This window comes from Trichlorobacter sp., assembly GCF_034008105.1.
Classification (GTDB): domain Bacteria; phylum Desulfobacterota; class Desulfuromonadia; order Geobacterales; family Pseudopelobacteraceae; genus Trichlorobacter.
Window position 1 is genome coordinate 115,344 of record NZ_JAVEPN010000001.1, and the last position, 56,067, is coordinate 171,410.

Consider the following 56,067-nt stretch of genomic DNA (forward strand, 5'->3'; position numbering starts at 1 on the left):
AGCATGCTGAACCCCGACACCAACCAGTTTATGAAGTACAAGGTGGCCGGCGCCTACGACTCCAACATCGCCCTGCTGCTGACCAAGGGCGAGGACCGTCTGGCCAGCTACGAACTACTGTCCGAGGTGTTGCGCAGCACCACCCTGCGGGGCAGCTCCCTGGCCACCAATCTGGAGTTCCACTACGGCCTGGTCAACTGGTTTCTGGGCCGCAACGTGATGGCCAAGCCCACCACCCGTTTTGTGGTCCCCTACCTGACCTTGGTGGGTACCCTCAAAGAGGAGGCCAACAAGCTGGATGTGGTCTACGCCTTCTTCCAGATGAAGAAACACTACGCCAAACTGGTCAGCGAGCAGTTCGGCGATCAGCCGGAGCTGCTCGCCAAGCAGCTCAAGGTCATGTCCGGCCTGCTGGATCGCAAGGGGACTCTGGTCACCCGGCCCATGCAGCGTCTGCTGGATGATCCTCATCTGCTGGCCGGCTGGCTCTCGATCAACACCAAGAACTTCAAGATCGAAAAAGGTCGGGTCGTCTGGCTGCGCAACCCGCTGGGCGTGCTGAAAGAGACCTACGACTACCTGCATATGGACCATCGTCCCCACAAGCCGGCGGCCGAGATCATCTGGGATCACGACAACGAGCTGCTGCTTCAGGGATTGCACTTCTACAAGACCCTGCGTGAGCAGTTCGGTCTGGAGCGGGAGGAGTACTTCAAGCTCAACGACATCCTGCAAAAGGAGAAGCCCCAGGGCGGCTATGACGCCGAGACCTGGGAGCAGATCCGTTCCTCCCATTACGGCTACGAGGCCGGTATGGAGCTGCTGGGGATGCTGTTCCTGATTGGTGGCAACACCAAGTTCTGGGATATGAAGGTCGAAGAGGACCTGGAAGTGACCATTCCCGACTACCTGACCGACCCGGAGCTGCAGGCCCGTATGAAGAAGGTGCTGGTGCCGCCTCCGGCCACCAAGGCCGACGAGATCGTGGCGGTCTGCGGTGGCATGTACTACGGCCAGGAGGCCCCTGGCATGCCGGCCTTTGTCACCGAGGGGATGCACTTCGAGAAGGACCAGCCGCTGTACATCATCGAGGTCATGAAGATGTTCAACACCATCCGGGCCCCCTTCTCCGGCACCATCGACAAGATCATCATGGAAGGCGGCGACGGCACCATCGTCCAGAAGGGCCAGCCGTTGTTCAAGATCACCCCGGACGAGAAGTTTGTCGAGGTGGATCCCAAGGCGCTGGAAAAGGCCAAGCGGGACTGCACCGCTGAGTACCTGAAGGCCGTGCTGTAGGGAGAAGCCCACATGCGTTTAACGCAAAGATGAAGAGCAAAGCCGCAAAGGCGCAAAGAAAAGCAGAAATAATGGTTTTGCTTCGTTGATTTTATTGAATTTCTTTGCGTCTTAGCGCCTTGCCTTTCACCCTTTGCGTTAAGGCTCTTAATTGGCAGTATTCTGGGTTTTAACGGATTGTTTATAGGGCTCCAGATGCGCTGTCTGGAGCCTTTACTGCTTACAAGCGAGGTAATGAACCATGGCAACCTTTGACAAAAAGACCGTGCAAGATTGGGAAAAGCTGGCCGCCAAGGAGATTAAAAAAGAGACCACGGCGCCGCTAACCTGGGATACCCCTGAAGGGATTGCGGTCAAGCCGCTTTACACCCTGGCCGATCTGGAGCAGTTGGAAAACATCGACACCATGCCCGGCTTTGCGCCCTACCTGCGTGGCCCCAAGGCCACCATGTACGCCGGACGCCCCTGGACCGTGCGCCAGTACGCCGGCTTTTCCACCGCCGAGGAGTCCAACGCCTTCTACCGCCGTAACCTGGCTGCAGGACAGCAGGGCCTCTCGGTGGCCTTTGACCTGGCCACCCACCGTGGCTATGACTCTGACCACCCCCGCGTCGTCGGTGATGTGGGCAAGGCAGGTGTGGCCATCGATTCGATCCTGGATATGGAGGTGCTGTTTAAGGATATCCCGCTGGGGGATGTCTCGGTCTCCATGACCATGAACGGCGCCGTGTTGCCGATCCTGGCGCTCTACATCGTGGCTGCCGAGGAGCAGGGCGTCTCCCAGGACCGGCTGGCCGGCACCATCCAGAACGACATCCTCAAAGAGTTCATGGTGCGCAACACCTACATCTACCCGCCGGCCCCCTCGATGCGGATCATCGCCGACATCATCGAGTACACCAGCCAGCACATGCCCAAGTTCAACTCGATCTCGATCAGCGGCTACCATATCCAGGAGGCCGGGGCCAACAACGTGCAGGAACTGGCCTTCACCCTGGCCGACGGCATCGAGTATGTCAAGGCAGCCCTGGCCAAAGGCTTGGAGGTGGATCAGTTCGCACCGCGGCTGTCGTTCTTCTTCGCCATCGGCATGAACTTCTTCATGGAGATCGCCAAGCTGCGGGCAGCCCGTTTCCTGTGGGCCGAGCTGATGGCGCAGTTCAACCCCAAGAACCCGCTGTCGTTGGCCCTGCGTACCCACTGTCAGACCTCAGGCTGGAGCCTGACCGAGCAGGACCCGTACAACAACGTGATCCGCACCACCATCGAGGCCATGGCCGCTGTGCTGGGCGGCACCCAGTCGCTGCACACCAACGCCCTGGACGAGGCCATCGCCCTGCCCACCGACCACTCGGCCCGCATCGCCCGCAACACCCAACTGGTGATTCAGGAAGAATCCGGCATCACCAAGGTGGTGGACCCGCTGGCCGGTTCCTACTATGTGGAGTCGCTGACCGCCTCGCTGATCGAAGAAGGCCGCAAGCTGATCGCTGAGATCGACAGCCTGGGCGGTATGACCAAGGCGATTGAATCCGGCATGCCCAAGCTGAAGATCGAGGAATCGGCGGCCCGCAAGCAGGCCCGTATCGATCGCGGCCTGGACGTGATCGTGGGGGTCAATAAGTACAAGCTGAAGGAAGAGACCCAGATCGAGGTCTTGGATATCGACAACACCGCCGTGCGTGAGGCCCAGGTCGCCCGCCTGAAGAAACTGCGTGCCGAGCGGGACGAGGCTGCCTGCCAGGCAGCGTTGACGGCCCTCACCGCAGTAGCCCAGTCTGGCCAAGGTAACCTGCTGCAGGCCTGTGTCGAAGCGGCCCGTAGGCGGGCGTCGGTGGGCGAGATGTCCGACGCTATGGAGAAGATATTCGGTCGCCACAAGGCTGAGATCAAACTGGTTTCGGGGGTATATGGAAAAGTGTTCGAGGACAATGACGAGTTTGCAGCCCTGAAGCAGGAGGTCGATGCCTTTGCCGAGCATGAAGGTCGTCGCCCCCGCATCCTGATCGCCAAGATGGGCCAGGATGGCCACGACCGCGGCGCCAAGGTGATCGCCACCGCCTTTGCCGATGTCGGTTTCGACGTCGATATGGGACCGCTGTTCCAGACCCCGGAAGAGACCGCCAAGATGGCGGTGGAGAACGACGTGCATGTGATCGGCGTCTCCAGTCTGGCGGCCGGCCACAAGACCCTGGTGCCGCAACTGGTGGCCGAGTTGAAAAAGCTGGGGGCCGACGACATCATCGTGGTCTGCGGCGGCGTCATCCCGCGCCAGGATTACGACGAGCTGCACCAGGCCGGCGCGGCGTGCATCTTCGGACCGGGTACCCCGATCACCCAATCGGCCCGCGAGACCCTGGCAGCGATCAGAAAGAAGTAGCTGCAATGCCCATAAAAGGCGTTTTAACGCAAAGATAAGGAGCAAAGACGCAAAGGCGCAGAGAAAAACAGGAAAAATGGTTTTATCCGCTTTTATGCATTGATTTTCTTTGCGCCTCTGCGTCTTGCCTTACAACCTTTGCGTTAATGTTTTTTGCTTTGTTTCACATTGAGGATTATGGAACTCCACACGCTGGCTGAAAATATCCGCTCCGGCAACATCCGCGCCATCGGCAAGGGGATCACCCTGATCGAGAGCAAAAAGCCCGAGCATGCCCAACAGGCAGCACAGCTGTTGGAACTGCTGCTGCCCTATAGCGGCAATTCGCTGCGGATCGGTATCACCGGTGTGCCGGGGGTCGGCAAGAGCACCTTCATCGAGGCCTTCGGTAGCTACCTGACCAGCCAGGGACACAAGGTGGCGGTGTTGGCGGTGGACCCCTCCTCCCAGATCACCGGCGGCAGCATCCTGGGTGACAAGACCCGCATGGAGGAGCTGTCCCGTAACCCCAAGGCCTTTATCCGTCCCTCGCCGGCCGGCGAGACCCTGGGCGGGGTGGCCCGTCGCACCCGCGAGACCATGTTGCTCTGCGAGGCAGCCGGCTATGACGTGGTGATCGTTGAGACCGTCGGGGTCGGGCAGTCCGAGACCACCGTGGCCTCGATGGTTGATTTTTTTATGCTGCTGCAACTGGCCACTGCAGGCGACGAACTGCAGGGGATCAAAAAGGGCGTCATGGAGCTGGCCGACGCAATCATCATCAACAAGGCCGACCTCGACCACCAGAAGACCGAGCTGGCCCGGCGTCAGTACCAAAATGCGCTGCATATCCTGCGGCCCAAGAGCAAACAGTGGACCGTACCGGTGCTGAGCGTCAGCGCCCTGCAGCACCAAGGGGTGGCCGAGGTATGGGAGATGCTGAGCCGTTTTCGTGCAGCCATGCAGGACTCCGGCGAGTTTGACGACACCCGCAGGCGGCAGGCAGTGGATTGGATGTGGGCGCTGTTGATGGATGACCTGAAAACCCTCTTTCTTGAGCACCCGGAGGTCAAGGGCATCTTTCCGCAACTGCAGCAGGCGGTCTCGCAGGGGATCACCACCCCGGCGGCGGCCTCACGGCGGCTGCTGGATGTTTTTAGACGTTAAAATCGCCAGGGGAACACTGCTGGAAAGCAAACCCAAAGTTTTAACGCAAAGGTGAAAAGCAAAGACGCAAAGACGCAGAGGTAAAGCAAAAAATGAAAAAAAAGCACGGGAAAATAGGGGAAAGCAAAAACGAGAAACCATGAAAAGGTTTAACCCTTGTTATGGGTTTGTTTCCTTTGCGCCTCTGCGCCTTGCCTTATACCCTTTGCGTTAAAAGCCTTTTCGTGCCTCCGTGTTTCAACATGAAAGGAATTATAAATGTTGCAAAAAATTAACCATATCGGCATCGCCGTGCAATCTTTGGAGGCCAGTATCCCCTTTTATCGCGATGCGCTCAGCATGCCGCTTCAGGGGTTCGAAGAGGTGGCCGAACAGAAGGTGCGGGTGGCTATGTTGCAGGTGGGTGAGTCTATGATTGAGCTCTTGGAACCCACCAGCCCGGACAGCCCCATCGCCAAGTTTCTGGAGAAGAACGGTCCTGGCATCCATCACATCGCCTACGAAGTGGCTGATATCGAGGCAGCCATTGCGCACCTGAAGACGTGCGGCGCCCGCATGATCGACGAGCAGCCCAGAAACGGCGCCCATGGCAGCCGGATCGCCTTTGTGCATCCCAAGAGCTCAGGCGGCGTGTTGACCGAGTTGTGCCAGTGCGGGCATTAATGTGAAATTTCTGGCCGATGTGAATATCGAGAGACGGATCATCTTGTTTCTGCGTTCAGCTGGCTATGATGTGATCTGGGCTCCCGAATATGACTGCCGGATGAAGGACGAAGAGCTGCTGGCCTTGGCTGTTCAGCAGCAGCGGATACTCATAACGAACGACAAGGATTTTGGAAACCTGGTTTACTTCCAGAAAAAGGCTGCGTGTGGTATCGTGCTTTTCAGGATTGAAGATCAGAACGTGCGAGTCAAAATAACCATACTGAAAAATATGTTGTTAAGGTATCAGGAAAAGTTTGGGGGCCACTTTGTAACCATTGCCCGGAAACGGATCCGGTTTATACCGTTGGAGGATGTATGATGAACACAGCCAGGCTGCTTAAACGGATCGTGTGCGATCCAGAGGTTATGATCGGTAAGCCGGTGATCAAAGGGACGCGTATGCCAGTTGAACTGATCGTGGAAAAATTGGCGGCTGGCGAAACAGTGCCTGAACTACTGGAAGATTATCCGTTTTTGAAAGAGGATGATATTCGTGCAGCCCTGTTTTACTCGGCACGCAGCGTCTCTCGTGAAGAGGTATATGCGGTTTGATTTTGCATAATAGTCAAACGGTCTTTGTGCATCCCAAGAGCTCCGGCAGTGTACTGACCGAGCTGTGCCAGTGTGCAGGTGTGGGCCATGCCCACTGAAAGGCTTGACGGACAGGCGTAAAGTCACTATTGTACAAAAATAAGTACAATAGGAGGCGTTATATGCGAGCACTCAGCTATAGCGAGGCGCGGGAAAATCTGAAGGCGGTGATGGATCAGGTCTGCAACGACCATGAGCCGTTGGTGGTGACCCGACGCCGTGGTGAAAATATCGTGATCATCAGTCAGGAAGATTACGAATCATTTCTTGAAACCGACTACCTGCTTGCCTCGCGTGCCAACGCAGCCCATTTGACGGAATCGCTGGCCCAGGCGCGACAGGGGCAGCTGGTGTCCCTTGAGGATGCCCTGAAGTGAAGGTATCGTTCACGCCCCACGCGCTTGATGACCTGCGCTGGTGGCTGGCCAACGACCGCAAACGCGCCGAGCGTATCTTGGCCCTGCTGGATGAGATAACCCGCAGCCCCTTTGCCGGCACGGGTAAACCTGAGCCGCTCAAACACCAGCTTGCCGGCTGCTGGTCGCGGCGGATCGACCGTGAACATCGGCTTGTCTACCAGATTGTTGATCAGGAAGTGCTGGTGATCGCTTGCCGCTATCACTATTAAAAAGACGGGTCATGGTTCTTAAGCGCCCGCTTAATGCGGGGTGGCGGTGGTTTTAATGCTTGACACTTGTTTGATTTATGGTATTTTTGCGGCAATTAATAGAACATATAACTAGTTGAATATATTGATGCGTGTTTGTAAGTGGTTGTAGTTGCAGGTAAAATCTCGGCGAAAGGTGGTGATGAGAGCTTCAGGTTCTGGATCCACGTTGTACCGCATGAGAAAGCACTTTCATTTGATTGGCAGTACATACACCACAGAATGGAGGAACACCGCATGACCAAGTTTCAGAAGCAGATGCTGACCATCGCCGCAGCCGGCGCCCTGACCGCCGTGACGGCCCTGCCCGCCATGGCCTTCGAGCACAACTTCAACGGCACCTTTGTTGCCAAGACCTACCTGTCCAACATCGACGGCAACGCCAACGGCAACGTGGCGCTTACTCAAGAAAACACCAAGTCCAACAACTTCACCGATCAGCGGACCCGCATTAACTACACCGCCAAGGCCAGCGACGACCTAAAGTTGGTTACCCAGGTCGAGTTCCAAACCTGGTGGGGTGTTGAGAACAACGCTGCTGGCGGTGGTGGCGACATCGATACCGACGGCGACAACCTGGTGGTGCGCTATGCCTACCTGGACTTCAACCTGGGCAAGAACCTGAATGCCAAGATCGGACAACAGCTGTTCAAGGACACCTTTGGTGGCCTGTATGCCGATGCTGACCTGCCGATGGCCCGCGTGACCTACAAGCGTGGTGGCTACACCCTGGGTCTGGGCTACAGCCGTTTTAATGATGAAGATACCTTGGCCGTTGCAGATAGCTATAAAGGCAATGTTTCTGCCGATCTGTATGCTCTCGAAAACACCTACGCCTTCAACAAGGACACCAAGGTCGGTATGTCCTACTACCTGAACCGTGACGATGCAACGGCAACCAGTAGCAAGCGAGTAAATACCCTGGGTCTGTTTGGTGCAACCAAGATGGGGGCCCTGGATCTCTCTACCTTTGTGGCGATGCAGAAAGGTTATTTCCATAATGGCGCCACTAAGGCCAACTATCATGGCTGGGCTGCCAACGTGCTGGCCAAGATGAAGCTGGGCAACGGTCTGGCCCGCACCGGCTTCCTGTTCACCTCTGGCGATAACTCTGACAAGGCTAGCAGCAACCATGGCTGGCAGACCCTGAGCAGCAACGTAGCTACCTCAAATGGTGCAACTGCTGCTCAGAACTCATACAACGAGTCCGGCATGATGCTGCTGGTGCGCAACACCTCCATGGGTGGCACCTCCAACGACAACTACCTGCGCAAGCCGATCACCAACATCGCCCTGCTGCATGCGGGCTACAATGCCAACCTGACCGAGAAGCTGTACGCCAACGGCAACATCGGTATGGCTTGGTTGCCTGCCTCTGACTATAATTATGGTCATACCTCTTCTGGTAATGTCAATGGCAGTGATATTCTGGGTGCCGAGGCTAACGTTGAGGTGGGTTACAAGCTGTACCCCAACCTGACGCTCAAGGCCCAGGCAGCCTACGTGAAACTGGGTAGTGCCTATAAGCTTGCAAATGGTAATGACCCCGCTGATCCGTACACCATCCGCGCTGGCGCCTACTACAGCTTCTAATCCAGGCTGAAGAAGTAGTACTTGAAGGGCGGCACGGTTTACCGTGCCGCCTTTTTTGCGCCTTTGACAGCCGTTGGGCGTTATGGCATACTCTGGCGACTTTTTATTCGCTTTACTCGCGTGATGGAGGGACTGTGAAACGACTGCTACTGATGCTGCTGATGCTGCTGGTGAGTGCGCTGCCGGCCCTGGCTGCCGGGCCGCTGCGGGTCTATGTGGGTGAGTTTAACGCCGTGGGTGTGGCGGCCAAGGATGACACCAAGTCGGCACTGCAGGCGCTACTGGCCTCGCGGCTGAACAGCGACCGGTTGCTGACCGTGAGTAGCCCGGCTGAGGCAGAGGTGGTGGTGGGCGGCACCTACCTGACCATCGGCAAACAGTATAACCTGGATGCCTTTGCCCGCACCGCAGGCGGTCAGACCGTTAGCCGCAGCTTTGTGCAGGGCGAAGGGGGCCAGGAGGCGCTGTTTGGCGCGGTGGGCTCCCTGGCTGAAAAACTGTCGGCAGACCTGCTGAAAAAGGTGGAGACAGGCAGCGTCCACCGCCTGCCCGTGGCTGCGCCGGTCGCAGCGCCGATTGCGTTGCCGGTGGTGCAGCCCCGTCCCCAATCGGACGATATCGTCCGTCCGGCCCAGCCGGTGCAATCCGGTGACCTGCAGCGGGCGCCGCAGGGGGATGTGATCCGGCCCCAGGCATTTTACCGCGGCGCGCCCAAGAGCGGCGAGATCAAGCGGCTGGATGGCATGTATAACCTGCTGACCCCCGGTCCGCTGGGCAGTGACGGTCGTCGCATGCTGTTCATGGCCCAGAACCAGTCGGTGGCCGCCCTCTGGCAGGGCGATAACCGGCCCTTTACCGGTTTTGGCCTGAAGGGTGATCAGAAGGTGATCGGCCTGGATTACATCGACAGCGATGCCAACGGAACGGCTGAACTGTATGTAACTATCATCAGCCAGGGCGAGCTGGAGTCGCAGGTGTGGGAGCTGAAGAACAAGCGCCTGGTGAAGCTGGCCGAAAAACTGCCCTACTTCTTTAGGGTGATCGCTCTGGCCGGTGGCGCCCCCAAGCTGTATCTGCAGGAGCAGGGCCGCGGCGAGCAGCAGTACTACGGCGATGTGCATGAGGCCAAGCTGCAGGGCAAGAAGGTCGTCAAGCAGGCCAAGATTGCAATGCCCCGCTTCGGCACTATCCACAGCTTTAACCAGTTTAAGAATCAGAACGGTGAGCTGATGACGGTGGTGTTCCATGAAGATAACTATCTGGTGGTGTACGATAAGGAGCTGAAGGAGATCTGGCGCAGCAACGACGCCTTTGGCGGATCCGAGCTGTACTATCAGGTGGAGGACCTGGACCGGATGCGGACCCATGGCGATAGCCACCGTTGGTACTTCATCAACCAGCGTATCCAGGTGACCGCCAATCAGGAAATACTGGTGGGCAAGAACGAGGGCTTCTTTGTGATCGGCAATGCCCGCATGTACAAAAAAGGGGCGGTCTACAGCCTGTACTGGAACGGCGCGGCCCTGGAAGAGGTCTGGCGCACCAAGGATACCCAGAGCTACATGCCGGATTTCTGGTTTGATGAAAAGAAGAGTGAACTGCTGTTGCTGCAGTTGACCCAGCGCGAGGACGTGCTGACCCGCGTTAAGGGGGCCTCGGCCCTGCAGATCAAAAAGGTGGAGTAGGCCTTGTGCTGTAGTCCGTAAATTGAAAGGCGGCACCGTTTGGTGCCGCCTTTTTTGTCGTTGAGCCAGGGTGGTGCCTGTGGCATAGTGATACAAATGCTGTCGAGGACGAGGTGTGCAGATGGGATATCGCGAAAGAATCGAGGCAGATCCAGATATTATGCTGGGTAAGCCGATTGTAAAGGGGACCCGTATAACGGTAGAGCTGTTGCTGACCAAGCTGGGAGATGGCGCCTCCACCGAAGATTTGCTGCTGGCCTATCCGCATCTTAAGCGCGAGGACATCATGGCTGCGTTGGCCTACTCTGCTGATGTGGTTGGCCGGGAGGAGCTGCTTGTCTCGTAGTATCGTCGCAGATGAGAGCGTGGACTTCAGGATTGTTACAGCCTTGATCGAGGATGGATTTGATCTGTATGCTGTTGTCCGTGAGTGTCCCGGTATAAGCGATAAAAGCGTGCTTGAGCGCGCATCGGAACGTAAGGCGTTGCTCTTGACCGAGGATAGTGATTTTGGTGAATGGGTGTTTGCGCACGGTCAAAAGGGCGTAAGCATTTTGTATCTTCGTTATGCGCACCATGAGTTGCGAGAAATTGTCCGGGCGCTCAGGATGGTGCTGCATAACTACGAAACAGGTGCTGTGGAACGGTTTACCGTTATTACGCCAAAAAAGATACGAACGCGCGATATTTTATAGCTAGGTTTCAGGTAAACCAAGAGGCCTTTGTTTTGACACCGGCCGGGGGATATGGCATACTCCTCCGGCTTTTGTGTGTGGGATAGCTGGCTGGACAAACAGTAATCACGTAAGGTTACAGGATTGAATACATTACCGGATTATACCGGCCTGCCTCGTGGCGTGGCCGATTACCTGCCGGCCCGGGCAGCCACCATTGCCGCCATTGAGGGGCAGTTGCTGCAAGTGGCCGGACAGTGGGGCTTTCAGCGCATTATGCCGCCGGCGCTGGAATTTGAAGAGGTGCTTGCCAGTGGTATGGGCGAGGGCTTGCGCAGTCGTACCTTCCGCTTTGATGACTGGCAGTCGGGCCGTATGCTGGCCATTCCGCCCGATATTACGCCCCAGATTGCCCGGATAGTGGCCACCCGTCTGCGGGGCAGGCCACTGCCGCACCGCATCTGTTACAGTGGTCGGGTGTTGCGCCATGCCGAGTTGCAGTCGGGCCGCAGCCGTGAGATCTTTCAGGCCGGGGTTGAACTGATCGGGCTGGATTCGCCGGAGGCCGATGCCGAGATGGTGGCCATGGCGGTGGAGCTGATGCAGGGTCTGGGGATTGCCGAGTTTACGGTTGATCTGGGCCAGGTGGCCTTTTGCCGAGGCGTGTTCGAGGCCAGCGGCCTGACCGGTGAGCCGCTGCAGCAGATGCAGGCGGCGGTTGCCCGCAAGGATGCCTCGGCGGTGGCCGCACTGCTGGCTGTCCATCCGGTGCCGGAGCAGAGTCGTCAGGAGCTGCTGGCCCTGCCACGCCTGTTCGGCGGCCGCGAGGTGCTGGAGGATGCGCTGCGGGTGGTGAAGAATGAGGTCTCCTGCCGGGCGCTGCACAACCTGCACGAGGTGGTGGCGATTCTGGAACTGCACGGCGTGACCCGCTACCTGACCATCGACCTGGGGGAGACCCGTGGTCTGGATTACCACACCGGTCTTACCTTTGAGGGGTTTGCTCCGGGTGTAGGCGAGGCGCTGTTCAGCGGCGGCCGCTATGATGATCTGACTGCCCGCTACGGCCTGCCGGCGCCGGCCACCGGCTTTACCTGCAACGTGCTGCCGCTGGTGCAGGCCCTGGAGGCAACTGCAGCGGGCTGTGGCGGCGAACCGCGCCGGGACCTGCTGTTGTTTAACCAGCGCGCAGACCGGCAGGAAGCACTGGCCATCGCCCGCGCTCTGCGGGGACAGGGTTTCAGTGTGGCGCGGGATATCATTCGCCGGGATTTTGAGAGTTCGTTGGCCTATGCGCGCGCCACCGGCATCCGCTGCATGCTGGTGATCGATCAGCCCGAGGTAGGCTGCCTGCTGGTGCGCAGCAGTGATGGAAAACAGACCAAAATAACCAGAGAACAGCTGCTGCAGGATGGTTTTCTGCGCCAGCATGACCTGTTTCAGGAGTGATACGCATGGCTAATGTGGTGGTGGTAGGCGCCCAGTGGGGCGATGAAGGCAAGGGCAAGGTTGTTGATATCTATACCGAGTACGCCGACGAGATCGTGCGCTATCAGGGCGGCAACAACGCCGGGCACACCCTGGTGGTGGGTGACGAGAAGGTGGTGTTGCACCTGATCCCCTCCGGCGTGCTGCATGCCGGCAAGCGCTGCGTGATCGGCAACGGTGTGGTGCTGGACCCCGAGGTGTTTATCATGGAGGTCAAGCGGCTGCAGGCTGCCGGCCGCCTGCAGGACGACAGCACGTTGCTGTTGTCCGAATCGCTGCATATCATCATGCCCTACCACAAGGCGATCGATATCGCCCGCGAGGCCAACAGCGGTGATAAGAAGATCGGTACCACCGGCCGGGGCATCGGTCCCTGCTATGAGGACAAGATCGGTCGTCGTGGTATCCGTCTGATGGACCTGCTGGACCCGGTGATCTTCAGCCGCAAGCTGCGAGAAAACCTGGAAGAGAAAAACGCCATCCTGGAACGCCTGGGTGTGGAGCCGTTGGAATATAACGCCATCTACCGCAGCTACCAGGATCATGCCGAGATACTGAAAAAGTACATGGCCGATACCGCCCTGGCCCTTGACAAGTCGCTCAAGGCCGGCAAGAAGTTGTTGTTTGAAGGGGCGCAGGGCACGTTGCTGGATGTTGATCATGGCACCTATCCCTTTGTGACCTCTTCTTCGACCTGTGCCGGCGGCGCCGCCACCGGTACCGGCGTCTCGCCGCGGGCCATCAACGAGGTGATCGGCATCTCCAAGGCCTACGTCACTCGCGTCGGCAGCGGGCCGTTCCCCACCGAGCTGTTGGACGAGACCGGCGAGAAGCTGCGTCAAGTGGGGGGAGAGTTTGGCGCCACCACCGGTCGTCCCCGTCGTTGCGGCTGGTTCGACGCCATGGTGATCCGCTACAGCGTGCGGGTCAACGGCCTGACCGGCATCGCCCTGACCAAGCTGGACGTGCTATCTGGTTTCGATACCATCAAGGTCTGCACCGGCTACCGCTATGAAGGCGTGATGCTGGAAACCCTGCCGGCCAAGCTTGAGGTGTTCGAGAATTGCGAGCCGGTCTATGAGGAACTGCCCGGCTGGCAGACCGACATCTGCGATGTGCGCTCGTTTGAGGAACTGCCCGCCAACGCCCAGGCCTATGTCAAGCGGCTGGAAGAACTGGCCGGCTGCCCGATTGTGATGGTCTCCGTGGGCCCACGGCGCGACCAGACCATGCAGCTGAAAAACCCGTTTGCAGCCTGATAAAAAATAGTATAAAAAAAGATTGACATCTGGCGGCTCGAATAGTAAAAACGAAATTCCTTGAGCGAGCCGCTAGCTCAGATGGTAGAGCACCTGACTTTTAATCAGGTGGTCGTTGGTTCGATCCCAACGCGGCTCACCATATGCGTCCCCTTCGTCTAGCCCGGCCCAGGACACCGCCCTTTCACGGCGGCGACAGGGGTTCAAATCCCCTAGGGGACGCCAATCAATAATCCGGACCAGTCCGGTGCGATACAGAAAAGCCCTCGAAGAGATTCGAGGGCTTTTCTGTTTGGGTTGTCGTCAGCCGGTGGCTTTGGTATGGATAAAGGGCAATATGGGGTTAGCAGGTAAGGCAGGAGGTAGCGTGTGCTAAATGATGCCAATCGATCGATGTTCCGCTTTCTGGCCGTGCTGACCGCCGCATCGATGGTCGGGATGCAGGGCTACACGATGCTGTTCAACAACTTCGCGGTGGAGACGGTGCATCTTGAGGGCTTTCAGGTGGGCCTGACCCAGTCGATCCGCGAGATTCCCGGCTTCCTGGCCCTGACCGCCATCTATGTGATGCTGATCGTTCGTGAGCATCGCCTGGCGGCCCTGTCGGTTGTGCTGCTGGGGGTGGGGGTGGCCATGACCGGCCTGTTCCCCAGTTTTAGTGGCGTTGCCCTGACCACCCTGCTGATGAGTTTCGGCTTTCATTACTACGAGACCGTTAACCAGTCGCTGACCCTGCAGTATTTCTCCACCCACCAGTCGCCGCTGGTGATGGGCAAGCTGCGCAGTCTGGCAGCCATCACCAGCATCGTTGCCGCTGCAGTCATCTGGTGTCTGGGGTTTGTGCTGGACTACGCCGGCATGTTTCTGGTGGTGGGCGGTGTGGTTGCTCTGGCCGGTCTGTGGGCCTCTGTGCAGGATCCCAGCCACCGGGATGTGCCGCCGCAGAAGCTGCGGATGTTTCTCAAGCGACGCTACTGGCTCTACTACGCCCTGACCTTCATGTCAGGCGCCCGGCGCCAGATCTACATGGTCTTCTCGATGTTCCTGCTGGTGAAGGTGTTTCATTTCTCGGTACAGGCCATCACGGTGTTGTTTATCATCAACAACCTGATCAACTGGCTGATAAACCCGCTGATCGGCCGCTCGATCAATGCCTTTGGCGAACGGACCCTCTGTACGCTCGAATATGCAGGGGTGATCGTGGTCTTTCTGACCTACGCCTACGCCTCCTCCAAGTGGGTGGTGGCTGGGATGTATATCCTGGACTACATCCTGTTCAATTTTGCGGTGGCGATCCGCACCTACTTCCAGAAAATCGCCGACCCCGAGGATATTGCGCCCAGTTCGGCGGTGGGCTTCACCATCAATCATATCGCCGCCGTCTTTCTGCCGGCCCTGGGGGGCTATCTCTGGATGCTGGATTACCGGATACCGTTTCTGTTAGGGGCTGTTTTGGGTGGCGTATCGCTGATCCTGGCCCAGTTTATCCGGTTGCCGGACAGCCCGGCAGCAAAGGTGGTGGCGTGATGACGATCCTTGAACTGAAGGGGACGCAGGTGCTGGACTATCTGGATCAGTTGGCCGGTCTGCGTCTGAACATCTTTCGGGAATATCCCTACCTGTATGACGGCCAGCTTGAGGACGAACGGCGTTACCTGAGCGGTTATGCCGACCAGGGATTGGTGCTGCTGGCGCTGGATGCCGGGCGGGTTGCGGGCGCCATTACCGGCATGCCGCTGGCACAGGAGTCGGAGGCGTTCGTGGCGCCATTTCGTAACGCAGGGCTGGCGCCGGAACAGTTCTACTACATCGGCGAGCTGTTGTTGCAAGCGGATTACCGCAATCTGGGCTGGGGCTCCCGCCTGCTGGCCAGGCTGGAGCAGCTGGTGGGAGAGGAGGGCCGCTTCAGTCAGTATTGTCTGGCCACGGTGGTCAGACCGGAGGCTCACCCGTCACGCCCGGTCGGGTTTGTGCCGATCGAGCGCTTTTGCCGGCGACACGGCTATAGCCTGATGAACGGGGTAATGGCGAAGGTCCCCTGGCAGGAACTGGATGGCCAGGTCAGTAGCAAGCAACTGGAGTTCTGGCACAAGGCCTGCCTGGCACCAGAGGGATGTTTGCGGAGGGATGGACAGTCATGAAAAAAAGCAAACCGAGCTATCCGTACAATCAGCTGGAGGCAGAGATTGCCATTGCCGGCCTGCATGCCACCGGTGAGTATCAGGTGCTGCGCAAGATCAATCTGGATCGTGATCACCGCTTCAGCCATAAGCAGTGTGCCGGCAGCCGCATCGCCCTCTGTCTGGATACCGAGACCACCGGGCTTGATCAGGCCAACGATCAGGTGATTGAACTGGGTATCGTGGCCTTTGCCTATGATCCCGACACGGCCGAGATCATCGGGATCACGCAGCGGTACAACGGTTTCGAGGACCCAGGTCTGCCACTGGCCAGGGAGATTGTGGAGATTACCGGCATCACCGACGAAATGCTGCGTGGTCAGCGTTTCGATGATGCTGCCGTGCATGAGCTTGCCGCACAGGCCAGCCTGGTGATTGCCCACAACGCTGCCTTTGACCGGCCCTTTGTAGAAAAGCGCTTTCCTTGTTTTGCGGACGTTCCCTGGGGATGCACCGTGACCCAGATCGACTGGCAGGCAGAACGGCTGCCGGCCCGTTCGCTGGAGTACCTGTTGTTCAAATTCGGCTGGTGCATCAACGCTCACCGTGCCCTGGATGACGCCGAAGGGGTGCTGGGTCTGTTGTTGGAACAGCTGCCGCAGAGCGGGCAGCCGGTCTTCAAAGTTGTGCTGGAGGCCAGCGCCGCCGCCAGTAGCCGGATCTACGCCGTAGGGGCCCCCTTTGACAAGAAGGAGTTGCTCAAACAGCGCGGTTATCGCTGGAGCGACGGCAGCGGCAGTACGCCCAAGTGCTGGTGGATCAGCGTTGCTGAGGAGCAGGAACAAGCGGAGCTGGCATTTTTAACGGCACAGGTCTATCCGCAGGGCGGGGCCACGGGTATTGACGTGCGACGGGTTGGACCGCTGGACCGCTTTTCGGCCAGGGAGGGATAGGTAGCAGGACTGCGGGGAGGCGTTGTTGGCTGAGCAACAGTTGATTACTATACGCCGGCAAAAAAATAAAAAACAGCCTGTTTTTTTGGGCTCAGGTAGCTATGATGAATTCAAAGGTAGCGCTACCTTAAATCAGATCAGAAGAGCAGTTACCGTTGGTAATGGTTTTGAACACAGGAGGTTTTTATGGAGGATACGCCGCCTGGCTTGCAACTCACATAAGCCTGTAACCTGAGGCCAGTCGCCTGGCCTGATTACCATGCAAATGGTACCAAGATTCGCTTAAAACCCGGGGCCCGCACATCACGTGCGGGCCTCTCCTGTTTTGCTGACAGCCCTCGTGGCGGCCAGCATCGGTTTCGTTTGACTTGCATTTGCTGCCATACTGTGCGACGTAACTACTATGCAGGAAACAGGGGTGTGATGGCAGATTCTGCGCAGCATACCACCATCTGGGCGGTGGGGGGCGGCAAGGGGGGAACCGGCAAGAGTTTCCTCAGCAGCAGCATGGCGTCCTGTCTGGCGTTACAGGGCAAGCGGACCATCCTGTTGGATGCCGATCTGGGCGGGGCCAATCTGCACAACTTCTTTGGCCTGATCAGGCCGCGCTGTTCGTTAACCGATTTCTTTGAGAAAAAACGGCCCCTGCAGGATCTGCTGGCCCACACCGGTGTCGCCAACCTGCAGCTGATCACCGGCTCGCTCGGCTCCCTTGAGTCGGAGAGCATCAACTATGCGCAGAAACAAAAGCTGTTTCGCCACATCCGCGCCCTGGAGGCCGATCATATCCTGATCGACCTGGGGGGCGGCACCCACCTGACCACCCTCGATACCTTTCTTTTGGCCGACAAGATGGTGGTGGTGACCGTTCCGGAGATCACCGCCATTGAAAACATGTATCAGTTCATCAAGAGTGTTTACTATCGCAAGCTGAAGGCGATCTTCAAGGCCTACGACCTGACCGGCCTGGTACAGGATACCTGGAAAGAGCGCGCCACCCACAACATCCGTAGTTTGAAGGATCTGATCAGCCATCTGCGATCAGGTTCAGGGCGCATCGCCGACATTTTCGACCGTGAAATGTCCGGCTTTGTGGTGCAGTTGATCCTGAACGAGGTGCGCAGTTCAAAGGATATTATGACCGGTGAGAACCTGAAGCACGTCTGCGTCAATTTTCTGGGGCTGCGGGTGCAGTATGTGGGCCCGATCAGTTACGATCCGGCAGTGCAGAAGAACATCAACGACAAGCAGCCGTTTATGTTGTTCAACCGTCTCTCACCGGTGGTCAAAGAGGTGCGCCAGGTGACGGACAACATCGTTCACGACACGCCGTTCAACGTGCCGGAGGATCTGTTGGATGGAAGAATCTAACCAGTACTTCGAACTGATGGAGCTGTCGCCAGAGGCCAGCCTGGATCAGATCAGGCGGCGTTACCGCTACCTAAAGACGCTGTATGCCGGTGATTCGATCGAGATCAGCGCCTTGCATGATGATTTTTCCCAGGAGTTGCTGGCAGATTATCTGCAGCGCCTGGATCGTGCCTTTGAGAAGCTGAATGCCCTGCGTGAAAAGAACAAGGCAATGGCGGCGACCGTGGTCAGGACGGAGCCGGACCCAGAGTTGCGGGACTGGTTGGCCCAGGTCGGCTGTTTTGATGGTGCGGCGCTCAAGATGATTCGGGAACGGCTCGGGGTTGATCTGCAGGCGATCTTTGCGGTGACCCGTATCCAACCGCGCTTTCTTGAGGATATTGAGGCCGAGGCCTTTGGTTCGTTTCCGGCCGAGGTCTATCTGCGCAGTTACCTGATAGAGTACAGCCGCTTTCTCGGTCTGGAGAGCCAGCGGGTACTCAACGACTACCTGCAGCGCTATCGTGAGTGGACCGCGAGCCACCGTGGGTGCGGCTCGTGAGAGTGCGGTGCAGAAAGGAGATGGCGTGGAGCAGGTGATCGTGCTGTGGATACTGGCCTTTGTGTTGTGCCTGAGTGGCCTGGCCGGCATGGTGCTGCCGGCGCTGCCCGGTGCGCCGCTGTTGTTTGCCGGTCTGGTCTGCGCCGCCTGGGCCGAAGGGTTCACCTATGTCGGGCTCTGGACGCTGCTGGCCCTGGGTGTGTTGGCTGCCCTGAGCTATCTGGTGGAGTTTGTGGCCTCGCTGGTGGGAGCCAAGCGGTTTGGCGCCTCACGCAAGGCCCTGGTCGGAGCCGCCGTGGGCGGCCTGTTGGGGCTGATGCTTGGTCTGCCGGGGATCGTGCTGGGTCCGTTCATTGGTGCCGTGGTCGGTGAGTTGTTGGAGTTGCGCAGCCTGGGCCAGGCTGGCCGCGTGGGGCTGGGTACGGTGGTCGGTCTGGCGGTGGGGGTGGCCGGTAAGCTGGCCATCGGCATCGCCATGATCGGTATTTTTCTGGTGGTACGGCTGTTGTAGCAGCCAGCTGGGGACGCTGTCTTAGATGCCCAATGATTGCGCGGTCTGCTGGTAGACCTGCAGTGCCTGTTCGGAGAACTGCACCAGGATGATCCGTTTAAAATTCTCACTGTCAGCAGCCTCACGAGCGGCCGTAAGGGCGATCTGGGCGGCATCCTGCAGCGGATAGCCGTAGACGCCGCAACTGATGGCCGGAAAGGCGATGCTTGTGATGCCCTGCTCCCGCGCCAGATCAAAGCAGCGTCGGTAGGCACTCTGCAGCAATTCCGGTTCGCCCCGGTTGCCGCCGTGCCAGACCGGCCCGACGGTATGGATTACAAAGCGGGCTGGCAGGTTGTAACCCTTGGTCAGTTTGGCATCGCCGGTGGCACAGCCGCCCAGGGTGCGGCACTCGGCCAGCAACTGTGGTCCGGCGGCATGATGGATAGCGCCGTCCACCCCACCGCCGCCCAGCAGGCTGTTGTTGGCAGCATTGACGATGGCATCAACGTCCAGGGTGGTGATGTCTCCCTGGATGATCTCTATCTGGGCAGCCATGGTTGTTCCTCTCCAGCGACAGGCTACCTGCCTGCCACTCCCTCACGGCGATAGGTGCCGCTCTTGCCGCCTTCCTTGAACAGCAGCCACACACCGCCGATTGCAACGCTCTTATCAGCCCCCTTGACCATGTCGTAGACCGTCAGGGCCGCCACGCTGGCCCCGGTCATGGCCTCCATCTCTACGCCGGTCCGCTCAAAGGCCCGCACGGTGCATTGAATCTGCATTCTGCCGCTGGCGGTATCCAGCATGAACTCGATGGCGGCATGGTGGATTGCCAGAGGGTGCGACAACGGAATCAGATCGGGGGTCTTTTTGACCGCTGCGATACCAGCCAGGCGAGCCACTCCCAGCACGTCTCCCTTGGCGCTGCCGCCTGCAGCGATGCGTTGAGCCAGTTCGGGTGATAACTGCACCAGCGCCTCAGCAACGGCGGTGCGCAGGGTCGGTTGCTTGGAGCTGACATCCACCATGATGGCCTGGCCCTGGGCATCGAAATGATTGAATTGCATGGACGGTACCTCCAGACAAAACGGGGAGGCCGTGTAAGCCTCCCCGCAGGTTATCAGGATGCGATGTATTCCTTGATCTTAGCCGCGAGGGTCTGGTAGATCCGCTCGGTTTCGGCCGGGTTGCGCTCCAGTAGCGTCACCCGGAAGCCTTGCAGTTCGGTGGCGAAGGAGGAGAGCGGTACGCTGCAGATGCCGGTGGCGGCCAGGGTGTAGTAGACAAAGCGTTTGTCGGGTGACACGCCGGGCTGGTTGACCAGCGATTCCACAAGCTCACGTACCTCCTGATTCTCGATCGGCAGGCTTTGTTTGTTGTTCAGTACGCCTTCCTTGAAGGCCACGGCCATGTAGAAGGCGCCGTTGGTGCGGTTCACCAGCAGCTCAGGCACTTCTTTCAGGTAGTTGTAGGTGATGTTGCTGGACTTCTCGTAGAGGGAGATCCGCTCCTTGAGATAGACCTGGTACTGGGGGTGCTGCATGATGGCCGGGATCACGGTCTGCGGCAGGGTGGTGGAGCAGACCTCGTTCATCTTGGCGGTCAGGATCAGGTTGATGTACTTGCGGAACTGGTCGTCACGCTGGCCGTTGTAGACCTCGATCCAGCCGCAGCGGGAGCCGGGCCAGGGGAATTCCTTGGAGATGCCTTTCAGCGAGATGGCCGGCACGTCGCCAATCACATCGCTGATCGGAACGGTGGTCTCGCCGTTATAGACGATGTTGTTATAGACCTCGTCCGAGATGATGAACAGCCCGAACTCGCGGGCCAGGGCCACGATCTGTTGCAGCAGCTCTTTGCTGTAGACCATACCGGTGGGGTTGTCCGGGTTGATGATCATGATGGCGCAGATGCCGGGGTTGTTCTGGATCTGGCTGCGCATCTCGGACAGGTCAGGCTGCCAGCCGTTGGTTGGGTCAAGCTTGAAGTGCAGCGAGGGGGCCTGGGCGTGGCCCACCTCTCCCAGGGTGTGGGTGGTGTAGGAGGGTGAGGGCATCAGTACCCGCGCCTCTGGCTGCAGGCAGCCGTAAATCTTGGCAATGGCATCGCCCAGGCCGTTGAAGAAGATGATGTCATCGGGAGTTATCTGGGCGCCGCCCCGCTGGTTGGTGGTCTGGCAGATGAACTCGCGGGTCTTCAGGACGCCGCGGGTGTGGCAGTAGCCCCAGCTGTCGTTGTCGTGCACCGCTGCGGCAACGATCTCCTTCATCCAGGCCGGGATCTGCTCCCCCTTGACGATCGGATCGCCGATGTTCTCCCAATTGATGGTCACACCGCATTTTTGCAGTTTTTCAGCCACGTTGACGATGTTGCGGATCTCGTAGGTCAGCTCACCGCTGCCCGGTTGTACCAGATTGACGCGCATGGTTTCAGATTCCTCTCAAAAGATGGTAGATGCCTAAAACAAAAAACAGCCGCGGGCTGCATGCCCACGGCTGTTCGGTCTTCGGAAAACGGACGACGATCAGCAGGCAGCAGCAAGGTCCGCGGCGTTACGCGCCGCGGCGGTGGTAGCTCGTGCTGCTGTGGTAGCGATGATCGTCAGATACATGGGTGACATTGGTAGCATACCGCCGTATGGGCGTCAACGGCTTTCTGGGGTGGGGCTAGGGGTCAGGCCGACCAGCAGGCGGCCATCGTGATCGCGCCACCTGATCCAGCCGGCGTTGAATCGATCGAACAGGACGTAGGACCAGTCACCCTGCACCATGATCACCTTCATCGGCTCGTAGGAGAGCAGCGGGGTTCCGTTGGCTGCCTCGGGGTACGGATAGACCTGAAGCTGCTGCCGGGGGGCGTTGCGCAGAAAGCTGATCTGCTTGCCCTTCAGGAACTGCTCCCAGGTGGCGTAGTTCCAACGGCGCAGGCCGTGCAGCCATGCCTGGCGACCGGCGTCGTCACGCTCAATGAGTAGCCATTCGCCCTTGCGGGCCGTGACCAGCAGGTGCACCTCTTCTCCCGGACCAAACAGCCAGGCGGTCAGCTGGTGTGCAGCGGCTGCAGTAAGGGTGCCACAGCGCACCAATCCCGGCTCTTCGTAGAGCAGTAGACCATCACCGAAACTGTCGCCGGTGATCTGCAACACCCCGATGCCGCTGTAGGGGCGCATCGGCAAGGCAGCTAAACAAGCGGGGGCAACCAGTGCCAACAGTATGGTCAGGCATATGAGTAGAGAGGCTAGGCGCACTACGGATGGCTTGGGGTGCTTAGGACTGGATGCAGGCGGTGCAGCTGGTCATTGCGGCATCTCGACCAGGGCGTATTGGTTGCCGTCAGGGTCGGCCACTACGGCCATCTTGCCCCAGGGTGAGGCCTCCAGCGGTTCGATAAAGGTGGCCCCGCCATCGCTCAGCCGTTGGCAAAGGGCGTCGATGCCGGTGACCTGCAGGGTGACGCCGGTGTGGCGTCCCACCAGCGCCTTGGCGGCGTCCTGCAGGGCCAGGGCGATGCCGAGGGTGGTGCCTTTGGCCGCAGGGAAAAACTCCATCAGCATCTGGGTCTCGCCGGCCAGCGGCAGCCCCAGTTGGTCGACATAGAAGCTCTTGGCCCTGGCCAGGTCGGTCACAAAGACCACGACGTTTTTCATGGTTACCGACATAGGTGTTTACCTCTGGGAAAGTCGGTGGACGCACTCCACCATATGGATCGCATTCTCGGGCGGCACAGTGGGCAGGATGCCGTGGCCCAGGTTGAAGATGTGGCCGGGACGGCCGGCGTTCTCGTCCAGCACCCGCTTGACCTCCTGCTCGATTATGGCCTTGGGGGCATACAGTACCGTCGGATCCAGGTTGCCCTGCACCGCCATCTGCGGACCCAGCTGGTCGCGGGCAGTACCCAGGTTGATGTGCCAGTCCAGCCCCATCACGTCGCCGCCGGCCTGCTGCACGATCGGCAGCATGGTGCCGGACCCTTTGACAAAGTGAATCACCGGCACATTCTGGCGATTGAGGCCGTTGATCAGCTTGGTAGTGTAGGGCAGCACATACTGCTGATAATCAGTGGGGGACAGCACCCCGCCCCAGGTATCGAAGATCTGGATTGCCTGGGCGCCGGCCTTGATCTGGGCGTTCAGGTACTCCATGTCCATCATGGTCACCTTTTCCATCAGGGCGGCAAAGACCTCGGGCGCGGCGTACATCATCCGCTTGATGGTGGCCCAGTCCTTGGAACCCTTGCCCTCTACCATGTAGCAGGCCAGAGTAAAGGGAGCGCCGCCAAAGCCGATCAGCGGCACCTTGTTGGCCAGTTCGCGGCGCAGGATCTTGATCGCCTCCAGCACGTAGGGCACATCGGTTTCGGGGTTGGGAATCCGCAGTTTCTCGACATCGGCCATGGTGCGTACCGGGTTTTCGAAGACCGGTCCCGGCACGAAGTCCAGCTTGAGCCCCATCGGCTCCACCGGGGTCAGGATATCGGAGAACAGGATGGCGGCATCCACCCCCAGGATGTCCACTGGCTGGATAGTGACCTCAGCCGCCAGTTCCGGGGTTTTGCAGAGTTCGAGAAAGGTGCATTTGGAGCGGACCGCCATGTAGTCAGGCAGGTAGCGACCAGCCTGACGCATCAGCCATACCGGTGTGCGGTCAACAGGTTTGCCCCAACAGGCATCGAGAAAGCGGGTGTTCATGGTAGCACCTCGTGTGATGAAAAACGGCGGGCAGTGCCCGCCGCAGTCTGGGTAATGGCGGAGGAGGTGAGATTCGAACTCACGGTACCTTGCGGTACGCCGGTTTTCAAGACCGGTGCCTTAAACCACTCGGCAACTCCTCCGTATACAGCTTAAGGGATGGTGATCGCTTCGAGCCCGCCCATATACGGACGCAGGGCCTTGGGAATAACCACCGAACCGTCGGCCTGCTGATAGTTTTCCAGGATTGCCACCAGGGTGCGTCCCACGGCCAGCCCTGAACCGTTCAGGGTGTGCACGAACTCGGGTTTGCTCTTGTCGTCCTCCCGAAAGCGGATGCCGCCCCGCCGCGCCTGAAAGTCGCCGAAGCTGCTACAGGAGGATATCTCTCGATAGGTGCCGGGACCCGGCAGCCAAACCTCCAGGTCGTAGGTCTTGCAGGCCGAAAAACCGATATCGCCGCTGCACAGCGCCACCACACGGTAGGGCAGTTCCAAGAGCTGCAGCACCCGTTCGGCATGGCCGGTCAGCTTTTCCAGCTCGGCCTCGGATTCCGCCGGGTGGACAAACTTGACCAGTTCCACCTTGTTGAACTGGTGCTGGCGGATCAGTCCGCGGGTGTCCTTGCCGTGGGAGCCGGCCTCGCGCCGGAAGCAGGGCGTGTAGGCGGTGTAGCTGATCGGCAGTTCTGACCTTTTTAAGATCTCGTCACGGTGGATGTTGGTGACCGGTACCTCGGCGGTGGGGATCAACAGAAAATCAGGGTCCACCAGCTTGAACAGGTCTTCTTCGAACTTGGGCAGCTGGCCGGTGGCGGTCATGCTGGCCCGGTTGACCATGAAGGGTGGCAACACCTCTGTGTACCCATGCTCAGTGGTGTGCAGGTCCAGCATGAAGCTGATCAGGGCTCGCTCAAGGCGGGCGCCGGCACCTTTGGTAAGGGCAAAGCGGGCGCCGGTGATCTTGGCGGCCCGTTCAAAGTCTAGGATGCCGAGCTGTTCGCCGATCTCCCAGTGGTTCTTGGGCTCAAAATTGAAGCTGGGCGGATTGCCCCAGCTGCGCAGCACCACGTTATCCTCTTCAGAACGGCCAACCGGTGTGCTGGCATGGGGCAGGTTGGGGATGGTCAGCAAGAGGTTCTGCAGTTCATCTTCCACCAGCTTCAGTTCATCATCCAGGGTCTTGATCCGGGTGCTGACCGTTTTCATCTCGACGATCTTGTCCTGCACCTGACTCTTGTCCTTGACCTTGGCAATCTCCTCGGAGACGCTGTTTTTGAGCGCCTTAAGAGACTCGCTCTCGGTCAGCAGGCTGCGCCGGCGCTCGTCAAGCTGCCGAAAACCGGCCAGTGACTGTTCGCCGCCACGGCTGGCCAGACGCTGTTCGACCTGGTCCAGCTGGTCGCGGATGAACTTCATGTCAAGCATGGAAAAACCTTTGTTCCTGAAGAGTTGAAGGTGAAATTTAGCATCATGGGCAGGCCGGCGTCAATCTCAAATGTAGAGCAGATACTGCTCCCGCAGTTGTTTGAACTGCTCCAGGTGCTGCTGCCAGCCGGAGATGACCTGCTCCGGCGACTCGCCTCCGGCAGTCAGCCGTTGCCAGACGGAACGGTCGCCCACCATGCTGTGGAAGCCGCTGTGGGCCCGGTAGTGGTCAGGATGGGCCCGGTAGATGGCCTGCACCAGATGCAGACCCGCCAGGATCGGGTCGGCCGCGTCCGGGTTGCTGACCGTGATTTGGATCCCGTGGCAGAGCTGATCGCGGTAAGGGTGACCAGGGGCACTGGGGGTGAAGCTGGTGGGGCTGAACCAGAATCCCGGCAGACTTGGCAGTTGTTTCAGTACCGCCACAGGATCAACCCAGGGCGCACCGTAGCGGTGAAAGGGGAAGTCGGTGCCGCGGGCCACCGAGAGGTTGGTGGCCTCCAGTATGCCCAGGCCGGGGTACAACAACGCTGCCCTGGGGTCCTTCATGTTGGGCGAAGGATTGACCCAGGGCAGGCCGGTCTGGTGCCATGTCATCTCCCGTTGCCAGCCGGACATCGGCACAACTTGCAGATCTGCCTCGATGCCTGCCTGATGGTTGATCAGGCGGGCCAGTTCACCGATGGTCAGGCCGTGGCGGGTTGGGATCGGGTGGGTGATGGTCAGGGAGCGGCAGCCGCTGCTGTCGGTCGCCAGGCGCTGGGCGATCTCGGCCGGGTCAGGCAGCGCGCCGGCTAGGTCACTGCCGCCGATCGGGTTGGGACGGTCCAGCACCACCAGCGGAATACCGTGTGTCTTGGCCGCCCGCAGGGCGTGGTGCAGGGTGCCGATGTAGGTGTAGAAGCGGGCACCGATATCCTGGATGTCGAACACCAAGAGTTCAATGCCGGTCAGCATCTCTGGAGTGGGGCGGCAGCTGGTACCGTACAGGGAGTGGATCGACAGGCCGGTGACCTGGTCGACGCCGGAATCGATTTTGACATCGGCCTCACCGCGGATGCCATGTTCGGGCGAAAAAAGGGTGACAAGCTCAACATTGGGAGCTGTTGCCAGTAGGTCGATGGTGCTGCTGCCGCTTGTGGAGCGGCCGGTCTGGTTGGTGATCAGGCCGACCCGCTTGCCCTGCAACAGGTCAAAGTTGCGTTGGGCAAGGATATCGATGCCGGGCAGGACTTGGGCTGAGGCATGCTGAAACATTGAGCAACAGAGTAGCAGGGCAAGCATGATGATACGCAGGGCGGAGCTAGGCAAGGTCATGGACCTCCTGCATGCCGATTTCTTCCTGCAGGGCCCGAATGAACTGATCAACTTCGCGCTCCCGTCCTGGCGGCGCACTGATCCGTACAATCCCCTGCTGCTGGTCCACGGTGCTGACGGTGCAGAGCCCATCGTGGGCCTCGGCCAGGAAGGTGAGATAGACATGCTGCTGGCGGTCAATCTTGAAAAAACGAGTGTGCATCTGGCTGGGCAACCCCTTTGGCGTACAGGAACGGTCGGTATGATAGCAGCTTTCAGCCCTGGAGGGAACAGTTGACAGTTTTTGAGAAAGGAGTATTGTTCGCGGCATACAAAAAAGCAGCCGAGATCCGTTGCAGAGAAACGGATGCGGGGGACCCAGTCAGGTGGGGCGTATTCCGGCGGTATTCCGGATAGGGAACTTCCACTCCCAAGCCCGTCAGCTAACCTCGTAGGCAATCTGGAAGGACTTTGGGCGGAACGGACGTCGCTGGCTCATGCCGGAGGCGTTTTTTTTGATCTGTCCCTGGACCTGCAAGCGTGAGGGCCTTATGCAACAACATCAAGAAGAAGGTTTTTGGGGCGGGATCGTCAAGGCTTTAGGCTTGGTGTTTGGCGACATCGGTACCAGCCCGATCTATACCCTGACGATTGTCTTTACCCTGACTAGGCCGACCCTGGAAAACGTCTACGGTATCCTGTCGCTGGTCTTCTGGACCATGACGATCCTGGTGACGGTGGAGTACGCCTGGTTGGCCATGTCGCTGGGCCGCAAGGGCCAGGGCGGCGAGATCGTGCTGCGTGAGATACTGATCAAGCTGCTGAAAAAAGGCCGCATGCTGGCCTTTGCCGGTTTCCTCTCCTTTCTGGGGGTCTCACTGCTCTTGGGTGACGGCGTGATCACCCCGGCCATCTCAATCCTGTCGGCAGTGGAAGGTCTGTTGTTGATCCCGGCCCTGTCCGGCATGAAACAATGGCTGCTGGTGGGGATTGCGGCCCTGATTGCCTGTACCCTGTTCTTCTTCCAGTCCCGCGGCACCGACAAGGTGGCCGGCATCTTCGGCCCGATCATGGCGGTCTACTTTGTGACGCTGCTGGTTTCCGGCCTGGGCTCGATTGCCGAGATGCCGAGCATCCTCAAGGCGGTCAGCCCCCATTACGCCTTCGAGTTCCTCTATCATAACGGTTTTGCCGGCTATATTGTGCTGTCGGAGGTGATCCTCTGCTCCACCGGCGGCGAGGCGCTCTACGCCGATATGGGACATCTGGGACGCAAGCCGATCGTGCGGGCCTGGTACTTTGTCTTTTTTGCCCTCTACCTGAACTATCTGGGCCAGGGCGCCTTCATTGCCCAGCACCCCGAGACAAAAAACATCCTGTTTTCGATGGTCAAACATCAGGCGCCACTGCTGTATATCCCGTTTCTCTGCCTGACCATCATGGCCACCATCATCGCCTCCCAGGCCATCATCAGCGGTGTGTTCTCCATCGTCTACCAGGGCATCACCACCCGCCTGATGCCACTCTTCAAGGTCGATTACACCTCGACCCATATCCAGTCCCAGATCTACATCGGCGCCATCAACTGGGCCTTGATGATTGCCGTGATCTTTGTGATGTTTTTCTTCCAGAAGTCGGAGAACCTGGCGGCGGCCTACGGCATGGCAGTAACCGGTTCCATGACCATCACCGCCACCATGATGATCATGATCTTCTCCAAGACCATGAAAAAGTGGAAGGTGCCGATCGTGGTGCTGGTGGCGCTGCTTGATCTGGTTTACTTCGTGTCCACCTTTTCCAAGATTCCCCATGGGGCCTACTGGTCGATCATCCTGGCTGCGGTGCCGTTTGTCACCATCATGATCTGGACCAAGGGGCAGCGGGCGCTGTACCAGGCCCTGAAGCCACTGGATCTGGAGGTTTTTACGCTGTCGTACGAGCAGATCTACGCCAAGGGGCGCAACATCCCCGGCACGGCGCTGTTCTTTGTGCGTGGCCTGGATGTGATCCCGCCCTATCTGGTGCACTGCGTGATCCGCAGTAATATCATCTACGAGCGGAACGTGATGATCTCCATCGTGCGGACCGATGAACCGTTCGGGGTGGAGTGCCAGCACACCACCGCCATGGCCAGCGGCCTAGAGGGGTTTGAGGTGCAGGCCGGTTACATGGAGGTACTTGATATTGAAGGGTTGATTCATGATCACGGCATCACCGAGAAGGTTATTTTCTACGGTATCGAGGATATCACGACCCTGAACCCGATCTGGAAGGTATTTGCAGTTATCAAGAAGCTGACCCCCAATTTTGTGCAGTTTAACAAGCTGCCAGCTGCGCGTCTGCAGGGGGTGGTGACGCGAGTGGAGATGTAGATGAAGCGGTTCTTTTCCGCCCTGCTCACGTCAATCTTCACAATGTCTTGTGCGACGTACTGAACGGTACGTCTCCGCGCCTTTGTTTGATTGCCGCAAGCAGGACGAAAAATTTCTCGCTTCTTTTTTCGAGTAAAGGACAGAAAAATTAATGCACCAACGTCGTGCCTTAGGGCTGTTTTCCGGTGGTCTCGATTCAATCCTGGCCGCCAAGGTGATGCAAAATCAGGGGATAGAGGTGTTGGCCATCAACTTTACCTCTCCCTTTTTCGGCTGTTCTCCTACCCTGGATGGTGAGCCGGTGGCGGCCCGTTATGCCGCACGTTACGATATCCCGTTTCGCTCAATCCCTTTGGGTGAGGAGTTCCTGGAGATGTTGCGTCACCCGCGTCACGGTTACGGCAGTGCCCTTAACCCCTGCATCGACTGCAAGACCTTCATGCTGCGCTGCGCCCGGGAGCTGATGGCCGAATACCAGGCCGATTTTGTGTTTACCGGCGAGGTGGTGGGCCAGCGGCCGATGAGTCAGCGCCTGGACACCCTCAATCTGATCAATCGTGAGTGCGGCTTGGGCGGGTTGCTGCTGCGGCCGCTTTCAGCCAAGTATCTGAAAACCACCATCCCGGAGGCTGAAGGGTGGGTCAAGCGGGAGCAGTTGCCGGCGATTCGCGGTCGTGGCCGTAAAGACCAGATGCGGCTGGCGGCCGAGTTGGGGGTGGATGAGTATCCTCAGCCCGGTGGCGGCTGTCTACTGGCCGAAGAAAGCTACATGCCCAAGGTGAAGGACCTGCTGGACCACCTATGTCAGCCACAGGTACGGGATTTCACTCTGTTGCGGACCGGGCGGCATTTCCGGTTATCGGATGCGTGCAAGCTGGTGGTTGGGCGGGATGGCGCCGACAATGAGTATATCCTGGCCTCGATCGGCCCGGGAGAGACGACCCTGCGCTGGGCCGAGGGCGGCGGGCCGCTGGTGCTGCTGGTCGGCGAGCCAGACCAGGCTGCGATACAGCTGGCAGGGCGGATACTGCTGCGTTATACCAAGGCCCCCAAGGGTGAGCCGGGCCGGCTGAGTGTGCAGAAGGACGGACGGCGTAGCGAGTTGACGGTGGTGAATGACCTGCAGGAGCCTGAGCTGGATTCGTTACGGATTGTTTGAGGCGGGTGCCGGCAGCTCCAGCACCTGTTGCAGGGCGTCGTCGATGGCGGCCGCATCAACCACGGTGTTGAAGCAGGGGCCATAGGGGCGCAGGTTAAGAATGCCGATCACCGGCAGTGGGTAGCAGTCCTTGATGCCGGAGGTCAGGTCCCGCTCGCAGGCCACGGCCAGCACCAGTTTGGGCCGTTTCTCGACGATCACCTTGCGGGCCAGGGTGCCGCCGGTGGCCACCGAGATGTCGATGCCGTATTTCCTACCGATCTCCACCAACCCCTTGATGTCGCAGCGCCCGCACATCACGCACTTGTTGACGTCGCCGGTCACCTTGATCTCGCAGTCGAACAGCTGGATGCAGTGGGGTAGCAGGATCAGGACCCGGTCCGGTCGCACCTTGTAGCGCTGTGAAATCACCAACGAGTTGTTCATGGCGATGAACGACTGACGAATGCGGTCCTTGTCCAGCCCCAGAATCCTGCCCACAAACTCGATCACCGGCAGCAGGAACTTGATCACCACCAGCCGCATGAAGCGGGTGAAGAAGATGTCCTTGCCCAGGGCGGTGGTCAGCACCAGCAGGCCGGTCCCTAGGATGGCGGTGCCGGAAAGCGCCAGCACCACCAGGCCGACGATTCGTGGCAGGTCAGGGTGGATGTTGGCCAGGCCGCGGCTGGGTATCCACCAGGCCAGGAAGATCAGGCCCACCAGCACGATGCAGGTCAGGCCCATCAGCGCGATGAACAGCCGTTTGCGCGGTGCAGCGGTGGTTTCCTGCAGTTCGGTCACAGGTTCTGCTCCGGGGGGGCGGTCAGTCTGGTGCCAGGGGGCAGCGGGTGGCCGGCCAGAAAGCTGGCGGCGTCCATGCGACGGCTGCCGGCGGCCTGTAGTTCGCGGATCAGCAGCGACCCCTGGCCGCAGGCCACTTCAATCCCTTCAGGCGTTGCGCTCAGTACGGTGCCGGCCGGACCGCTGCCACTGCCGAGGCTGGTACGGTGAACCTTGAGCGGCTGGTCCTGCAGGAAGGTGTAGGCGCCGGGCCAGGAGGCCAGTCCCCGCACCAGGTTGTGAATCTGTTGGGCCGATCTGTTCCAGTCGATAAGGCCGGTTTCCTTCTTGAGCAGCGGGGCGTAGCAGCTTTGGGCGTCATCCTGCGGTTCGGGGGTGATGCTGCCGGCCTGGAGACCGTCCAGGGTTTCGCCCAGCAGCGTTGCTCCCAAGGCCGACATGCGGTCATGCAGTGAGCTGATCTCTTCATCCGGGCCGATCGGGGTTGCCCTTTTCAGGAGCATCGGTCCGGTGTCCAGACCTACGTCCATCAGCATGGTAGTGACGCCGGTTTCGCTCTCACCGTTGACGATGCACCAGTTAAGAGGAGCTGCACCACGGTACCGGGGCAGCAGTGAGGCGTGCACGTTGACGCAGCCATGGGGGGGGATATCCAGCAGCGCCTTGGGCAGGATCTGGCCAAAGGCCACCACCACGATCAGGTCCGGCTTCAGGTCACGAATCTGCTCAATCACTTCTGGTACGCGGACCTTGAGTGGTTGATAGACCGGTATGTCGTGCTGCAGGGCCAGCTCCTTGACCGGTGGCGGCTGCAGCTTCTGGCCACGTCCCTTGGGGCGGTCGGGCTGGGTAAAGACGCCGACCACGTTTTCGCCGCGTTCCAGCAGGATTTGCAGGGTGGGACAGGCAAAGGACGGTGTGCCCATGAAGATGATGCGCCAGCCGGTCATGGGTTGCTCCGTTTTCTTGCTTTTTTGATAAACAGTTCACGTTTGAGCGGCGATAGCCGATCTACAAACAAAGTCCCTTCAAGGTGGTCGATCTCGTGCTGGAAGGCGATGGCCAGCAGGCCGTCGGCCTGCCAGACACGCTCCTGGCCGTCAAGGGACAGCCCTTTGACAACCACCGTCTCGTAGCGCCGGACATTGGCCGAGAAGTCGGGCACCGACAGGCAGCCTTCCTCTTCGTAGACCTCGCCCTCGCACTGGACAATGACCGGGTTGATGACAGTGATCAACTGCGGCGCCTCATCCTTGGCAGCCACGTCGATCACGATCAGCCGTTGTAACACGCCGACCTGCGGTGCTGCCAGACCGACACCAGGGGCATCATACATGGTTTCGGCCATGTCTTGGGCCAGTTGGCGGACTTCATCGGTGATAACGGTAACCGGCGCTGCCTTTTGCTTGAGTACCGGGTCGGGAAAGGTGAGAATTGGTCGGATCATGACGTTACTCGATCTGTTTGTAGTAGCATGGTTCGTAAATATACCAAGGTAAGCCCAAGGAAATCAACTGCCATGCCGAGGAGGGGGATATGACCGAAGCGGTGACTGGTATCGTTAAGGCTGGGGAGATTGACCGGCGGAAACCCGCGCGGGACCGATTCTGGCCGACGGCCTGGCAGACCGGACACGGTGAGCAGGACGAGCAGGATGACACCGTGCAGATCTCTGACGAGGCCCGCCAGCGGTCCAGCGGCAAACTGCGCAAGACCATCCTTGAGCACCTGGCCGAAGATGATGACACGGTCTCCGGAACCTAGGTGAAAAAGGTCTGATCTTTGTCGTAGGCCTCTTTGAAGTTGAACAGCAGTTCGTCAACCTTTTCGGCAGTAAGTCCCAGGGTGGTGGCCGGAAGTGTTGCTGCGACGTCGATCTCTTCCTCTCCGGCAATAGTACCGATCCCGTAGCGATGACAAAAGATGTTGGCCAGACTGACCACGCAGGTCAGACGCACCAGGTACGGGTCTTCATCTTCGGCCAGGGCCAGGGTGTGGTGAGCCATGACCGCCTTCATCAGGTGGTCGGGAAAATTCCACTTCTTGATCACCAGCGCCCCTACCTCTTCGTGGGTATAGGGAAACAGCGTTCGTTCTGCCTGCTCGAAGTCGATGCCGTCGTTGTAGCAACGTTGCATGACTTCCTGGAATTTTTCCTTGTCCAGGAAGTTCATGATGATCTTGCCCAGATCGTGAAACAGTCCCCCCAGAAAGGCCTCCTCGGCGTTTACCAGTCGGGTGTCGGATGCGATGATCCGGGCTGCCAGGCCGGCACCGAAGGAGTGCTCCCAGAGCAATTTTTCCGTCAGTCCGAAGGGGTGGTAGACCTGCTTGACCGAGGCTGCCACTACCACGCTTTTCAGGGTGACAAAGCCCAACATCATAATGGCGTGGGGCAGGGTCTGAATCTGCCGCTGACAACCGTAGAAGGATGAGTTGGATATCTTGAGTACGCGGGCGGCCACGGCCGGGTCAGATGCTACCACCCGGGCCAGGTCGTCGGCTGTTGCGTTTTCATCCTCCATCAGCTGCATCACCTTGGTGGCCACGATCGGAATAGTCGGTAGATCGCCGGCTGCCATGATGATCTGCTCAAGGTCTCTGTTCATCCTGTGCTCCTCTGGGTTCCATGACGGCTAGCTTATGGCTGCCATAAATGCAGTGCATAGTATGCCATCGGTCGGTGTCAAGGCAAGTGCTTCGGCCGAATGGTTTGTATTTTTTGGTCTCACTGTGTATAATTGCCGCCACTCTCTTGATTTAAACGAGGAATTTCAACTATGTACATCAAAAAACGGGTGGCGCTGCCGCTGATGGGTGTCACGGCTTTGCTGCTGTCAGGTTTCAGCTGGAATTTTGGCGGAAGGGGATGCACCGAGGCGCTTGAGTTGGCCAAGCAGTTGCCGGGTATCCAAGATGAGCGGATACGTAGTGTGCAGGAGGCAAGGATCGTTGAACTCTGCCCCGACGGAGCCGCTGCCCAGTATGTGGCGGGCCGGCAGGCCGAACGGTCCGGTTCGGTTGATACGGCAGTCAGCGCCTACCGGCGCGCCCTGCAGGACGAGCCTTCCCTGGCGGTGGCCAGCGGTAGCCTGGGAGTCTTGTATCTCCAGCGGGGGATGCTGGATGAGGCGGCTGTCGAACTGACCAAGGGGGTGGCGGGAGCGCCGTCGCCGGTCTTCCACAAGGCGCTGGGCAAGGTGATGCTGGAAAAACGGATCTACCCGCTGGCGCTCTATCATTTGGGCGAGGCTGAGCGACAGGCTCCGGGCGATGCCGATGTCATGGTCGGTCTGGCCGATGTGTATCAGTCCCAAGGGCAGCTGAGTCGTGCCGAAGACGAATACCGTCGTGCATTGGTGGCTGAACCTTCCTCGGAGCAGGCCAGTCTGGGGCTGGCGCAACTTTACCTGCAAAAAAACGAACAGGATAAAGCCCTGGAACTGCTGCAGAAGACGGCGGTCTCAAATCCCCGTAGCAGCCGAGTACACCTGCTGCTGGCAGATATTTATGAAAAAAAGGGTGACACCAGACAGGCCGAGTATGAGCGCCTGTTGGGCGGCAGAAAAGATGCGACGGTCGTCAGCAGTTCGACTGCGCCGCAGCCAGAGGGTATTGTGCTGGGCGATCAGTTGGCCTCCAGGGGTGAGGTGGATCGGGCTGCGGAGGCCTATCGTTCGGTACTGAAGACGTTGCCCGGTGCGGTGCCGCCCTATGAGCGGCTTGGCGCTCTTTATTACAAGGCTGGCCGTGAAGGGGAGGCGATCACCGCCTATCGTGAGGCCAGCTATCGCCAGAGCGACAACCCTGAGGTGTATTACAATCTGGGACTGCTGTATGAAAAACGTGGCCAGCTGGATGAGGCGGTGGTGTCGTACAAGCGGGCCATTGAGAAACGGGCTGATTTTGCGGAGGCACGCCTCAGGCTGGCCGAGATCCGGCTGGCGCGCGGCAACACCCCGGAGGCCGTGGAGCAGTATCGAGAGTTTTTGAAGCTGAAACCGGAAAGTGCCGACATCCATCTCAAGCTTGCCAGGATCCTGGTGCAGGGCAAGGAACTGCCGCATGCGGTGGAGTCGTACCAGGCTGTTTTGCAGCTGGCTCCGGATAACCCGGATGCCCACCGTGAACTGGCAGCGGTCTACCGTAATCAGGATCAGGGCGACAAGGCGATTCAACATTACAAGCGCGCTCTGGAGCTGGCCAAGGCTGATGTTGAAAGCCGTAACGCCCTGGTAACGATCTATGTGAAAAACAAGCAGTATGATGACCTGGTCCTGCTGTTGCAGGAAACGGCCGAGCTGGGGCCGGATGACCCCAATAATCACTATCGTCTGGGGCTGGTGTACGATTTCCGTAAAGAGTATGACAGCGCCATTGCCAGCTACAAGCAGGCCGTTGCCCTGAAGGGCGATCATGCCCGCGCCTTGCACGCCTTGGGGCGGGTGTACATGAAGACCGGCCGTCTGGCCGAAGCCCGCGAGGCGCTGGAAGCAGCCAAGCAGGCTGATCCGAACCTGGTGGAAACCTCGATCCTGCTGAACAACATCCGTGACGATTTTAACCCGACCCCGCGTAAGGCAATCAAGTCAAAGAAGAGTAAGTCGAAGAAGAAGGTAGCCACCAAAAAACGTGTGACAAAGAAAACTACCAAGAAAAAGACCGCAGCCAAGAAAAAATAACCGTTACACTTCCCGTGGGGGCTGCTTAGCAGCCCCCATGTCAGGCCTAAAGGACCTACTACAACCTATGGCCAGTCTTTTGCTACCCTACTTCCCTCTGCCGATCCATCTCTCGGGCGCTGCCCGGGCAGCCCTGCAGCTCGACCAGACTTTGGCTCCGCTCCTGGCGCGCCGCTATCCACCCATCGTTGCCTGTCGGCGGCTGGCCAACTGCCTGCAGCTGTCAGGACAAGAGCCGGCGTCAGAGGTTACTGCCGCACAATTGCACCTGTACGGGACCTTGCTGGATGTGTATCGCTATCTGATTGCAGCGTGTGCCGAGCTTGGCGACGTGGGGCGGCTGGTGACGGCCCTCCAGCGTGGCGGGGCCGAGTTGGGCCAACCAACGGTAACCGCTGCCCTGGAAGGGTTTGAATCTGGTTTTCCGCCGCTTGCAGCAGTGAGCGGCTATCCGCAGGCACTGCAGGTTGAGCTGGTGCTGCGCGAGATGCTGCTGGTGCGCCTGGCAACCGAAAACCGTGCCCTTGATCCGTTCCGTCAGCTGTTCGACGATCACCAGCTGGCACAGTCTGTCCCTGCCTATTCCCAGGTTGCGGGCGCTCTAGCAGGTGCGTTAACTGTAGGGCCGCCAGTACCGGGGCTTGATGTGCCACTGATGGAGGCCTTGCGCGCGCCACTTAAGGCCGCACCGGATTCGCTGGCCGGCCAGCTGGGCTATATTCGTGAGACCTGGGGCGAGCTGCTGCCCCGTGACCTGTTCGAGGGGGTCTTGACCTCCTTCGACATTCTTGAGGAGGAACAGGCTGCCCGTGGTATGGGCGGGCCTGGTCCCAGCCGAGTGCTGGAATTCGTCGCCGGTGCTGGCGGCGGTTGGGAGCGAGACCGGCGGCAGACCTTGGAGGCCGGGCATCTGGCAGGTTATGACCAGCCGGAATATGAGGCCTTCTCGCCCGATGCCGACTGGATGTCCACCGTGGTGCTGATGGCCAAGATGACCCATGTCTGGCTCGATCAGCTCTCGCGTTGGCATGGTTATCCGATCACCCGACTTGACCAGGTGCCGGACAGCGAGCTGGATCAGCTGGCTGCCCGTGGCTTTACCGGGCTGTGGCTGATCGGGTTGTGGGAGCGCTCAGCTGCCTCGCGCCGGATCAAGGAATTGTGCGGCAACCCCGAGGCCCATGCCTCGGCCTACTCGTTGTACGACTACACAATTGCCGAGGACCTGGGCGGTGAGGCCGCCTTCCACAACCTGAAACAGCGGGCCTGGCAGCGGGGGATTCGGCTCGCCAGCGACATGGTGCCCAACCATACCGGCATCTATTCCCGTTGGGTGGTTGAACATCCGGACTGGTTCATCCAGAGCGAGTACCCGCCGTTTCCCGGTTATCGTTTCAATGGCGAGGATCTCTCCCGCGACCCGTCAGTCACCATCCAGATCGAAGATGGCTATTGGAGCAAGGACGACGCCGCCGTTGCCTTCCGAATGATCGATCGCCGCGATGGCCGCACCCGCTACATCTACCACGGCAATGACGGTACCAGCATCCCCTGGAACGACACCGCCCAGCTGAACTACCTGATTCCCGAGGTACGCGAGGCGGTGATGCAGACCATTCTGCATGTGGCCCGCCTGACGCCGATCATCCGTTTTGACGCCGCCATGACCCTGGCAAAAAAACACTACCAGCGCCTGTGGTTCCCCCAGCGGGGACTGGGGGGCGGGATTCCGTCACGGGCCGAGCACGCCATGAGCCGTGACGAGTTTGATGCCGTGTTTCCGCTGGAATTCTGGCGTGAGGTGGTGGACCGGGTTGGTCGTGAGGTGCCGGATACTCTGCTGCTGGCCGAGGCGTTCTGGATGATGGAAGGCTATTTTGTGCGGACCCTGGGGATGCACCGGGTCTATAACTCGGCCTTCATGAACATGCTCAAGGAAGAGGAAAACGCCAAGTACCGCCAGACCATCAAGAACGTGCTGGAATTTAATCCTGAGATACTCAAGCGGTTTGTCAACTTCATGAACAACCCGGACGAAAAGACCGCTGTGGAGCAGTTCGGCTCCCAGGGCAAATATTTCGGCGCCTGTGTGCTGCTGGCCACCATGCCGGGGCTGCCGATGTTCGGCCATGGTCAGTTGGAGGGCTTTAAGGAAAAATATGGCATGGAGTACCGCCGCGCCTACTGGGATGAGCAGGTTGACCAGGGGCTGCTGGAAGGACACCGGCTGTGGATCTTTCCGCTGCTGAAAAAGCGTTGGCTGTTTTCCGGTTCCGGACAGTTCTGCCTGTATGATTTTTGCGATAACGATGGCAGCGTGGATGAACATGTCTTTGCCTACAGCAACCAGGCCGGCGCTGAACGGGCACTGGTGGTGTACAACAATCGCCATGGCCAGACAGCCGGTTGGATACGTCGGGCCACTGCGCAGACGCAGCAGCATATCGGGTTGGGAGACGCGCTTGGGCTTGATAGCGGACCGGGGCGCTTGGTTTCGTTCCGTGATCTGGCCAGCGGCCTCGAGTACCTGCGGAGTACGGCGGAGATCCATCAACAGGGCCTCTACGTTGAGCTCGGCCCCTACGAATTCCATATCTTTTGGGAGTATCAGCAACAGCAGGATAGCCAGGAGGCTGGCTGGGGCGCGCTCTGCCAGGAGTTGGCCGGGCGAGGTGTGCCATCACTGTCAGAAGAACTGGTGCAGCTACGACATCGGCCGCTTTTGGATGCCTGTCGTGCGGTGTGCGACCAGGTAGCCGCAATCACCCCGGGCGCATTTATGTCTGCCGAGCCTGCACTGGTGCAATCACTGTTGCAGTATCAGGCGGTTATTTCGCTTGAAAGCACTGAGCTGCCCGACGTGCCACTGCTGGTTGAGCAGCTGCAGGCAGCCTGGCAACCTGCTGTTGTTCGTAAAACCGTGCAATTGATGCGGCGCGCAGGGGTGTCGCGCGAGCTGGTGCCGAGCGGTGTCCTGGAACGCCGGGCCTTTCTGGCAGCACTGCTGCTGGGGCATGTGGCAGCACCCTTGGGGGACGAGCCGCTGACGGCCTACGGCCTGCACCGGCCGGTGGCCGCTTTTGTGGCCGGCTCAGCCGACCATGAGCGTGGCTGGGGACAGTATCAGGCTGCCCGCTGTGGGGTGGTTGCGGCGGCCTGGACGGTCTGGAACGACCCGGTTTGGCAGGATACGGGTGAACAGCTGGCAGCCCTGCTGGAGCTGCCGCAGGTCGCCCGTTTTCTGCTGGTGCATGACGATACTGGTGTTGCCTGGTTTAACAAGGAGCGTTTTGAAGACCTGGTGAGCTGGTTGGCGGTGCGGTCGTGGTTCGACCAGGCCAGAGGAGTCAGCGCAACCGTTGTCCCGGCCGTTGATCTGGCCCTGCTGGCAGCTGGAGCTGGCTACCGTGTGAGGCGACTGATCAGGCTGGCAGCTGAAGCGGATGGCTGTATGGCTGAAGAGCAAGGGCGATGCGGGGATTGCTGACCACACTGGTCTTGGTGCTGGGCATGCTGGTGCTGGCACCGCTGGCAACGGCAGACGATGGACGGTCAACTGCGCCGGCCCAGCAGCGAAGCTACAGAGAATACCTCTTCGGCAGTCAGCAGTTGGGCTGGGCCGATCTCGACTGGGAACTCGATCTCTATTACACCAATCTGTCACTCAATATCCCGCTGGCCGGCACACCGATACAGGATCTCTCCGGTATGGGGGAACCCGAGATCTACAGCCGACTGTTGGTTAACTCACTCGTGCCCCGTTTTTTGCTGCTGGAGGCGGCTGTCATGCCGCTGCCGCTGACCGGGGTGGCACTGCAGGAGTACGCATCCGGTTTTTACCGTTCTGGTGATATTGGCGGTAACCAGAACGTGATCCAGTGGATTACGGCCGGTTTCGAGGAACCCTACGCCGTTTCCCTGTTTGTGGGCGATATGGTCCGTTTCAGCAAACAGGGTGAGGAGCGGCTTTCATCCAACAAGGGGTACATGGGCTATCTGTGCAGTTACTCCAACCAGCACATCAGAAACAATGTCCTGATACCTGACGATTCGTTGGAGGTTGAGTGGAAGCTGAAGGGGGAGCGGAGTTTCAGGGATGAAAAGCTGGCCTGGAGCTTTCGGCTGGGGGCCAAAATGCACGACCACCCCGATATCGCCGATACCTTCTACCTTGGCTTTCGCCGGAGCGACCTTGATTTTACCGTCAATCCGATCGCATTCCTGAAAAACAGCGCCTTTGAGGTACGTTGGGACATCAGCACCAAGACGGGGGCGTTGCTGCGCCAGGAATATGTGTTGGGTAAAAAGTTTCCGATTAAATCCTGGGGAGTGGCCTTCAAGCTGGATGCCGGTATGATCTGGGAAGCACCTGATCGATATAGTGGCTCGCTTAGGGATCGCGATGCCAGCAACGTAACCGTGGTGTTGCGCCCGAACATCATTTTTTGATGGTGCTGCTAGTCGGCTTGCGTCGTAACGCTGCGCCCGGATTTGCGCTCAAGCTTGTCGCTGTACATCAGTTTGTCCGCCTCTTTCATGGTGTCCGGTAACTGCCCGGCCTGTCTGGCTGTGGCCATGCCCAGTGACAAGAAACGGGCGGACGCCCCAAATTTTCGCTCAGCAGTGCCGTTTTCCCTGATTCGCAACATGGCAGCCTGTGCCGCATCGTGATCGGTATGGGGCAGCAGGACGGCAAATTCATCGCCACCGATGCGCGCCACGACGTCAGCGGCCCGGAAGGCTGACAACAATACCTCGGCTGCCTCCTTGATCAACTGATCGCCGGCGGCGTGTCCTTGCGAGTCGTTGACCGCTTTCAGGCCGTCGATGTCGGCAACCACAATGCTGACCGGAAAATCGCGGCTGTTGTCGAGCCGCTGCAACTCGGCGTCGAAATAGGCCCGATTGTAGAGTCCGGTGAGCGGGTCGTGGGTACCCAGATAGTGCAGGCTTTCTTCGTACTGCTTGCGGGCGGTGATGTCCTGGGAAACCTTGAGAAAGCCGGTCACAGCACCGTTATTGTCCCGTAGGGGGCAGATTTTGACCGTTTCCCAGAAGATGGAGCCGTCTTTGTGCTTATTGGCCAACTCTCCCTGCCATTCCCGTCCAGCAATAATTGATTGCCACAGCTCGGCATACATCTCAGGTGGATTCATGCCTGATTTGAGCAGACGTGGGTTGCGGCCCAACGCCTCTTCGGCTGTGTAGCCGCAGAGGCGGGTGAACATGGCATTGACATACTCGATGGAACCGTTCAGGGAGGTGATCATCACCGGTGCCGGCGCCTGTTCAACAGCCTGAGACAAGCGGTGGATGCGTTCTTCCTGCTGCTGAATCTTGCGTTTGAGCAGGATGTAACTGCTGCAGGTTTCAATGGCGCTGGTCAGCCGCGCAAAATCAACCGGCTTTTGGACGTACTGATTGATGCCGAGGGCTATGCACTCCAGCAGATAGTCGGTGTCACTGTAGGCGGTCAGCATGATCAGCTGGCTGTCATGATCGAGCTGACGGATCTCGCGGCACATTTCAAGGCCATTCATCAGCGGCATCATGATGTCAGTCAGCACGATATCGGGGCGTTTTTCACGGTAGAGGGCCAGCCCTTCGCGACCGTTCTCTGCCACGTGCAGTTCTGTCACAACACGCTGCAGGATGCGGGAAACCTGTTCGCGGGTGACCTTTTCGTCCTCAACGTAGAGCAGTGATATGTCGTAATGCTCGATTGCGGCTGATTTCATAGGGACCTGGTGCCTGGAGTCTGATTGCCGTTCCTTTGCTGTGTGGTAGTGTACCCTAAGATTGTAAAAGTGCAAGGAGCACATCAACATGCAACCGATAGCACTCACGCGCTGTACAACATACGATCTGCAAGAGTTGCGTCAGCAGTTGACACAGCTTCTGGCTCCCCTGGGCGGCATGGCCGCCTTTGTAAAGGCCGGACAGCGGGTGCTGCTCAAGCCAAACCTGCTATCGGCAAAGCCGCCAGAGGCGGCGGTCACCACCCATCCGGCATTGGTGCGTGTGGTGGCTGAACTGGTACAGCAGGCCGGTGGAGAGGTGTTGATCGGTGATAGCCCGGGGATCGGGACGCTGGAACGAGTGGCCGAGAAAAGCGGCATTGCGGCGGTTGCCAGAGAGTTGGGCGTCCAGCTGATTGCATTTAAGGAAACACAACACGTGAGCGGCAGCGGTGTCTTTCGTCAGTTTGAGCTGTCGCGGGAGTATCTGGCAGCCGATGTCGTCATTAATCTGCCCAAACTGAAGACCCACGAGATGATGACCCTGACCTGCGGGGTGAAGAACCTGTACGGTACGGTGGTGGGTAGCGCAAAGGCGGGCTTACATCTGACAGCGGGCCGTTCCAAGGAGCTTTTCGCCGGTCTGCTACTGGAGATTGCCCAAGCGCGGCCGGTGGCCCTGACCATCGTTGACGGCATCTGTGCGATGGAGGGGGACGGACCCAGTAGCGGCACGCCGCGCCAACTGGGCTGGCTATTAGCTGGTGCAAATCTGGTGGCGGTTGATCTGGTGGTCGGGCGCCTGGCCGGCATACCGGCCGAGCTGCTGCCGGTTGAGCAGGAGGCCCGTCGGCGCAAACTGCCCGGTGCGCATTGGGAAGAGATTGAATTGCTGGGGGAGCCGCTCGAGACGGCTGAACCGCCATTCAGGCTGCCAGGGGGGCTGGATGTCCAGTTCGGTCTGCCCGGGTTTGTCAAAGACCTGCTGCGCAATCAGTTAACCCCGCTGCCGGCGGCCGATCAGCAGCTATGTGTGTTGTGCGGTGTCTGTCGCGATGCCTGCCCACCCCGTGCGATCAGCATAACGAAAAACGCCCTGAAGGTTGATTCAGGGCGTTGCATTCGGTGCTGGTGTTGCCGCGAACTTTGTCCCCACCAGGCGTTGGTGGTCAGGCGCAGTCTGCTATTACGTTTGCTGAGAGGCCGTGCGCAGAAGGACTAGGCCTCCTCCTCGTCACCCAACGGGATCTCGCGGTAAGCCCGATCTTCCTCAAAACGACGGGTCTGGGCCTGCAGGCGCTCCAGGTCAGACTTGCATTTGACGCAGTGACGGGTGAACGGCATCGCCTTCAGCCGCCCCAAGGGGATCTCCTCGTCACACTCTTCACAGATGCCGTATTCGCCTTCCTTCATCCGCAGCAGTGCATCGTCGATGTTATGCACCTTTTGGCGTTCCCGGTCGCTCAAGATCAGTTCCAGCTCACGGTCACGCTCCGAAGAGGCCTGATCGTAGATGTCGCCGGTAGTCTCTTCGCCCACCTTGGCCTCGGAACCACTCTTGATCGAGCGTGAGATTTCACGCAGTGTGGCTTCCTTCAGCTGCAGCAGTTGCTGGCGGATTTCATCCCACTTGTGAGGCTTGGCCGGCGTAGACTTCTCAACCGCAGGTGCCGGCTGTTTTTTTGCTGCGGCCTTGGGGGCGGGTGTGGCCGACTTGGCTGCAGTCTTCGGTGTCGCGGGTGTCGTGGGCTTTACAGGTGCCTTGGCGGAGACCTTTGCCGGTGTATCTGTGCTCTTGGTCGCAGCGCTTTTCTTCGCAGAGGCTGCGCTTTTGGCTGGGGCAGTCACCTTGGCCGCTGGGGCCGCTTTTTTTGTGGTTTTGGTTGCCATGACAGCTCCGAACTGATGTGGTCGTGTATGAAGGGGCCACCTTCTAGCAGATAATAGTGGGGCTGTCAAGAATAAAGGCCTGACGCCGGGTGTGGTTTGTGCAGGGGCAAGGGCTGGACGAAGAACGTGGAGATAAATCTTGTTTGAGCGCTTGAAATATAGAAATTTTATGTAATTATTAAAAATTTTGAAGGTTGAGAAGAATGAGGTGCGGTGGTGCGCGTTAAACGATTTGAATGGGCTGCGTTGTGTGTTGGCTTTGTTTTTATAGCAACATCAGTAACTGCCACCGATTGGTCGGCGGTTAAGCGTTTGGCTGACAACGACCTTGTTGCCGTGGCCGACCGCCTTGAGGTTGTGCGAGTTAGTGGTCAGTTGTCACATCTCGAATACTATGCCTCACAGGCAGAACCTTCAAATTCCCGATTGCAGCTGCCCGAACGGTCTTTGCCGATAATTGGGGCGAAACCCTATGGGTCACTTAAAGCCCTGGGAGGAGGGCGATTTCAAAAAGGCAAAGGTGCCGGTGGTCTGATATTGCAGCTTGCGTCCAGGGCTGATGTAGTAAATCTTCTCCCGTATCATGAGCTAACCTTACACGGCACCTGGCAGGGGGATTGGCAGCTATCTGTTGCCGATGACCGGCTTGCGCAGCGGCAGGACAATCACGTGTTGAGGCCTTTGACCCGCAGTGCAGGCAGTCAACGTTTCAGTCTGCAGCAGTTGCCCGTCTCGTTTGATCGTGCACGGTGTCGTTATTTCGTTTTACGTCTGAAAAGTGCTGCCGGCAGTCTTGAGCTGCAGGGGATTACCCTGCAGCGTTCACTTGTTTCTGCTCAGCGGGCCGGGCGCGCTGCCTGGCTGTGGGATGTACGACAGGTGATCGGTCATGAAGCGGTTGTTCTGGAAAAGCTGCAGCGACATGCAATCACCCGTCTCTATCTTCAGGTTGACGATTACCTGCCGCGTTATGCGCCATTTCTGAGACTAGCGCGAGCTGCCGGTGTTGCCGTTTATGCTTTGGATGGCGCGCCGGATGGACATATGCAAAGTTCTTCGATGCTTAAACGGATAGCCTCTGTAGCTGCCTTCAACCGAGAACATCCGCATCTTGCGTTCAGCGGTTTTCAGTTGGATGTTGAACCATATTTGCAAAAAGACTTTTCTCTTAATAAGGCTCGACATATTGCCGCCTATCTTGCCCTGTTTGACGAGGCTAGGCGGCAGGCAGGGCCAGGTTTGCCCCTGTCGGCAGCAATTCCGTTCTGGTTTGCCCAGGTAGCTACAGCTGGACGTGACTTGGCACAGGAAGTCTTGCAGCGCGTCGATGAGGTGGTGGTCATGGCCTACCGCCGTGACTATGACGAGGTGGTTCAGATCAGTACGCCGATTCTTGCCGCCGCTGAATGGGTCGATAAGCCGGTCTGGCTCGGAATCGAACTCACGCCGTTGGCAGACGAAGAGCATCTCGTATTGCGAGCGGCTGCTGAGGGCGAGAAGAGTGATCTAGAACTTGCTGGACGCCGTTGGCGCGTTATTAACAGTTATCAGGTGAAGGGCGATACGCTCTCTCTGGCCGGTGCACCCGAATTATTGTCTGCATTGCTTAGGCAGCGACCTCCGTTCACCTCGTTTAACGGCTGGGTGCTGCACAGTCTAGAAGTGTTGGAACGTACTCAATGAGATCTTATTTTCTAACAGCTTGTCTTGGCGCCATGTTGATAGTCTGCGTAGCGAGCCATGCTGCTGAGGTTCCGCTTGACTATGAGCAAGCGATTGCACAGGTGCGACAACTTAGTGGCGAGGGGCGGTATGCAGAAGCAGAAATGGTCTTGCGGCAGTTGGAGCAACACTACCCGAATAACCCAGAAGTAGCTGCATTTATTGGGCGGCTGGCGGCGTGGCAGAAACAGTATGACGCGGCTTTTGTTTATCTGCGATGTTCATTGGCTCAGCGTCACGATCATGAGCTTTCTCGTCTGTTGGAGCGGGTGGAAACGTTCATGCAGCTTGAACAAGCAACATCGTGGGAACGTGCGGGCGAAACTTCACGTGCATTAGTTGTACTTGAGCAGCTCTGCTGCCAGGGGCGGGAGCCGTACGAGAGTTGTCGGCGTCTTGGATTACTGCAGCTTAAATCAGGCGAGGCAGATGCAGCCTACCGGACCTTCAGCAGGCTACGCAGCCAGTATGCCGACGACAGTGATCTGGTGTTAATGTCGATTCGGTCGCTTGGTGCAAGCGGCAGGCAGGCCGATGCACTGGAGCAACTTCGCAAACTGCCGGCGGACTGGCAGCGGCGTTCAGACTCGGTTGCACTGCGTGACGAGCTAGTGCTGGCGATGGAACGGATGAGACGCCAAAAGCAGCAGCAAGAACTTGAGCAGCTGCTTTTGGCAGGTGATCTAAACGGTGCTCGCAGCTTTTTCGAATCTCTGGCCCAACAGGAGCAGGTTGATTTGGAGCTCGCTGAACCTGCTTTGCCTTATCGACTGCGGCAGCATAATGTTCGCCTGGGAATGCTGTTTGCGGATGATTCACGGGGTATGCCCCTGGAAAAGCAGCTCGATCTTGCCTTAACCTATCGAATGCCAGGTTTGACCACGGTGCTGCAGGGAGGTTGGGTCTCGCGGTATGGTGAACACGACGCGCAGCTCGGTGGAGAGCTCTACATCAACTTGAGTGAGGACCGGCGCAGGACGTTGATGGTGGCAGGTTTTTTTGCTCCTAGTGCGTCTTTTTTGCCGCATTATGCACTTAAAGCAGAGTTGGGCCAGGCTGTTGGCAGCTGGGAGTTAGCCTTGGGAGGAACCCGGCTTGCCTTTGCCGATGAAGCTGTACACCTTGTTACCCCTCGCCTTAGCTGGTATTTGCCGAATGGTTGGTCCCTTGCCGAGCAGCTGCATGTCGTTGTCGAAAATGGCACCGTTTCATCCCATACCAGTGTGATGTGGCAGCCGACATACCGTGTAAGTTCAAAGCTGGGTGTAACAATCGGTGAAACCGGTGAGCGGTTGGGGGATGCCCGTGACCTTGAGCGTTTTTTTACTATTGGGGGTCGCGTTGAGTCAGAGTATCGCGTTACCCCGCTAGTAAGCATGGGGGCTGAATTGTTTTATGAAAACCGTGAACATTTGTATGAAAAAACAGGCGGCGGTCTGTTCATCAGGCGATGGTGGTAGCTGTGAACGAATATGTCTATCAGCTTTTTGTGCAGATGCATGGCCGACAGTTCCTGCTGGCAATCACCTATTTTTTAGGGGGGGCGATTGTCATACTCTGGATGATCATGGTTGTTCACAAATTTTTACTGGAGCGTCAGGAGCAGCGACAGCTTCAGTGCAAAAGCCGGTATCTTGCGGATTGTCTCAGCTGTCTTGGCGATGTCACATGTGATTTTTCTCTGCCCAGTAAGTCCTGGGAATGGAAGGTGTTGGCAGATGTCTTGATCTATCTTGAGGAAGGAACGCTCGCGGAGCGACGCATGTCGCTGCAGCAATTGTCCCGCCGCTTGAAGGTTTCGGAACATTTGGTGCCGCAATTGCAGTCCCGTTTTTGGAGGCCGCGTTTGGAGAGCGTTGAAAGATTAGGACTGTTGCGGCTACCGGAAAATCTCCCTGTTTTGCGAGCCCACCTCTTGAGAGAGCAGGATCTGCATGTGGTGACAAAACTGCTCTGGTCGATCAGCCTCGTAGGAGAACCTAGCGATCTGAAGTTGATTATGTCGCATCTGGGGAGGCAACCGGTCATCTCCTCAAAATTCAACGAACATCTTTTTCAAAACCTGCTGGAAAGCTTGCTGATGCAAAATCTCAGCAGTGAAGCGGCGTTGCTTTGTGAACAGATGCTGTGTAGTGAGCTGGTACCCGCCATTTTCAAACGGGACTTGATTGAGGCATGTGGTGGATGCCGTTTTCTGTTGGCTTCACCGGCGATTGTCAATTATTTCCAGTATGCACAGCATGATCCAGGCTGTGTTATCAGCTGTTTACGCGCTCTTGGCGAAATGGGGGGCGATCCGGATGGCAGGCTGATCCTGCCGGCGCTGGGACACGCTGATTGGCGTGTCCGCGCCGTGGCGGCCCGGGCGGCTGTGTCTGTTTCAGGCGCATATCGTCGACTCTTTGAGCTGCTGGGGGACGCCAGCTATCAGGTGCGAATGAACGCCGCATCGGCGCTTGTTGCCTTTGGTGCAGAAGGACGAGCACTGCTGGAAGAGTCGGGACTCGCAAGCCAGGATCGTTTCGTACGTGATATTTCTTTCTATATGCTCCGGGAGTATTGAGGTATGCTGGATACCTTTATACTCCTGCTTTTGATGTGGCAGCTGCTGACACTAGGTTTTTTTATTGCCATAAACAGCTATTACTCTTTTTTTACCCTATTAGCACTGATCACTATTCCGCGGCAACTGACCCTTGCGAGCCATCATCATATTAATAACCTGGTGGTCGGTTCCTACTATCGGCCGATCTCTATTATCGTGCCAGCCTACAACGAGGAACTTTCGATCATCACCTCGATTTCCTTGCTGTTGGGACTCAAATATCCTGAGTACGAACTGGTGGTGGTGAATGATGGCTCAAACGACAGGACTCTGCAGCGTTTAATTGAAGCTTTTCGACTGGTGCCAGTGCCACGACCGTTTCAGGCCCGCTTGGAACACGAGCCGGTAGTGCACGAATATGTTTCGCTGATGAGCGACCAGCTTCGGGTGATTGACAAGCGTAATGGTGGTAAATCCGATGCCTTGAATGCAGGCTTGAATGCCTCGCGCTATCCGCTCTTCTGCTGTGTAGATGCTGATTCAATCCTTGAGCCAAACGCCCTGATGCGTGCCGCCAAAATGTTTGTGCAGGACCGTCGTGTGGTTGCCACCGGAGGTGTGGTAAGGATTCTTAACGGCTGTAATTTGACCAATGGCAAGGTGACGGATGTTCATGCGCCGGGCAAGTGGGTAGAACGGTTTCAGGCCATCGAATACTTGCGCGGTTTTTTGGTGGGGCGCAGCTCGTGGAGTGCCCTGAATGGGCTGTTGATTATTTCTGGCGCCTTCGGGGTCTTTCGCAAGGATGTGGTGATGGCTATCAACGGTTATCGCAAAACCGTCGGTGAAGATATGGATCTGGTGGTGCGGTTACATCGTTATTGTTGTGACCAGAAGATGCCGTACCGGGTCTGTTTTCTTCCTGATGCGGTCTGCTGGACTCAAGCACCGGCGGACTGGCATTCGTTGTTGGTGCAGCGTAATCGTTGGCACCGGGGGTTGGTGGAAACCCTTCTGTACAACCGGAGCATGATGGGAAATCCTCGTTATGGTCTGGTCGGCCTGGTGGCGTTGCCCTACTTCCTTCTCTTTGAGGCTTTTGGTCCGGCCATAGAGTTTGTCGGCTACGCGGGTTTCGTGCTGTTTTTTTACTTTGAGCTGGTTAACTGTGAATTTGCTCTGCTCTTTCTGTCGCTTGCAGTGTTGTGGGGCGCATGGCTCAACCTGGGGGGGCTGCTGCTCGATAATGTTGTCTTTCGGCGCTATGCCCGGGTCAAGGATTTGATGATACTGTCAGTGGCGGGATTGTTTGAGTTTGCCGGCTACCGGCAGCTTATCGCTGTGGAACGGTTGATCGCAACGGTTACATTTTGGCGTTCAAGCTGGGGTAAGCCTAAACGGCACGAGATGAATAATGAAAATCGTAAAGCGGCCTATTAAAAAAACAGCTTACGTGCTGCCCCGTTTGTTTTTGACAGGCGTCGCGCTGTTTGGCATGGTGGCGGTCATCCTGTGCAGTCTGTCACCAAAGCTGCAACTGCTTGGGGTGTGCCATGATCTAACCCGGGCGCCGGTACAACAACTAAGTCCGGCTGTTGCGCTTGGCCCCTACCCACATCGTCAAGAACTGCAGGTCCTCAAACTGCGAGGGGTGGTTGCCGTGATCAGCCTGCTGGACGATACTCTGCCGCCAGAGCGGATGTTGCAGGCGTTGGAGGAAAAGAACGCAGCTCCGTTTGGACTCAAGCTGTACAAGGTGCCGATGAGCTCACTGCATTTGCATGACGTTAGCAACCAGAAGCAGGTAAGTGCCGTAATGCAGATCCTGAGACGCAATCCAGATAAACGTTTTTATATCCACTGCTACGGTGGCCGCAGGCGGGTCGGGCTCGTGCGGCAGGCGATGATTAATCAGAGATAGCGCCGCACTGGTGCTAGCAGAGCAGAACCACTGGTCGAGTTGCAACGCTCTACCCCTCCACCATCTCGGCGATCAGGTCGTAGTCTGATGAATCGGTGATCCGGCAGGCGACGATGTCGCCGACGTTGGCCTGGCCGGAGGTGATGTAGACCTGGCCATCGATGTCCGGCGCCTGGTGTGACGTGCGACCTTTCAGCAACAGCTCGGTCTCCTCGCTGTAACCCTCGACAATCACCTGTTCCACCTGCCCCACATGGGCCCGATTACGACGGAAAGAAAGCCGGGCTTGTACCTTCATCAGCTTGCGGTAGCGCTCCTTTTTTACCCGTTCTGAGACCTGATCCGGCATCTCGGCGGCCGGGGTGCCATCCTCCTTCGAGTAGCAGAACACACCCAGCCGGTCGAACCTGGCCTGCTCCACGAAGCGGGTCAGCTCCATGAAGTCGTCCACGGTCTCGCCGGGGAAGCCGACGATCAGCGAGGTGCGCAGGGCGATCTCGGGAATTTCAGAGCGCAGGCGTTCCACCAGGGTGCGGATTTGCTCGGAGGTGGAGCGGCGGTTCATCCGGGCCAGGACGCCGTCGCTGATATGCTGGATCGGGATGTCCAGGTATTTGCACAACTTAGGCTCGGTTTTGAGCAGTTCAATCAACTGCTCATCGATGCCATCCGGGTAGGCGTACAGCAGACGAATCCACTTCAGGTCCTCGATCTTTGCCAGGCTGCGGATCAGGTCTGAAAGGCTGGTGTCATCGGTCAGGTCGCTGCCATAGCGGGTAATATCCTGGGAGACCAGGATGATTTCGCGCACGCCGCCGGCAACGAGGCGTTTGGCTTCACTCACCAGCGCCTCCAGAGGGCGGGAGCGGTAACCGCCGCGAATGGAGGGGATCACGCAGTAGGTGCAGCAGTTGGAGCAACCTTCGCCGATCTTCAGGTAGGCGTACCAGCCTGGCGACGAGTTGAGTCGCGGCAGGGTCTCGTCGTAGATATAGTTGGGGTCGCCGACGTATTTGAGCTGTCCCTCCTGGGCCTGGTGTTCGGCCAGGATCTCGGCCACCCGCGGGTAGTCGCCGGTGCCGATGAAGATGTCCACCTCGGGCAGCTCCTTGGCCAGCTCTTCCTGATAACGCTGGGGCATGCAGCCGGCCACAATCAGGGTATGGCAGGAACCTTCATGTTTGCGGTCCGCCAGGTCAAGGATGGCGTCCACGCTTTCCTCACGGGCCTCCTTGATGAAGGCGCAGGTGTTGACGATGATCACGTCGGCCTGGTGCTCGTCGGTGGTGATCTCATAGCCCTGCTTGGCCAAAACACCCAACATCACCTCGGCATCCACCAGGTTTTTGGGGCAGCCCAGGCTGACCATGCTTACTTTTTGCTTTGCGTCGGCCACCCTGGCCTCCTAATCCCTGAAGTTGGTGAACTGCATCTCTACACCCAGATCCTTGCCCTTGAGCAATTGGATGGTTTCCTGCAGGTCGTCGCGGTTTTTGCCGGTTACCCTGACTTGGTCATCCTGAATCTGGGCCTGCACCTTGAGCTTGCTCTCCTTGATCACGGCAATCAGTTCTTTGCCCTTTTCCTTGGAGATACCCTGCTGGACGGTGATGATTTGGCGCAGCATGCCGCCGGAGGCTGCTTCAGCCTTGCCGTACTGCAGTGCCTTGATCGAGATGTTGCGCTTGAGAAACTTTGACTGCAGTACGTCGATCACCGCTTTGAGCTTGTAATCATCGTCGGCCAGTACCTTGATACTGTCCTTCTCCTGGCTGATCTCGCTCTTGGACCCCTTGAAGTCGTAACGTTGGCCGATCTCTTTGATGGCCTGGTGGACGGCGTTGTCGACCTCCTGCATGTCTACCTTGGATACGATGTCAAACGACGGCATCTGCGTTCCTCCTACGGTTTGATGATCTCGACGCCTTGCGGCACTTTGAAGGTGAATCGGGCGGTTGAAAGGCCGCTGTTAACCTTGATGCGGCTGTAGTCGATGCGGGTCTGATTGCCGACACCATCCACCACCACCGAGGCTACAATCGGAAAGCTGTTGTTCAGGCTCTTCTCGGCCTGGTAGCGACTGACGGCAGTGCCGTCAATGGTCAGGCGCAGCTTGGCCAGGGTCGGGGTCGGCCTTTTGGGGGTCAGTTCCAGTTGGTAATTGCCCCGCTTGTCCTGTGGCTGCTTGGCCAGGCTGGCGGTAAAGTCTTTGGCCACGTTACCCAGGCCGGTCAGGTAGGCCAGGGCAATGCCGTTGCCGCCCGCGAACATCCCCTCCAGGGAACTGACCAGCACCTGTCGGTTCTCCGGTTGGTAGAACCAGACCTGCTTGCCGTTGGAGACAATCACCTGTTGCGGTACGGCATAATCAAAGCGGAACTGGGCGGCCGCACCATGTGGGCGGCGCAGGGCCAGGGTGCCATGACCCTTCTGGGGTTTGGGAAAGCCGGCCAGGGTGGTGGTCTGGGAAAAACTGGCCTGCAGATCCCGCAAGTCGGCATAGCCTGCCTCGAGGGTGGCCACCACCTCGGTCAGGGTGGCTTGGGCGGCCAGGGCAGGGCTGGTCAGGCAGCAGAGGGAGAGCAGAATAGCAAGCAGTCGTCCCATGGATGGTACCCCTTACGCTTTCAGTTTCTTGAGTAGCAGATCATTGACCACTGCCGGGTTGGCCTTGCCCTTCATGGCCTTCATCACTTGGCCCACAAAGAAGCCAAAGACCTTGTCCTTGCCGCTGCGGAACTCCTCAACTTGGCACTGGTTGGCAGCCAGGATCTGATCAATGGCCGCCTCGATGGCGCCGCTGTCGGAGACCTGGGCCATGCCCTGCTCTTCAACGATGGCGGCCGGTTCCTTGTCGCTCTGCCACATCAGTTCGAAGACCTTTTTTGCGATGTTATTGGAGACGGTCCCCTTGTCGATCAGGTGCAGCAGATCAGCCAGGCGGCGGGGCGCCACCGGGCAGCTGTCGATCGTCAGGCCATTGTCGTTCAAGGCGCGGGTTACCTCGCCCATCACCCAGTTGGCGGCAGCCTTGGGATTGTGGGCAAAGGCGGCGGTCTCTTCAAAATAGTTCGCCAGTGAGCGGGCGGCGGTCAATACCTCGGCATCGTACTCCGACAGGCCGAACTGGGTGATGAAACGCTGCCGCTTGATGGCCGGCAGTTCCGGCAGCTCCTTTTCGGTGCGCTCCACCCAGTCGGCGGAGATCACCAGCGGCACCAGGTCGGGATCGGGAAAATAACGGTAGTCGTGGGCCTCTTCCTTGCCCCGCATCGAACGGGTGCTGCCGGAGTTGGGATCGAACAGGCGGGTCTCCTGCACTACCCTGCCGCCGTCCTCGATCAGGTCGATCTGACGGTTGATCTCGTACTCGATGGCGGCCTTGACGAACTTGAAGGAGTTGACGTTCTTGATCTCGGCCCGGGTGCCGAAGGTGGCGGAACCGACCGGCATCACCGAGACGTTGGCGTCGCAGCGAAACGACCCCTCCTCCATGTTGCCGTCACAGATGCCGAGGTAGGTCACGATCTGATGCAGCTGCTTCAGGTAGGCCACCGCCTCGTCAGCGGAGCGGAAATCCGGCTCGGAGACCACCTCAAGCAGTGGTGTGCCGGCCCGGTTCAGGTCGACCCCGGAGCCGCTGCCCAGCCCATGCACCAGTTTGCCGGCATCCTCTTCCATATGGATACGGGTGATGCCGATCCGTTTGGGGGCTTGGCCCTCCAGTTGTATCTCCAGCCAGCCCTTTTCGCAGATCGGCTGCTCGAACTGGCTGATCTGGTAGCCCTTGGGCAGGTCGGGGTAGAAATAGTTTTTGCGGGCAAAGATGCTGCGGTGGGCGATGGAGCAGTTGGTGGCCAGGCCGGCCATGATGGCTGCTTCAACCACCTGTCGGTTCAGTACCGGCAGGGCGCCGGGCAGTCCCAGGCAAACCGGGCAGGTGTTCTGGTTCGGCTCGGCGCCGAATCGGGTGGAGCAGCCGCAGAAGATCTTGCTCTGGGTGTTGAGTTGGACGTGGACCTCAAGGCCGATAACGGGTTGGAATCTCATAGTGCTGCCTTCTGTCTGTGCCAGTCGGTGGTTTGTTCGAAGCTGTAGGCCGCCCGCAGGATCGTCTCTTCGCCAAAGGGGCGACCGATCAGTTGCAGGCCGATCGGCAGGCCGTTTGAGGCCGGCCGGGCCGGTAGCGAGATGCCGCAGATGCCGGCCAGGTTGACCGGGATGGTAAAGATGTCGGACAGGTACATCTGCAACGGGTCGGCGGTCTTTTCGCCGATCCTGAAGGCTGGGGTGGGGGTTACCGGTGTCAGCAGAACATCGACCTGCTTGAAGGCCTCGCTGAAGTCACGCTGAATCAGGGTGCGCACCTTCTGTGCCTTCAGGTAGTAGGCGTCGTAGTAGCCGGAGGAGAGGGCGTAAGTGCCCAGCATGATGCGGCGCTTAACCTCGGCACCGAACCCTTCGGCCCGCGATTGCATCATCATCTCGATCAGTCCCTGGCTGTCCTTGGCGCGATGGCCGAAGCGGACCCCTTCGTAGCGGGCCAGGTTTGAGCTGGCCTCGGCGGTGGCGATCAGGTAGTAGCAGGCCACGGCATAGCTGGTGTGGGGCAAGGAGATCTCGCGGAACTCGGCCCCCTGTGACTTCAGGTGGGCGATGGCGTTGTCCATGGATGCCTGCACGTCCGGATCGAGCCCTTCGATAAAATATTCTTTGGGCAGGCCGATGGTGAGGCCCTTGACGTCGTTTGTAAGGCTGGCGCGGTAATCCGGTACCGGCTGGTCGATGCTGGTGGAGTCCTTGGGGTCGTGACCGGCGATGGTCTGCAACAGCAGGGCCGCATCGGTCACGTCGTGGGTAACCGGACCGACCTGGTCCAGGGACGAGGCGTAGGCGATCACGCCATAGCGGGACACCCGGCCGTAGGTCGGTTTGAGGCCGACGCAGCCACAGTGGGCGGCTGGCTGACGGATCGAGCCGCCGGTGTCGGTGCCCAGGGTGGCGATGGCCTGCTGGGCTGCAACGGCCGCGGCCGAGCCACCAGAGGAACCGCCGGGGATGCGGTCGGTGTCCCAGGGGTTGCGGGTGGGGCCAAAGGCGCTGTTTTCGCTGGATGAGCCCATGGCAAACTCGTCCTGGTTCAGTTTGCCGAGCAATACGGCTCCTTGACTCTTCAGGCGGGCCCAGGCGGTGGCGTCGTAGGGGGCGATGAAGTTTTCCAGTATCCGGGAGGCGCAGGTGGTGCGCACCCCTTCGGTCAGGAAGATGTCCTTCAGGGCCAGGGGAATGCCGGTCAGCAGCTGGCAATCGCCGTTGGCAATCCGTTGGTCGGCGGCTTCGGCAGCTGCCAGGGCCTGGTCGGCAGCCACGGTGATGAAGGCATTGATCCGGCTATCAGTTGCCTCGATCCGTGTCAACAGCGCCTTGGTCGCTTCCACAGAGGAAACCGTGCGGTTCTTGAGCTGTTGGTGCAGTTGATGGATGGTCAGGGTATGCAGTTCCATGGTGCGCGTCCTGTTCTATTCGATCACCGGGGGGACCTGGAAAAAGGTCTCAACCCGGTCGGGTGCGTTGTGCAGTGCCTTGTCGATGCCTATGGAGGCTTGCACGACATCGGGGCGGAAGGCGTTCTCCATCGGCACGGCGTGGGCGGTGGGCAGAATGCCGTCGGTGTTCAATTCGTTTAGGGTCTCCACATAGCTCAAGATGGCGGACATCTGGCTGGCAAAGAGTTCCTGCTCGCTGTCGCTCAGCGTCAGGCGGGCCAGGCGGGCGACATGTTCAATCTCGGCGCGGGTGATGCTCATAGTGGTCTGGTTGTCCTCTTCCGGGGCTCTATCCTGCCCCAATTCAGGTCAGCAAGCTATTCTCTCTAGCATAAAAGGGCGATTACTGGCAACTCTGTTCAGGGTAGCCAGAGTATTTTTTGCTTGACACCCCAGGGGAGGCTGTCGTAATGTGCACCTCTTCGTACAACCAATTCGGCCCAAAAGTCATGGGTCGGTGTGAGGATCGCAATGAAAACCGAAGTTGCAAAAAAAGAGCAAGTTACCCATCAGTGGTTCGTGGTGGATGCGGAAAATGTCGTGCTGGGTCGCCTGGCCACCCAGATTGCCAATGTGTTGCGCGGCAAGCATAAGCCGATCTTTACCCCCAGTGTCGATACCGGTGACTTTGTGATCGTGCTGAATGCCGACAAGATTGCCCTGACCGGCAACAAGCTGGCCGGTAAGGTGTACTACCGGCATACCGGTTTCCCTGGCGGCCTGAAAGAGGCCACTGCCGGTGAGATGCTGGCCAAGAAGCCGGAAGAGGTGATCCGCAAGGCGGTCAAGGGTATGTTGCCCAAGAACAAGCTGGCCCGCCACATGCTGAAGAAGCTCAAGGTCTATACCGGCTCCGCTCACCCCCATGAGGCTCAGCAGCCCAAGGCGCTGACCCTGTAATCAACGGTTTAACGTTTACGTTTTCGAGGAGATAGTATCATGGCAGCTGTCAGTTTTTACGGTACCGGCAAGCGGAAGAGCTCCATTGCCCGTGTGTGGCTCAAGCCCGGCGCAGGCCGGATTGTGGTCAACAACAAAACCCTGGATGAGTACTTCGGTCGCGAGACCTCCAAGATGGTGGTGCGTCAGCCGCTGGAACTGACCGAAAACGTCGGCAAGTTCGACATCTTCGTCAACGTCTGTGGCGGTGGTGACTCCGGCCAGGCCGGTGCCATCAAGCACGGCATCACCAAGGCGCTGCTGGAAGCCGATCCCGAGCTGCGGGCCAACCTGAAGAAGGCAGGCTTCATCACTCGTGATTCGCGCGTCAAGGAGCGTAAGAAGTACGGTCGCCGAGCAGCCCGCGCCCGCTTCCAGTTCTCCAAGCGTTAATT

At 58.6% G+C, this 56,067-nt stretch carries 55 protein-coding genes, 3 tRNA genes and 1 riboswitch (1 of these 59 cut by a window edge); of the genes, 36 read left to right on the top strand and 22 right to left on the bottom strand.

Annotated features, from left to right (window positions below):
• The 22 genes from RBQ93_RS00510 to RBQ93_RS00615 all read left to right on the top strand — a co-directional run.
• Positions 1 to 1,299, top strand: the end of a protein-coding gene (locus tag RBQ93_RS00510; RefSeq protein ID WP_320370041.1) for a biotin/lipoyl-containing protein. Its footprint begins 1,602 nt before the window's first position; 1,299 of the gene's 2,901 nt are visible here — the last part of the coding sequence; its start codon lies beyond the left edge, outside the window; its stop codon occupies positions 1,297 to 1,299.
• A gap of 241 nt (positions 1,300 to 1,540) precedes the next feature.
• Positions 1,541 to 3,679, top strand: coding sequence for a methylmalonyl-CoA mutase (gene scpA / locus RBQ93_RS00515; protein WP_320370042.1), 2,139 nt, complete (start codon positions 1,541 to 1,543; stop codon positions 3,677 to 3,679).
• Positions 3,680 to 3,856: 177 nt separating this feature from the next.
• Positions 3,857 to 4,825: a methylmalonyl Co-A mutase-associated GTPase MeaB gene (meaB, locus tag RBQ93_RS00520; protein ID WP_320370043.1), complete on the top strand. Its 969-nt coding sequence runs from the start codon at positions 3,857 to 3,859 to the stop codon at positions 4,823 to 4,825.
• Between the two features lie 258 nt (positions 4,826 to 5,083).
• Complete coding sequence (mce, locus tag RBQ93_RS00525; protein WP_320370044.1) at positions 5,084 to 5,488, top strand: methylmalonyl-CoA epimerase; 405 nt, start codon at positions 5,084 to 5,086, stop codon at positions 5,486 to 5,488.
• Position 5,489: 1 nt separating this feature from the next.
• On the top strand, positions 5,490 to 5,849 hold the full coding sequence (locus RBQ93_RS00530) for a DUF5615 family PIN-like protein (RefSeq protein WP_320370045.1): 360 nt from the start codon (positions 5,490 to 5,492) through the stop codon (positions 5,847 to 5,849).
• Positions 5,846 to 6,082, top strand: coding sequence for a DUF433 domain-containing protein (locus RBQ93_RS00535; protein ID WP_320370046.1), 237 nt, complete (start codon positions 5,846 to 5,848; stop codon positions 6,080 to 6,082). The genes RBQ93_RS00530 and RBQ93_RS00535 overlap by 4 nt, the downstream gene beginning before the upstream one ends.
• A 161-nt stretch (positions 6,083 to 6,243) precedes the next feature.
• Complete coding sequence (locus RBQ93_RS00540; RefSeq protein ID WP_320370047.1) at positions 6,244 to 6,498, top strand: type II toxin-antitoxin system prevent-host-death family antitoxin; 255 nt, start codon at positions 6,244 to 6,246, stop codon at positions 6,496 to 6,498.
• Positions 6,495 to 6,749, top strand: a complete 255-nt coding sequence (locus RBQ93_RS00545) for a Txe/YoeB family addiction module toxin (RefSeq protein WP_320370048.1) — start codon at positions 6,495 to 6,497, stop codon at positions 6,747 to 6,749. The genes RBQ93_RS00540 and RBQ93_RS00545 overlap by 4 nt, the downstream gene beginning before the upstream one ends.
• A gap of 276 nt (positions 6,750 to 7,025) precedes the next feature.
• Positions 7,026 to 8,381 (top strand): hypothetical protein, encoded by a 1,356-nt coding sequence (locus tag RBQ93_RS00550; RefSeq protein ID WP_320370049.1) that lies wholly within the window; start codon positions 7,026 to 7,028, stop codon positions 8,379 to 8,381.
• 134 nt (positions 8,382 to 8,515) lie between these two features.
• Positions 8,516 to 10,066, top strand: coding sequence for a VCBS repeat-containing protein (locus RBQ93_RS00555; protein WP_320370050.1), 1,551 nt, complete (start codon positions 8,516 to 8,518; stop codon positions 10,064 to 10,066).
• 121 nt (positions 10,067 to 10,187) lie between these two features.
• Positions 10,188 to 10,412: a DUF433 domain-containing protein gene (locus RBQ93_RS00560; RefSeq protein WP_320370051.1), complete on the top strand. Its 225-nt coding sequence runs from the start codon at positions 10,188 to 10,190 to the stop codon at positions 10,410 to 10,412.
• Entirely contained in the window at positions 10,402 to 10,761 is a 360-nt protein-coding gene (locus tag RBQ93_RS00565; RefSeq protein WP_320370052.1) for a DUF5615 family PIN-like protein, read from the top strand. The genes RBQ93_RS00560 and RBQ93_RS00565 overlap by 11 nt, the downstream gene beginning before the upstream one ends.
• A 123-nt stretch (positions 10,762 to 10,884) precedes the next feature.
• Entirely contained in the window at positions 10,885 to 12,189 is a 1,305-nt protein-coding gene (locus RBQ93_RS00570) for an ATP phosphoribosyltransferase regulatory subunit (RefSeq protein ID WP_320370053.1), read from the top strand.
• Between the two features lie 5 nt (positions 12,190 to 12,194).
• The gene (locus RBQ93_RS00575) at positions 12,195 to 13,487 is read left to right on the top strand and encodes an adenylosuccinate synthase (protein WP_320370054.1); all 1,293 of its coding nucleotides are present in this window, start codon (positions 12,195 to 12,197) and stop codon (positions 13,485 to 13,487) included.
• 66 nt (positions 13,488 to 13,553) lie between these two features.
• A tRNA-Lys gene (locus tag RBQ93_RS00580) sits at positions 13,554 to 13,629 on the top strand.
• Positions 13,630 to 13,634: 5 nt separating this feature from the next.
• Positions 13,635 to 13,712 (top strand) — tRNA-Glu (locus tag RBQ93_RS00585).
• 168 nt (positions 13,713 to 13,880) lie between these two features.
• The gene (locus RBQ93_RS00590) at positions 13,881 to 15,014 is read left to right on the top strand and encodes an MFS transporter (protein WP_413818344.1); all 1,134 of its coding nucleotides are present in this window, start codon (positions 13,881 to 13,883) and stop codon (positions 15,012 to 15,014) included.
• Positions 15,014 to 15,628, top strand: a complete 615-nt coding sequence (locus tag RBQ93_RS00595) for a GNAT family N-acetyltransferase (RefSeq protein ID WP_320370056.1) — start codon at positions 15,014 to 15,016, stop codon at positions 15,626 to 15,628. The genes RBQ93_RS00590 and RBQ93_RS00595 overlap by 1 nt, the downstream gene beginning before the upstream one ends.
• Positions 15,625 to 16,560, top strand: coding sequence for a 3'-5' exonuclease (locus RBQ93_RS00600; RefSeq protein ID WP_320370057.1), 936 nt, complete (start codon positions 15,625 to 15,627; stop codon positions 16,558 to 16,560). Before RBQ93_RS00595 ends, RBQ93_RS00600 begins: the two co-directional genes overlap by 4 nt.
• Before the next feature lie 423 nt (positions 16,561 to 16,983).
• The gene (locus RBQ93_RS00605) at positions 16,984 to 17,931 is read left to right on the top strand and encodes a P-loop NTPase (RefSeq protein WP_320370058.1); all 948 of its coding nucleotides are present in this window, start codon (positions 16,984 to 16,986) and stop codon (positions 17,929 to 17,931) included.
• Positions 17,918 to 18,472 carry a helix-turn-helix domain-containing protein gene (locus tag RBQ93_RS00610; protein ID WP_320370059.1) on the top strand — a complete coding sequence of 185 codons (555 nt, stop codon included), beginning with the start codon at positions 17,918 to 17,920 and terminating at the stop codon, positions 18,470 to 18,472. Before RBQ93_RS00605 ends, RBQ93_RS00610 begins: the two co-directional genes overlap by 14 nt.
• On the top strand, positions 18,435 to 18,983 hold the full coding sequence (locus RBQ93_RS00615; protein WP_320370060.1) for a DUF456 domain-containing protein: 549 nt from the start codon (positions 18,435 to 18,437) through the stop codon (positions 18,981 to 18,983). The genes RBQ93_RS00610 and RBQ93_RS00615 overlap by 38 nt, the downstream gene beginning before the upstream one ends.
• A gap of 21 nt (positions 18,984 to 19,004) precedes the next feature.
• Here the strand turns inward: RBQ93_RS00615 and RBQ93_RS00620 are convergent, their stop codons facing one another.
• The 10 genes from RBQ93_RS00620 to RBQ93_RS00665 all read right to left on the bottom strand — a co-directional run bounded on the left by RBQ93_RS00620 (position 19,005) and on the right by RBQ93_RS00665 (position 26,598).
• A complete protein-coding gene (locus tag RBQ93_RS00620) occupies positions 19,005 to 19,520 on the bottom strand; it encodes an O-acetyl-ADP-ribose deacetylase (protein ID WP_320370061.1) in 516 nt (171 codons plus the stop codon).
• Between the two features lie 23 nt (positions 19,521 to 19,543).
• Positions 19,544 to 20,032, bottom strand: coding sequence for a cyclic pyranopterin monophosphate synthase MoaC (gene moaC, locus RBQ93_RS00625; protein ID WP_320370062.1), 489 nt, complete (start codon positions 20,030 to 20,032; stop codon positions 19,544 to 19,546).
• A gap of 53 nt (positions 20,033 to 20,085) precedes the next feature.
• On the bottom strand, positions 20,086 to 21,390 hold the full coding sequence (locus tag RBQ93_RS00630) for a pyridoxal phosphate-dependent aminotransferase (RefSeq protein ID WP_320370063.1): 1,305 nt from the start codon (positions 21,388 to 21,390) through the stop codon (positions 20,086 to 20,088).
• A gap of 219 nt (positions 21,391 to 21,609) precedes the next feature.
• Positions 21,610 to 22,134 (bottom strand): hypothetical protein, encoded by a 525-nt coding sequence (locus RBQ93_RS00635; RefSeq protein WP_320370064.1) that lies wholly within the window; start codon positions 22,132 to 22,134, stop codon positions 21,610 to 21,612.
• A 126-nt stretch (positions 22,135 to 22,260) separates the two neighbouring features.
• Positions 22,261 to 22,623, bottom strand: a complete 363-nt coding sequence (locus tag RBQ93_RS00640) for a VOC family protein (RefSeq protein WP_320370065.1) — start codon at positions 22,621 to 22,623, stop codon at positions 22,261 to 22,263.
• A 6-nt stretch (positions 22,624 to 22,629) separates the two neighbouring features.
• A complete protein-coding gene (gene hemE / locus RBQ93_RS00645; RefSeq protein ID WP_320370066.1) occupies positions 22,630 to 23,652 on the bottom strand; it encodes a uroporphyrinogen decarboxylase in 1,023 nt (340 codons plus the stop codon).
• A gap of 55 nt (positions 23,653 to 23,707) precedes the next feature.
• Positions 23,708 to 23,795: transfer RNA gene (locus tag RBQ93_RS00650), tRNA-Ser, on the bottom strand.
• 9 nt (positions 23,796 to 23,804) lie between these two features.
• A complete protein-coding gene (serS, locus tag RBQ93_RS00655) occupies positions 23,805 to 25,079 on the bottom strand; it encodes a serine--tRNA ligase (RefSeq protein WP_320370067.1) in 1,275 nt (424 codons plus the stop codon).
• A gap of 66 nt (positions 25,080 to 25,145) precedes the next feature.
• Positions 25,146 to 26,396: a DUF1343 domain-containing protein gene (locus RBQ93_RS00660; protein WP_320370068.1), complete on the bottom strand. Its 1,251-nt coding sequence runs from the start codon at positions 26,394 to 26,396 to the stop codon at positions 25,146 to 25,148.
• Positions 26,383 to 26,598, bottom strand: coding sequence for a DUF4911 domain-containing protein (locus RBQ93_RS00665; protein ID WP_320370069.1), 216 nt, complete (start codon positions 26,596 to 26,598; stop codon positions 26,383 to 26,385). Before RBQ93_RS00665 ends, RBQ93_RS00660 begins: the two co-directional genes overlap by 14 nt.
• Before the next feature lie 108 nt (positions 26,599 to 26,706).
• Positions 26,707 to 26,847: riboswitch (cyclic di-AMP (ydaO/yuaA leader) on the top strand.
• A 79-nt stretch (positions 26,848 to 26,926) separates the two neighbouring features.
• Between RBQ93_RS00665 and RBQ93_RS00670 the strand changes: the two genes are divergently transcribed.
• Both RBQ93_RS00670 and RBQ93_RS00675 read left to right on the top strand, forming a co-directional pair.
• Positions 26,927 to 28,747: a KUP/HAK/KT family potassium transporter gene (locus tag RBQ93_RS00670; RefSeq protein WP_320370070.1), complete on the top strand. Its 1,821-nt coding sequence runs from the start codon at positions 26,927 to 26,929 to the stop codon at positions 28,745 to 28,747.
• 151 nt (positions 28,748 to 28,898) lie between these two features.
• Positions 28,899 to 29,906, top strand: coding sequence for a hypothetical protein (locus RBQ93_RS00675; protein WP_320370071.1), 1,008 nt, complete (start codon positions 28,899 to 28,901; stop codon positions 29,904 to 29,906).
• Here the strand turns inward: RBQ93_RS00675 and RBQ93_RS00680 are convergent.
• The 3 genes from RBQ93_RS00680 to def are packed head-to-tail and all read right to left on the bottom strand — an operon-like array spanning position 29,892 to position 32,136.
• A complete protein-coding gene (locus RBQ93_RS00680) occupies positions 29,892 to 30,632 on the bottom strand; it encodes a DUF116 domain-containing protein (protein ID WP_320370239.1) in 741 nt (246 codons plus the stop codon). The two genes, RBQ93_RS00675 and RBQ93_RS00680, sit on opposite strands and share 15 nt — an antisense overlap.
• 53 nt (positions 30,633 to 30,685) lie before the next feature.
• Positions 30,686 to 31,639, bottom strand: coding sequence for a methionyl-tRNA formyltransferase (gene fmt / locus RBQ93_RS00685; protein WP_320370072.1), 954 nt, complete (start codon positions 31,637 to 31,639; stop codon positions 30,686 to 30,688).
• Positions 31,636 to 32,136, bottom strand: coding sequence for a peptide deformylase (gene def / locus RBQ93_RS00690; protein ID WP_320370073.1), 501 nt, complete (start codon positions 32,134 to 32,136; stop codon positions 31,636 to 31,638). The genes fmt and def overlap by 4 nt, the downstream gene beginning before the upstream one ends.
• A gap of 89 nt (positions 32,137 to 32,225) precedes the next feature.
• Here def and RBQ93_RS00695 point away from each other — a divergent pair, with 89 nt between their 5' ends.
• Positions 32,226 to 32,453, top strand: coding sequence for a hypothetical protein (locus RBQ93_RS00695; protein WP_320370074.1), 228 nt, complete (start codon positions 32,226 to 32,228; stop codon positions 32,451 to 32,453).
• Here the strand turns inward: RBQ93_RS00695 and RBQ93_RS00700 are convergent.
• Complete coding sequence (locus RBQ93_RS00700) at positions 32,450 to 33,298, bottom strand: HDOD domain-containing protein (protein WP_320370075.1); 849 nt, start codon at positions 33,296 to 33,298, stop codon at positions 32,450 to 32,452. The genes RBQ93_RS00695 and RBQ93_RS00700 overlap by 4 nt on opposite strands.
• Positions 33,299 to 33,469: 171 nt before the next feature.
• Between RBQ93_RS00700 and RBQ93_RS00705 the strand changes: the two genes are divergently transcribed.
• From RBQ93_RS00705 to RBQ93_RS00715, 3 genes are all read left to right on the top strand, one after another.
• On the top strand, positions 33,470 to 35,371 hold the full coding sequence (locus RBQ93_RS00705) for a tetratricopeptide repeat protein (protein ID WP_320370076.1): 1,902 nt from the start codon (positions 33,470 to 33,472) through the stop codon (positions 35,369 to 35,371).
• Positions 35,372 to 35,438: 67 nt separating this feature from the next.
• A complete protein-coding gene (locus tag RBQ93_RS00710) occupies positions 35,439 to 38,858 on the top strand; it encodes an alpha-amylase family glycosyl hydrolase (protein ID WP_320370077.1) in 3,420 nt (1,139 codons plus the stop codon).
• Entirely contained in the window at positions 38,843 to 39,820 is a 978-nt protein-coding gene (locus tag RBQ93_RS00715) for a hypothetical protein (RefSeq protein WP_320370078.1), read from the top strand. The genes RBQ93_RS00710 and RBQ93_RS00715 overlap by 16 nt, the downstream gene beginning before the upstream one ends.
• 8 nt (positions 39,821 to 39,828) lie before the next feature.
• Here the strand turns inward: RBQ93_RS00715 and RBQ93_RS00720 are convergent, their stop codons facing one another.
• Positions 39,829 to 41,109: a diguanylate cyclase domain-containing protein gene (locus RBQ93_RS00720; RefSeq protein ID WP_320370079.1), complete on the bottom strand. Its 1,281-nt coding sequence runs from the start codon at positions 41,107 to 41,109 to the stop codon at positions 39,829 to 39,831.
• Positions 41,110 to 41,197: 88 nt separating this feature from the next.
• On the opposite strand from RBQ93_RS00720, the gene RBQ93_RS00725 reads away from it, so the two are divergent.
• On the top strand, positions 41,198 to 42,331 hold the full coding sequence (locus tag RBQ93_RS00725) for a DUF362 domain-containing protein (RefSeq protein WP_320370080.1): 1,134 nt from the start codon (positions 41,198 to 41,200) through the stop codon (positions 42,329 to 42,331).
• Here RBQ93_RS00725 and RBQ93_RS00730 read toward each other — a convergent pair.
• The gene (locus RBQ93_RS00730; RefSeq protein ID WP_320370081.1) at positions 42,328 to 42,999 is read right to left on the bottom strand and encodes a TraR/DksA family transcriptional regulator; all 672 of its coding nucleotides are present in this window, start codon (positions 42,997 to 42,999) and stop codon (positions 42,328 to 42,330) included. The genes RBQ93_RS00725 and RBQ93_RS00730 overlap by 4 nt on opposite strands.
• A 216-nt stretch (positions 43,000 to 43,215) precedes the next feature.
• On the opposite strand from RBQ93_RS00730, the gene RBQ93_RS00735 reads away from it, so the two are divergent.
• From RBQ93_RS00735 to RBQ93_RS00755, 5 genes are read left to right on the top strand one after another with little or no spacing between them, the layout of a single operon-like run.
• Positions 43,216 to 44,682 carry a hypothetical protein gene (locus RBQ93_RS00735; protein ID WP_320370082.1) on the top strand — a complete coding sequence of 489 codons (1,467 nt, stop codon included), beginning with the start codon at positions 43,216 to 43,218 and terminating at the stop codon, positions 44,680 to 44,682.
• Positions 44,679 to 46,181, top strand: a complete 1,503-nt coding sequence (locus tag RBQ93_RS00740; protein WP_320370083.1) for a YaiO family outer membrane beta-barrel protein — start codon at positions 44,679 to 44,681, stop codon at positions 46,179 to 46,181. Before RBQ93_RS00735 ends, RBQ93_RS00740 begins: the two co-directional genes overlap by 4 nt.
• Positions 46,182 to 46,183: 2 nt before the next feature.
• The gene (locus RBQ93_RS00745) at positions 46,184 to 47,284 is read left to right on the top strand and encodes a HEAT repeat domain-containing protein (protein ID WP_320370084.1); all 1,101 of its coding nucleotides are present in this window, start codon (positions 46,184 to 46,186) and stop codon (positions 47,282 to 47,284) included.
• 3 nt (positions 47,285 to 47,287) lie between these two features.
• Positions 47,288 to 48,706, top strand: a complete 1,419-nt coding sequence (locus RBQ93_RS00750) for a glycosyltransferase family 2 protein (protein ID WP_320370085.1) — start codon at positions 47,288 to 47,290, stop codon at positions 48,704 to 48,706.
• Positions 48,681 to 49,187: a hypothetical protein gene (locus RBQ93_RS00755; RefSeq protein ID WP_320370086.1), complete on the top strand. Its 507-nt coding sequence runs from the start codon at positions 48,681 to 48,683 to the stop codon at positions 49,185 to 49,187. Before RBQ93_RS00750 ends, RBQ93_RS00755 begins: the two co-directional genes overlap by 26 nt.
• Positions 49,188 to 49,236: 49 nt before the next feature.
• Here the strand turns inward: RBQ93_RS00755 and rimO are convergent, their stop codons facing one another.
• From rimO to gatC, 6 genes are read right to left on the bottom strand one after another with little or no spacing between them, the layout of a single operon-like run.
• Positions 49,237 to 50,556, bottom strand: coding sequence for a 30S ribosomal protein S12 methylthiotransferase RimO (gene rimO / locus RBQ93_RS00760; RefSeq protein ID WP_320370240.1), 1,320 nt, complete (start codon positions 50,554 to 50,556; stop codon positions 49,237 to 49,239).
• A 36-nt stretch (positions 50,557 to 50,592) separates the two neighbouring features.
• The gene (locus RBQ93_RS00765; protein WP_320370087.1) at positions 50,593 to 51,078 is read right to left on the bottom strand and encodes a YajQ family cyclic di-GMP-binding protein; all 486 of its coding nucleotides are present in this window, start codon (positions 51,076 to 51,078) and stop codon (positions 50,593 to 50,595) included.
• Between the two features lie 11 nt (positions 51,079 to 51,089).
• Entirely contained in the window at positions 51,090 to 51,794 is a 705-nt protein-coding gene (locus RBQ93_RS00770; RefSeq protein ID WP_320370088.1) for an outer membrane lipoprotein carrier protein LolA, read from the bottom strand.
• A gap of 12 nt (positions 51,795 to 51,806) precedes the next feature.
• Positions 51,807 to 53,237: an Asp-tRNA(Asn)/Glu-tRNA(Gln) amidotransferase subunit GatB gene (gene gatB, locus RBQ93_RS00775; protein WP_320370089.1), complete on the bottom strand. Its 1,431-nt coding sequence runs from the start codon at positions 53,235 to 53,237 to the stop codon at positions 51,807 to 51,809.
• Entirely contained in the window at positions 53,234 to 54,691 is a 1,458-nt protein-coding gene (gene gatA, locus RBQ93_RS00780; protein WP_320370090.1) for an Asp-tRNA(Asn)/Glu-tRNA(Gln) amidotransferase subunit GatA, read from the bottom strand. The genes gatB and gatA overlap by 4 nt, the downstream gene beginning before the upstream one ends.
• Positions 54,692 to 54,706: 15 nt before the next feature.
• Positions 54,707 to 54,994, bottom strand: coding sequence for an Asp-tRNA(Asn)/Glu-tRNA(Gln) amidotransferase subunit GatC (gene gatC / locus RBQ93_RS00785; protein WP_320370241.1), 288 nt, complete (start codon positions 54,992 to 54,994; stop codon positions 54,707 to 54,709).
• A 210-nt stretch (positions 54,995 to 55,204) separates the two neighbouring features.
• On the opposite strand from gatC, the gene rplM reads away from it, so the two are divergent.
• The gene (gene rplM / locus RBQ93_RS00790) at positions 55,205 to 55,633 is read left to right on the top strand and encodes a 50S ribosomal protein L13 (RefSeq protein ID WP_320370091.1); all 429 of its coding nucleotides are present in this window, start codon (positions 55,205 to 55,207) and stop codon (positions 55,631 to 55,633) included.
• A gap of 39 nt (positions 55,634 to 55,672) precedes the next feature.
• Positions 55,673 to 56,065, top strand: coding sequence for a 30S ribosomal protein S9 (gene rpsI, locus RBQ93_RS00795; protein ID WP_320370092.1), 393 nt, complete (start codon positions 55,673 to 55,675; stop codon positions 56,063 to 56,065).
• The last annotated feature ends 2 nt before the right edge of the window (positions 56,066 to 56,067 follow it).

Coding starts and splice junctions, on each gene's coding strand:
- scpA (WP_320370042.1), top strand. CDS start 1,541: ATGGCAACCTTTGACAAAAAGACCGTGCAAGATTGGGAAAAGCTGGCC.
- meaB (WP_320370043.1), top strand. CDS start 3,857: ATGGAACTCCACACGCTGGCTGAAAATATCCGCTCCGGCAACATCCGC.
- mce (WP_320370044.1), top strand. CDS start 5,084: ATGTTGCAAAAAATTAACCATATCGGCATCGCCGTGCAATCTTTGGAG.
- RBQ93_RS00535 (WP_320370046.1), top strand. CDS start 5,846: ATGATGAACACAGCCAGGCTGCTTAAACGGATCGTGTGCGATCCAGAG.
- RBQ93_RS00540 (WP_320370047.1), top strand. CDS start 6,244: ATGCGAGCACTCAGCTATAGCGAGGCGCGGGAAAATCTGAAGGCGGTG.
- RBQ93_RS00550 (WP_320370049.1), top strand. CDS start 7,026: ATGACCAAGTTTCAGAAGCAGATGCTGACCATCGCCGCAGCCGGCGCC.
- RBQ93_RS00560 (WP_320370051.1), top strand. CDS start 10,188: ATGGGATATCGCGAAAGAATCGAGGCAGATCCAGATATTATGCTGGGT.
- RBQ93_RS00575 (WP_320370054.1), top strand. CDS start 12,195: ATGGCTAATGTGGTGGTGGTAGGCGCCCAGTGGGGCGATGAAGGCAAG.
- RBQ93_RS00590 (WP_413818344.1), top strand. CDS start 13,881: ATGTTCCGCTTTCTGGCCGTGCTGACCGCCGCATCGATGGTCGGGATG.
- RBQ93_RS00595 (WP_320370056.1), top strand. CDS start 15,014: ATGACGATCCTTGAACTGAAGGGGACGCAGGTGCTGGACTATCTGGAT.
- RBQ93_RS00600 (WP_320370057.1), top strand. CDS start 15,625: ATGAAAAAAAGCAAACCGAGCTATCCGTACAATCAGCTGGAGGCAGAG.
- RBQ93_RS00605 (WP_320370058.1), top strand. CDS start 16,984: ATGGCAGATTCTGCGCAGCATACCACCATCTGGGCGGTGGGGGGCGGC.
- RBQ93_RS00610 (WP_320370059.1), top strand. CDS start 17,918: ATGGAAGAATCTAACCAGTACTTCGAACTGATGGAGCTGTCGCCAGAG.
- RBQ93_RS00620 (WP_320370061.1), bottom strand. CDS start 19,520: ATGGCTGCCCAGATAGAGATCATCCAGGGAGACATCACCACCCTGGAC.
- moaC (WP_320370062.1), bottom strand. CDS start 20,032: ATGCAATTCAATCATTTCGATGCCCAGGGCCAGGCCATCATGGTGGAT.
- RBQ93_RS00630 (WP_320370063.1), bottom strand. CDS start 21,390: ATGCGCGTCAATCTGGTACAACCGGGCAGCGGTGAGCTGACCTACGAG.
- RBQ93_RS00635 (WP_320370064.1), bottom strand. CDS start 22,134: ATGCGCCCCTACAGCGGCATCGGGGTGTTGCAGATCACCGGCGACAGT.
- RBQ93_RS00640 (WP_320370065.1), bottom strand. CDS start 22,623: ATGTCGGTAACCATGAAAAACGTCGTGGTCTTTGTGACCGACCTGGCC.
- hemE (WP_320370066.1), bottom strand. CDS start 23,652: ATGAACACCCGCTTTCTCGATGCCTGTTGGGGCAAACCTGTTGACCGC.
- serS (WP_320370067.1), bottom strand. CDS start 25,079: ATGCTTGACATGAAGTTCATCCGCGACCAGCTGGACCAGGTCGAACAG.
- RBQ93_RS00660 (WP_320370068.1), bottom strand. CDS start 26,396: ATGACCTTGCCTAGCTCCGCCCTGCGTATCATCATGCTTGCCCTGCTA.
- RBQ93_RS00665 (WP_320370069.1), bottom strand. CDS start 26,598: ATGCACACTCGTTTTTTCAAGATTGACCGCCAGCAGCATGTCTATCTC.
- RBQ93_RS00670 (WP_320370070.1), top strand. CDS start 26,927: ATGCAACAACATCAAGAAGAAGGTTTTTGGGGCGGGATCGTCAAGGCT.
- RBQ93_RS00675 (WP_320370071.1), top strand. CDS start 28,899: ATGCACCAACGTCGTGCCTTAGGGCTGTTTTCCGGTGGTCTCGATTCA.
- RBQ93_RS00680 (WP_320370239.1), bottom strand. CDS start 30,632: ATGGGCCTGACCTGCATCGTGCTGGTGGGCCTGATCTTCCTGGCCTGG.
- fmt (WP_320370072.1), bottom strand. CDS start 31,639: ATGACCGGCTGGCGCATCATCTTCATGGGCACACCGTCCTTTGCCTGT.
- def (WP_320370073.1), bottom strand. CDS start 32,136: ATGATCCGACCAATTCTCACCTTTCCCGACCCGGTACTCAAGCAAAAG.
- RBQ93_RS00695 (WP_320370074.1), top strand. CDS start 32,226: ATGACCGAAGCGGTGACTGGTATCGTTAAGGCTGGGGAGATTGACCGG.
- RBQ93_RS00700 (WP_320370075.1), bottom strand. CDS start 33,298: ATGAACAGAGACCTTGAGCAGATCATCATGGCAGCCGGCGATCTACCG.
- RBQ93_RS00705 (WP_320370076.1), top strand. CDS start 33,470: ATGTACATCAAAAAACGGGTGGCGCTGCCGCTGATGGGTGTCACGGCT.
- RBQ93_RS00710 (WP_320370077.1), top strand. CDS start 35,439: ATGGCCAGTCTTTTGCTACCCTACTTCCCTCTGCCGATCCATCTCTCG.
- RBQ93_RS00715 (WP_320370078.1), top strand. CDS start 38,843: ATGCGGGGATTGCTGACCACACTGGTCTTGGTGCTGGGCATGCTGGTG.
- RBQ93_RS00720 (WP_320370079.1), bottom strand. CDS start 41,109: ATGAAATCAGCCGCAATCGAGCATTACGACATATCACTGCTCTACGTT.
- RBQ93_RS00725 (WP_320370080.1), top strand. CDS start 41,198: ATGCAACCGATAGCACTCACGCGCTGTACAACATACGATCTGCAAGAG.
- RBQ93_RS00730 (WP_320370081.1), bottom strand. CDS start 42,999: ATGGCAACCAAAACCACAAAAAAAGCGGCCCCAGCGGCCAAGGTGACT.
- RBQ93_RS00740 (WP_320370083.1), top strand. CDS start 44,679: ATGAGATCTTATTTTCTAACAGCTTGTCTTGGCGCCATGTTGATAGTC.
- RBQ93_RS00750 (WP_320370085.1), top strand. CDS start 47,288: ATGCTGGATACCTTTATACTCCTGCTTTTGATGTGGCAGCTGCTGACA.
- RBQ93_RS00755 (WP_320370086.1), top strand. CDS start 48,681: ATGAAAATCGTAAAGCGGCCTATTAAAAAAACAGCTTACGTGCTGCCC.
- rimO (WP_320370240.1), bottom strand. CDS start 50,556: ATGGTCAGCCTGGGCTGCCCCAAAAACCTGGTGGATGCCGAGGTGATG.
- RBQ93_RS00765 (WP_320370087.1), bottom strand. CDS start 51,078: ATGCCGTCGTTTGACATCGTATCCAAGGTAGACATGCAGGAGGTCGAC.
- RBQ93_RS00770 (WP_320370088.1), bottom strand. CDS start 51,794: ATGGGACGACTGCTTGCTATTCTGCTCTCCCTCTGCTGCCTGACCAGC.
- gatB (WP_320370089.1), bottom strand. CDS start 53,237: ATGAGATTCCAACCCGTTATCGGCCTTGAGGTCCACGTCCAACTCAAC.
- gatA (WP_320370090.1), bottom strand. CDS start 54,691: ATGGAACTGCATACCCTGACCATCCATCAACTGCACCAACAGCTCAAG.
- gatC (WP_320370241.1), bottom strand. CDS start 54,994: ATGAGCATCACCCGCGCCGAGATTGAACATGTCGCCCGCCTGGCCCGC.
- rplM (WP_320370091.1), top strand. CDS start 55,205: ATGAAAACCGAAGTTGCAAAAAAAGAGCAAGTTACCCATCAGTGGTTC.
- rpsI (WP_320370092.1), top strand. CDS start 55,673: ATGGCAGCTGTCAGTTTTTACGGTACCGGCAAGCGGAAGAGCTCCATT.